General features: G+C 53.9%; 57 protein-coding genes (2 of these 57 only partly in view). 43 read left to right on the forward strand and 14 right to left on the reverse strand.

The features are described 5' to 3' along the window. Positions 1–169: the beginning of a rhodanese-like domain-containing protein gene (locus tag AFK65_RS19240; protein WP_032805038.1), read on the reverse strand. 263 nt of this gene lie to the left of the window's left edge; 169 of the gene's 432 nt are visible here — the first part of the coding sequence; it begins with the start codon at positions 167–169; its stop codon lies beyond the left edge, outside the window. A gap of 244 nt (positions 170–413) precedes the next feature. Here AFK65_RS19240 and gpmM point away from each other — a divergent pair, with 244 nt between their 5' ends. Genes gpmM through AFK65_RS19255 form a run of 3 tightly spaced genes read left to right on the forward strand, consistent with a single transcriptional unit; the run spans position 414 to position 4,199 of the window. Then, on the forward strand, positions 414–1,961 hold the full coding sequence (gpmM, locus tag AFK65_RS19245; protein WP_007703254.1) for a 2,3-bisphosphoglycerate-independent phosphoglycerate mutase: 1,548 nt from the start codon (positions 414–416) through the stop codon (positions 1,959–1,961). Between the two features lie 9 nt (positions 1,962–1,970). Beyond that, complete coding sequence (gene envC, locus AFK65_RS19250; RefSeq protein WP_038858603.1) at positions 1,971–3,254, forward strand: murein hydrolase activator EnvC; 1,284 nt, start codon at positions 1,971–1,973, stop codon at positions 3,252–3,254. A gap of 3 nt (positions 3,255–3,257) precedes the next feature. Beyond that, positions 3,258–4,199: a divergent polysaccharide deacetylase family protein gene (locus AFK65_RS19255; RefSeq protein ID WP_007703260.1), complete on the forward strand. Its 942-nt coding sequence runs from the start codon at positions 3,258–3,260 to the stop codon at positions 4,197–4,199. A 32-nt stretch (positions 4,200–4,231) separates the two neighbouring features. Here the strand turns inward: AFK65_RS19255 and AFK65_RS19260 are convergent, their stop codons facing one another. After that, a complete protein-coding gene (locus tag AFK65_RS19260; protein ID WP_007703263.1) occupies positions 4,232–5,032 on the reverse strand; it encodes a glycosyltransferase family 2 protein in 801 nt (266 codons plus the stop codon). 231 nt (positions 5,033–5,263) lie between these two features. On the opposite strand from AFK65_RS19260, the gene AFK65_RS19265 reads away from it, so the two are divergent. Further along, positions 5,264–6,496 (forward strand): glycosyltransferase, encoded by a 1,233-nt coding sequence (locus AFK65_RS19265; RefSeq protein ID WP_007703265.1) that lies wholly within the window; start codon positions 5,264–5,266, stop codon positions 6,494–6,496. Further along, a complete protein-coding gene (locus tag AFK65_RS19270) occupies positions 6,489–7,409 on the forward strand; it encodes a hypothetical protein (protein ID WP_007703268.1) in 921 nt (306 codons plus the stop codon). Before AFK65_RS19265 ends, AFK65_RS19270 begins: the two co-directional genes overlap by 8 nt. A gap of 90 nt (positions 7,410–7,499) precedes the next feature. On the opposite strand, the gene AFK65_RS19275 is transcribed toward AFK65_RS19270, so the two are convergent. The 3 genes from AFK65_RS19275 to kbl form a co-directional block, all read right to left on the reverse strand. Further along, positions 7,500–9,080, reverse strand: a complete 1,581-nt coding sequence (locus AFK65_RS19275; protein WP_007703269.1) for a phosphoethanolamine transferase — start codon at positions 9,078–9,080, stop codon at positions 7,500–7,502. 223 nt (positions 9,081–9,303) lie between these two features. Next, complete coding sequence (tdh, locus tag AFK65_RS19280) at positions 9,304–10,329, reverse strand: L-threonine 3-dehydrogenase (RefSeq protein ID WP_038858602.1); 1,026 nt, start codon at positions 10,327–10,329, stop codon at positions 9,304–9,306. Between the two features lie 9 nt (positions 10,330–10,338). Next, positions 10,339–11,535, reverse strand: coding sequence for a glycine C-acetyltransferase (gene kbl / locus AFK65_RS19285; RefSeq protein ID WP_007703274.1), 1,197 nt, complete (start codon positions 11,533–11,535; stop codon positions 10,339–10,341). Positions 11,536–11,763: 228 nt separating this feature from the next. Here kbl and rfaD point away from each other — a divergent pair, with 228 nt between their 5' ends. From rfaD to AFK65_RS19315, 6 genes are read left to right on the forward strand one after another with little or no spacing between them, the layout of a single operon-like run. Beyond that, positions 11,764–12,696 carry an ADP-glyceromanno-heptose 6-epimerase gene (gene rfaD / locus AFK65_RS19290; RefSeq protein WP_007703276.1) on the forward strand — a complete coding sequence of 311 codons (933 nt, stop codon included), beginning with the start codon at positions 11,764–11,766 and terminating at the stop codon, positions 12,694–12,696. Between the two features lie 12 nt (positions 12,697–12,708). Next, positions 12,709–13,755 (forward strand): ADP-heptose--LPS heptosyltransferase RfaF, encoded by a 1,047-nt coding sequence (rfaF, locus tag AFK65_RS19295; RefSeq protein ID WP_007703279.1) that lies wholly within the window; start codon positions 12,709–12,711, stop codon positions 13,753–13,755. A gap of 3 nt (positions 13,756–13,758) precedes the next feature. Then, on the forward strand, positions 13,759–14,748 hold the full coding sequence (rfaC, locus tag AFK65_RS19300; protein WP_007703281.1) for a lipopolysaccharide heptosyltransferase RfaC: 990 nt from the start codon (positions 13,759–13,761) through the stop codon (positions 14,746–14,748). After that, the gene (locus tag AFK65_RS19305; RefSeq protein WP_007703283.1) at positions 14,745–15,839 is read left to right on the forward strand and encodes a glycosyltransferase family 9 protein; all 1,095 of its coding nucleotides are present in this window, start codon (positions 14,745–14,747) and stop codon (positions 15,837–15,839) included. The genes rfaC and AFK65_RS19305 overlap by 4 nt, the downstream gene beginning before the upstream one ends. Positions 15,840–15,855: 16 nt before the next feature. Beyond that, positions 15,856–16,761 (forward strand): glycosyltransferase family 2 protein, encoded by a 906-nt coding sequence (locus AFK65_RS19310; RefSeq protein WP_007703286.1) that lies wholly within the window; start codon positions 15,856–15,858, stop codon positions 16,759–16,761. Further along, positions 16,749–17,978, forward strand: coding sequence for an O-antigen ligase family protein (locus tag AFK65_RS19315; RefSeq protein ID WP_007703289.1), 1,230 nt, complete (start codon positions 16,749–16,751; stop codon positions 17,976–17,978). Before AFK65_RS19310 ends, AFK65_RS19315 begins: the two co-directional genes overlap by 13 nt. A 14-nt stretch (positions 17,979–17,992) precedes the next feature. Here AFK65_RS19315 and AFK65_RS19320 read toward each other — a convergent pair whose 3' ends face one another. Continuing rightward, positions 17,993–18,955 (reverse strand): polysaccharide deacetylase family protein, encoded by a 963-nt coding sequence (locus tag AFK65_RS19320; protein WP_007703292.1) that lies wholly within the window; start codon positions 18,953–18,955, stop codon positions 17,993–17,995. A 140-nt stretch (positions 18,956–19,095) separates the two neighbouring features. On the opposite strand from AFK65_RS19320, the gene rfaQ reads away from it, so the two are divergent. The 7 genes from rfaQ to coaD all read left to right on the forward strand — a co-directional run bounded on the left by rfaQ (position 19,096) and on the right by coaD (position 26,198). Then, positions 19,096–20,178, forward strand: a complete 1,083-nt coding sequence (rfaQ, locus tag AFK65_RS19325; protein WP_038858601.1) for a putative lipopolysaccharide heptosyltransferase III — start codon at positions 19,096–19,098, stop codon at positions 20,176–20,178. After that, positions 20,175–21,308 carry a glycosyltransferase family 4 protein gene (locus AFK65_RS19330; RefSeq protein WP_007703298.1) on the forward strand — a complete coding sequence of 378 codons (1,134 nt, stop codon included), beginning with the start codon at positions 20,175–20,177 and terminating at the stop codon, positions 21,306–21,308. The genes rfaQ and AFK65_RS19330 overlap by 4 nt, the downstream gene beginning before the upstream one ends. 2 nt (positions 21,309–21,310) lie before the next feature. Further along, positions 21,311–22,408 (forward strand): glycosyltransferase, encoded by a 1,098-nt coding sequence (locus AFK65_RS19335; RefSeq protein ID WP_007703300.1) that lies wholly within the window; start codon positions 21,311–21,313, stop codon positions 22,406–22,408. A gap of 21 nt (positions 22,409–22,429) precedes the next feature. Continuing rightward, positions 22,430–23,422 (forward strand): glycosyltransferase, encoded by a 993-nt coding sequence (locus tag AFK65_RS19340; RefSeq protein WP_007703304.1) that lies wholly within the window; start codon positions 22,430–22,432, stop codon positions 23,420–23,422. 250 nt (positions 23,423–23,672) lie between these two features. Further along, positions 23,673–24,947, forward strand: a complete 1,275-nt coding sequence (gene waaA, locus AFK65_RS19345; RefSeq protein WP_007703306.1) for a lipid IV(A) 3-deoxy-D-manno-octulosonic acid transferase — start codon at positions 23,673–23,675, stop codon at positions 24,945–24,947. Then, positions 24,947–25,714: a glycosyltransferase family 2 protein gene (locus AFK65_RS19350; protein ID WP_007797552.1), complete on the forward strand. Its 768-nt coding sequence runs from the start codon at positions 24,947–24,949 to the stop codon at positions 25,712–25,714. Before waaA ends, AFK65_RS19350 begins: the two co-directional genes overlap by 1 nt. 4 nt (positions 25,715–25,718) lie before the next feature. Next, positions 25,719–26,198: a pantetheine-phosphate adenylyltransferase gene (coaD, locus tag AFK65_RS19355; protein ID WP_007703329.1), complete on the forward strand. Its 480-nt coding sequence runs from the start codon at positions 25,719–25,721 to the stop codon at positions 26,196–26,198. On the opposite strand, the gene mutM is transcribed toward coaD, so the two are convergent. The 4 genes from mutM to radC all read right to left on the reverse strand — a co-directional run bounded on the left by mutM (position 26,199) and on the right by radC (position 28,423). Then, a complete protein-coding gene (mutM, locus tag AFK65_RS19360; RefSeq protein WP_007703332.1) occupies positions 26,199–27,008 on the reverse strand; it encodes a bifunctional DNA-formamidopyrimidine glycosylase/DNA-(apurinic or apyrimidinic site) lyase in 810 nt (269 codons plus the stop codon). It abuts the gene before it with no gap. A gap of 113 nt (positions 27,009–27,121) precedes the next feature. Then, positions 27,122–27,289, reverse strand: a complete 168-nt coding sequence (rpmG, locus tag AFK65_RS19365) for a 50S ribosomal protein L33 (RefSeq protein ID WP_003024094.1) — start codon at positions 27,287–27,289, stop codon at positions 27,122–27,124. 20 nt (positions 27,290–27,309) lie between these two features. Beyond that, on the reverse strand, positions 27,310–27,546 hold the full coding sequence (rpmB, locus tag AFK65_RS19370; RefSeq protein ID WP_004388471.1) for a 50S ribosomal protein L28: 237 nt from the start codon (positions 27,544–27,546) through the stop codon (positions 27,310–27,312). Positions 27,547–27,760: 214 nt separating this feature from the next. Further along, positions 27,761–28,423 (reverse strand): RadC family protein, encoded by a 663-nt coding sequence (gene radC / locus AFK65_RS19375; protein WP_007703334.1) that lies wholly within the window; start codon positions 28,421–28,423, stop codon positions 27,761–27,763. 173 nt (positions 28,424–28,596) lie between these two features. On the opposite strand from radC, the gene coaBC reads away from it, so the two are divergent. The 3 genes from coaBC to slmA all read left to right on the forward strand — a co-directional run bounded on the left by coaBC (position 28,597) and on the right by slmA (position 30,966). Beyond that, the gene (gene coaBC, locus AFK65_RS19380) at positions 28,597–29,808 is read left to right on the forward strand and encodes a bifunctional phosphopantothenoylcysteine decarboxylase/phosphopantothenate--cysteine ligase CoaBC (protein ID WP_038858598.1); all 1,212 of its coding nucleotides are present in this window, start codon (positions 28,597–28,599) and stop codon (positions 29,806–29,808) included. Continuing rightward, the gene (dut, locus tag AFK65_RS19385; protein WP_032805041.1) at positions 29,786–30,244 is read left to right on the forward strand and encodes a dUTP diphosphatase; all 459 of its coding nucleotides are present in this window, start codon (positions 29,786–29,788) and stop codon (positions 30,242–30,244) included. Before coaBC ends, dut begins: the two co-directional genes overlap by 23 nt. Positions 30,245–30,369: 125 nt before the next feature. Then, positions 30,370–30,966 (forward strand): nucleoid occlusion factor SlmA, encoded by a 597-nt coding sequence (gene slmA / locus AFK65_RS19390; RefSeq protein WP_007703339.1) that lies wholly within the window; start codon positions 30,370–30,372, stop codon positions 30,964–30,966. A 51-nt stretch (positions 30,967–31,017) separates the two neighbouring features. Here slmA and pyrE read toward each other — a convergent pair whose 3' ends face one another. Together pyrE and rph are read right to left on the reverse strand one after the other, a co-directional pair. Continuing rightward, on the reverse strand, positions 31,018–31,659 hold the full coding sequence (gene pyrE, locus AFK65_RS19395; RefSeq protein ID WP_007703341.1) for an orotate phosphoribosyltransferase: 642 nt from the start codon (positions 31,657–31,659) through the stop codon (positions 31,018–31,020). Positions 31,660–31,723: 64 nt separating this feature from the next. Further along, a complete protein-coding gene (rph, locus tag AFK65_RS19400; protein ID WP_007703343.1) occupies positions 31,724–32,440 on the reverse strand; it encodes a ribonuclease PH in 717 nt (238 codons plus the stop codon). Between the two features lie 125 nt (positions 32,441–32,565). On the opposite strand from rph, the gene AFK65_RS19405 reads away from it, so the two are divergent. Both AFK65_RS19405 and AFK65_RS19410 read left to right on the forward strand, forming a co-directional pair. Continuing rightward, positions 32,566–33,429: a YicC/YloC family endoribonuclease gene (locus AFK65_RS19405; RefSeq protein WP_007703345.1), complete on the forward strand. Its 864-nt coding sequence runs from the start codon at positions 32,566–32,568 to the stop codon at positions 33,427–33,429. A 171-nt stretch (positions 33,430–33,600) separates the two neighbouring features. Beyond that, positions 33,601–34,218 (forward strand): trimeric intracellular cation channel family protein, encoded by a 618-nt coding sequence (locus tag AFK65_RS19410; protein WP_032805042.1) that lies wholly within the window; start codon positions 33,601–33,603, stop codon positions 34,216–34,218. Positions 34,219–34,247: 29 nt separating this feature from the next. On the opposite strand, the gene ligB is transcribed toward AFK65_RS19410, so the two are convergent. Next, positions 34,248–35,933, reverse strand: coding sequence for an NAD-dependent DNA ligase LigB (ligB, locus tag AFK65_RS19415; protein ID WP_038858596.1), 1,686 nt, complete (start codon positions 35,931–35,933; stop codon positions 34,248–34,250). 257 nt (positions 35,934–36,190) lie between these two features. Between ligB and gmk the strand changes: the two genes are divergently transcribed. The 20 genes from gmk (at position 36,191) to AFK65_RS19520 (ending at position 56,986) form a co-directional block, all read left to right on the forward strand. After that, complete coding sequence (gene gmk, locus AFK65_RS19420) at positions 36,191–36,814, forward strand: guanylate kinase (RefSeq protein WP_007703351.1); 624 nt, start codon at positions 36,191–36,193, stop codon at positions 36,812–36,814. Between the two features lie 54 nt (positions 36,815–36,868). Next, positions 36,869–37,144: a DNA-directed RNA polymerase subunit omega gene (gene rpoZ / locus AFK65_RS19425; protein WP_000135058.1), complete on the forward strand. Its 276-nt coding sequence runs from the start codon at positions 36,869–36,871 to the stop codon at positions 37,142–37,144. A gap of 19 nt (positions 37,145–37,163) precedes the next feature. Continuing rightward, entirely contained in the window at positions 37,164–39,284 is a 2,121-nt protein-coding gene (gene spoT / locus AFK65_RS19430; protein ID WP_038858593.1) for a bifunctional GTP diphosphokinase/guanosine-3',5'-bis pyrophosphate 3'-pyrophosphohydrolase, read from the forward strand. A 4-nt stretch (positions 39,285–39,288) separates the two neighbouring features. Further along, a complete protein-coding gene (trmH, locus tag AFK65_RS19435; protein WP_007703358.1) occupies positions 39,289–39,978 on the forward strand; it encodes a tRNA (guanosine(18)-2'-O)-methyltransferase TrmH in 690 nt (229 codons plus the stop codon). 3 nt (positions 39,979–39,981) lie between these two features. Beyond that, entirely contained in the window at positions 39,982–42,063 is a 2,082-nt protein-coding gene (gene recG, locus AFK65_RS19440; protein ID WP_038858592.1) for an ATP-dependent DNA helicase RecG, read from the forward strand. Positions 42,064–42,568: 505 nt separating this feature from the next. After that, on the forward strand, positions 42,569–43,108 hold the full coding sequence (locus AFK65_RS19450; RefSeq protein ID WP_007703366.1) for a fimbrial protein: 540 nt from the start codon (positions 42,569–42,571) through the stop codon (positions 43,106–43,108). 82 nt (positions 43,109–43,190) lie between these two features. Next, positions 43,191–43,898 carry a fimbrial biogenesis chaperone gene (locus tag AFK65_RS19455; RefSeq protein ID WP_032805045.1) on the forward strand — a complete coding sequence of 236 codons (708 nt, stop codon included), beginning with the start codon at positions 43,191–43,193 and terminating at the stop codon, positions 43,896–43,898. 13 nt (positions 43,899–43,911) lie between these two features. Further along, entirely contained in the window at positions 43,912–46,374 is a 2,463-nt protein-coding gene (locus AFK65_RS19460) for a fimbria/pilus outer membrane usher protein (RefSeq protein WP_007703370.1), read from the forward strand. Positions 46,375–46,379: 5 nt separating this feature from the next. Further along, positions 46,380–47,354, forward strand: a complete 975-nt coding sequence (locus AFK65_RS19465) for a fimbrial protein (RefSeq protein WP_007703372.1) — start codon at positions 46,380–46,382, stop codon at positions 47,352–47,354. A 116-nt stretch (positions 47,355–47,470) separates the two neighbouring features. Beyond that, positions 47,471–48,016, forward strand: coding sequence for a fimbrial protein (locus AFK65_RS19470; RefSeq protein ID WP_007703373.1), 546 nt, complete (start codon positions 47,471–47,473; stop codon positions 48,014–48,016). Between the two features lie 287 nt (positions 48,017–48,303). Beyond that, positions 48,304–48,852, forward strand: coding sequence for a fimbrial protein (locus AFK65_RS19475; protein ID WP_032805758.1), 549 nt, complete (start codon positions 48,304–48,306; stop codon positions 48,850–48,852). A gap of 81 nt (positions 48,853–48,933) precedes the next feature. After that, positions 48,934–49,482, forward strand: coding sequence for a fimbrial protein (locus tag AFK65_RS19480; RefSeq protein WP_032805046.1), 549 nt, complete (start codon positions 48,934–48,936; stop codon positions 49,480–49,482). A 66-nt stretch (positions 49,483–49,548) separates the two neighbouring features. Beyond that, on the forward strand, positions 49,549–50,100 hold the full coding sequence (locus AFK65_RS22310; RefSeq protein ID WP_226993474.1) for a fimbrial protein: 552 nt from the start codon (positions 49,549–49,551) through the stop codon (positions 50,098–50,100). 136 nt (positions 50,101–50,236) lie between these two features. After that, positions 50,237–50,785, forward strand: coding sequence for a fimbrial protein (locus tag AFK65_RS19490; protein WP_032805047.1), 549 nt, complete (start codon positions 50,237–50,239; stop codon positions 50,783–50,785). Between the two features lie 42 nt (positions 50,786–50,827). Further along, the gene (locus AFK65_RS19495) at positions 50,828–51,397 is read left to right on the forward strand and encodes a fimbrial protein (protein WP_032805049.1); all 570 of its coding nucleotides are present in this window, start codon (positions 50,828–50,830) and stop codon (positions 51,395–51,397) included. Between the two features lie 56 nt (positions 51,398–51,453). After that, positions 51,454–52,035 carry a fimbrial protein gene (locus AFK65_RS19500; RefSeq protein WP_007703390.1) on the forward strand — a complete coding sequence of 194 codons (582 nt, stop codon included), beginning with the start codon at positions 51,454–51,456 and terminating at the stop codon, positions 52,033–52,035. Between the two features lie 207 nt (positions 52,036–52,242). Next, positions 52,243–52,824 carry a fimbrial protein gene (locus tag AFK65_RS19505; RefSeq protein WP_007703400.1) on the forward strand — a complete coding sequence of 194 codons (582 nt, stop codon included), beginning with the start codon at positions 52,243–52,245 and terminating at the stop codon, positions 52,822–52,824. Positions 52,825–52,991: 167 nt separating this feature from the next. After that, positions 52,992–53,546 (forward strand): fimbrial protein, encoded by a 555-nt coding sequence (locus AFK65_RS19510; RefSeq protein ID WP_007703403.1) that lies wholly within the window; start codon positions 52,992–52,994, stop codon positions 53,544–53,546. 235 nt (positions 53,547–53,781) lie between these two features. After that, a complete protein-coding gene (locus AFK65_RS19515; RefSeq protein WP_038858586.1) occupies positions 53,782–55,182 on the forward strand; it encodes a nucleobase:cation symporter-2 family protein in 1,401 nt (466 codons plus the stop codon). A gap of 121 nt (positions 55,183–55,303) precedes the next feature. Next, complete coding sequence (locus tag AFK65_RS19520; RefSeq protein WP_038858584.1) at positions 55,304–56,986, forward strand: AsmA family protein; 1,683 nt, start codon at positions 55,304–55,306, stop codon at positions 56,984–56,986. A 127-nt stretch (positions 56,987–57,113) separates the two neighbouring features. Here AFK65_RS19520 and fabY read toward each other — a convergent pair whose 3' ends face one another. After that, positions 57,114–57,671 carry the 3' portion of a fatty acid biosynthesis protein FabY gene (gene fabY / locus AFK65_RS19525; protein WP_007703451.1) on the reverse strand. The gene runs 384 nt beyond the window's last position, so only the last 558 of its 942 coding nucleotides appear in the window; its start codon lies beyond the right edge, outside the window — the gene reads right to left on this strand; the stop codon is at positions 57,114–57,116.

Below are 57,671 nucleotides of genomic sequence, written 5' to 3' on the forward strand. Positions count from 1 at the left end.
CTACCACGGCATCTTCTTTGTTGATAAGACGCGTCGCTTCACCACGCGTAATCACCTTCACTTTAGAGGTCAGGCTCTTGAAAGTGGTGTAAATCACCGCCGCGAGTAACGCAATCCACGCGATACTAAGTATGGGGTGGCGGCCAACGAATTGCATAATTTCTTGCATGGGGGGGGTCAAACTCCCGACTCAGTAAAAAAACCAGGTGAGGAGTATACCTGCGCGCTGTGTCAATTACAGCCAGTACAAGGAAGGTTATGCGTTTTCTGCGGCGCGTTACGTAAAAAAGGATGAAATGCGCCGTTGCGCTTGCACGCCCCGGCCTGTTCTTTGATCTTCCGCGGCTATTTGCCCTCGGGCGGTGTAGTAAAGTTACGCCAATTTTTTCGTCTTTGACGCATGAGGTTCTGCAATGTCGCTTACTAAAAAACCTGTCGTATTAGTGATACTGGATGGCTATGGCTACCGTGAAGACAACCAGGATAACGCTATTTCCGCCGCCAAAACGCCTGTGATGGATAGCCTGTGGGCGAGCCGTCCGCACACCTTGATTGATGCTTCTGGCCTTGAAGTGGGCCTGCCGGACCGTCAGATGGGCAACTCGGAAGTCGGTCACGTTAACCTGGGCGCCGGGCGCATCGTCTACCAGGATCTCACGCGTCTCGATGTGGAAATCAAAGAGCGCACTTTCTTTGAAAACCCGGTGCTGACCGCCGCTGTGGATAACGCCGTCGCGGCAGGCAAAGCCGTACATATCATGGGTCTGGCGTCGCCGGGCGGCGTGCACAGCCATGAAGATCATATTCTGGCGATGATTGAACTGGCCGCCGCTCGCGGGGCAGAGAAAATTTATCTGCACGCGTTCCTGGACGGCCGCGATACGCCGCCGCGCAGCGCGAAGGCCACGCTTGAGAAGTTCGCGGCGAAATTCGCCGAACTGGGCAAAGGCCGCGTCGCGTCCATTATTGGTCGTTATTTCGCCATGGATCGCGACAACCGCTGGGACCGCGTGGAGCAGGCGTATGACTTGCTGACGCTGGCGCAAGGCGAATATGAAGCGCCAAACGCCGTGGCAGGCCTTGAAGCCGCCTACGCGCGCGATGAAAACGATGAATTCGTTAAAGCGACGGTGATTCGTGCCGAAGGTGAAGCTTCTGCCGCGATGGAAGATGGCGACGCGCTGATTTTCATGAACTTCCGCGCCGACCGCGCTCGTCAGATCACCCGCGCTTTCGTCAACCGCGATTTCGATGGCTTTAACCGTAAAAAAGTCGTGAAGTTCGCCGATTTTGTCATGCTGACGGAATATGCGGCAGATATCCGCACCGCCTGCGCTTACCCGCCGGCCTCGCTGCTGAACACCTTCGGCGAGTGGATGGCGAAACATGACAAAACCCAGCTGCGCATCTCCGAAACCGAGAAATACGCGCATGTGACCTTCTTCTTTAACGGCGGCGTGGAAGAGCCGTTCCCGGGCGAAGATCGTATTCTGATTAATTCGCCGAAAGTGGCGACCTACGATCTACAGCCGGAAATGAGCTCCGCCGAGCTGACCGAAAAACTGGTCGGCGCCATCAACAGCGGCAAGTACGACGCCATTATCTGTAACTACCCGAACGGCGATATGGTCGGCCATACCGGCGTATTTGACGCGGCGGTCGCGGCGGTGGAAGCGCTCGATAACTGCATCGCGCAGGTGACCCGCGCCGTTGAGGCCGCAGGCGGCCAGATGCTTATCACCGCCGACCACGGCAACGCCGAACAGATGCGCGATCCCGCGACGGGCCAGGCGCATACCGCGCACACCAACCTGCCGGTGCCGCTGATTTATGTGGGCGATAAAACGGTGAAAGCGGTAGACGGCGGTAAGCTCTCGGATATCGCGCCAACCCTGCTGACCCTGATGGGGATGGAAATCCCGCAAGAGATGACTGGCAAGCCGCTGTTCATCGTGGAATAATCCCTCCCCATGAGGGGAAAGGCGATTTTTTCAATAACATGGGGCAACAGGCCGTTTCGGTTCTCACTCAAGCCCCTGCTTTACGCCAGCGCGCTCAGCGCTGGCGTATTGTTATGCCCGCTTTCCGCCCACGCGGATGACCGCGATCAGCTTAAATCCATTCAGGATGACATCGCCGCCAAAGAGCGCGCCGTGCGCCAGCAGCAGCAGCAGCGCGCGAAGCTGCTCGCCCAGCTGAAAAGCCAGGAACAGGCGATCGCCGCCGCCAGCCGCAAGCTGCGCGAAACCCAGAATACGCTGGCGGATCTCAACCGTCAGATAGCCCAGATGAACGACTCCATCGCAAAGCTTGAAAAGCAAAAAGCGGCCCAGGAACGCAACCTGGCGGCCCAGCTTGACGCGGCGTTTCGTCAGGGGCAGCACAGCGGCCTTCAGTTGATCCTGAGCGGCGAAGAGAGCCAGCGCGGCCAGCGTTTACAGGCCTATTTCGGTTATCTCAACGAAGCGCGTCAGGAAACTATCGCCCAGCTCAAGCAAACGCGCGAAGAAGTCGCCACGCAAAAAGCGGAGCTTGAAGAGAAGCAGACGCAGCAGCAGACGCTGCTTTATGAGCAGCAGGCGCAGCAGGCGAAGCTGGAGCAGGCCCGCAACGAACGTAAGAAAACCCTCGGCGCGCTGGATTCGTCCATCCAGGAAGGTCAGCAGCAGTTAAGCGAACTGCGCGCCAACGAATCGCGCCTGCGCGATCGCATCGCCCGTGCGGAAGCGGCGGCCAAAGCCCGCGCCGAACGCGAAGCGCGTGAAGCCGAGCAGGTCCGTTCCCGTCAGAAAGAGGCGACGCGCAAAGGCACCACCTATAAACCTTCCGACAGCGAACGTTCGCTGATGGCGCGCACCGGCGGGCTCGGTTCGCCGAACGGCCAGGCATTCTGGCCGGTACGCGGCCCGATGCTGCACCGTTATGGCGAACAGCTGCAAGGTGAACTACGTTGGAAAGGCATCGTTATCGGCGCCAGCGAAGGCACCGAGGTGAAAGCCATCGCCGACGGGCGCGTGATCCTGGCCGACTGGCTGCAGGGTTATGGCCTGGTCGTGGTGGTTGAACACGGAAAAGGCGACATGAGCCTTTACGGTTACAACCAGAGCGCGCTGGTCAACGTGGGCGCGCAGGTCCGCGCCGGTCAGCCCATCGCGCTGGTGGGCAACAGCGGCGGTCAGGGTCGGCCTTCACTCTATTTTGAAATTCGCCGTCAGGGTCAGGCGGTCAATCCACAACCGTGGTTGGGAAGATAAGTTTTGCTTCAGTTGCGTCGTCTTGTTTTTGTTCTCGCCGGTTCGCTGGCGCTCGCCGCTCCCGCCCTTGCCGGCAAACTCGCTATCGTGATTGATGATTTCGGCTATCGCCCCAGCACCGAAAACCAGGTGCTGGCGATGCCCGCGGAAGTCTCCGTCGCCGTGCTCCCCAACGCGCCGCACGCCCGAGAAATGGCGACCAAAGCCCATAATCAGGGGCATGACGTGCTCATTCACCTGCCGATGGCGCCGCTCAGCAAACAGCCGCTGGAGAAAGATACCCTGCGCCCGGACATGAGCGCCGATGAAATCTCGCGTATTATTCGCGAAGCGGTAAATAGCGTGCCTTACGCCATCGGCATGAATAACCATATGGGCAGCGCAATGACATCAAGTCTTCCCGGTATGCAGAAAGTGATGGCGTCGCTCGCGCACTACAATCTCTTTTTTCTCGACAGCATGACCATCGGCAACAGCCAGGCCATGCGGGCCGCCGCAGGCACCGGCGTGAAGGTCATCAAACGCAAGGTGTTTCTGGACGATACCCAGAACGACGCGGACATCCGCTACCAGTTTAACCGCGCGGTCGCGCTGGCGCGCCGCAACGGCTCGGCCATCGCTATCGGCCACCCGCATCCGACCACGGTACGCGTGCTTCAGCAGATGCTCTACAGTCTGCCGCCTGATATTACGCTGGTACGCGCGAGCAGCCTGCTGAATGAGCCGCAGGTTGATACCTCCAGACCAAACGCCTCGCCGCCTTCGCAGACCGCGCCTGCCGCGCCGCGTAATCCGTTCCGGGGCGTGAAGATCTGCAAACCGAAACGCCAGCCTGAGCCGGTCTACGCCACCCGTTTCTTTACGGTGATTAGCGAAAGCGTCAGCGAGAGCCCGCTGGTGAGTTATCTGCGCCATCAGTGGCAGGGCTGGGGCAAACCGTCCTGAATAAAAAAACCCGCCTGAAGGCGGGTTTTTTATTAGCGTGGAAGCGGCGAGTCAGAATGTTTTTTTATCGGCAGCTTTTTTTTAGCGCCGTGCGCATACCAGGCTTTGAAATATTTCAGAAAGCTGTAAAAGGTGGCATATAACCCCGTCACCAGCCCTACCCGGCCTTGCCGCCAGGCGCCGCTAAACAGATACCATTTAAAAAACGCGCCGATGGCGCTAATCACGCCGCGCAGCAGCGAAGGACGGACGGTTTTATATTTCACCAGCCGCGTGGTGTAGCTGTTTAACTTACTAAAAACCTCATGTAGCGAGTAAAACGTATCATGGCGGACATAGCCCGGGATCTTTACCGTCTCTGACGGGCCTTCAACTTTATCATCCACGGGGCGGTCATTAAAACGCGCCGCATGGCGGTTAAAAAGCCGGATCGGGAAATCGGGTGACGAGATGGGGTAAATGGTGCGAACAGGCTCACCCAGCACATGCCAGTAACGCGAAATCCGCCAGGCCTGCTCAGGCCGCGGCTCGTCGCCGGCTTTAAGCGCCAGAATAAAATTAACGGTTTCATCATCGAGGATTTCGTCGCTGTCCATGCAGAGCACCCAGTCATGGGTGGCCAGGCTAATCGCATGGTTCATTTGCTGGCCGTGCATAGAATAAGAGTTATGGAAAGGTTTAACTCCATAACTTTCACATATATTTATAGTGTCGTCGCAACTCCCCGAATCAACGATAATAAATTCATCAGCCACTTTTTTTAATGGCGCGATGACCTCATGTAAAAGACGCGCGGAATTACAGGTAAGCAAACACACCGAAATTTTAAACATATGAATCGCCAACCGTTATCAACGAATATGCCTAAAGAGAATAACAATTATAGCGCTGATTTTTTGCTGCAAATCGCACACTGTTATCGTTTACCCCGTAATGTAATTAAGCTCGCTTATTTGAAGTGCGCGTTTCATTGATTTAATGAATAAATTTGTTCGCAGGGCCTGTCATCAAAGAAAGATAATACTATAATGCTGCCTCTGTAAGGATGAGATGAGCAGCGTTTTATGGCTTCAGAGCAGCGTAAGATCCTCTTGCTGGATAATGGCAAAGAATGGGGCGGCGGCACCAACAGCATGCTTGAATTGCTAAAGCGCATCGATCGCCAGCGATTCGATATTACTTGTTGTTTTTATTACAACTATTCTCGTGGCGAGGGGCAAACTATCGAGTCCGTGCTTAACAGCATCGGCATACCTGTGATCTTCCATCCCCCTAAAAAGCAGCCTCTCTGGGCTAAAGTTGCGAAAGAAATGGGGCGCGCCTGCCTGTTTTTCAGCCGGGCCGGACGTAAAGCTGTTACCCGACAGATAGATTATTTCTGGCGTATCAAACCGGACGCGCTGGCGCTCAGAAATATGCTTAAAAGCGGCGGTTATGACATCCTTTACATGAATAATCAGCCAGGTTCAAACATTGAAGGTTATGTTGCCGCCGCACCGCTGCCTGTCTCTGTGGTGCAGCATTGCCGTATCGAACCGGTTATGACGCCTGATATCGCCCGACGAGTAAACGAAACCGCAAGCGCGGTGATAGCGGTTTCTCATGGCGTGGAAAAAGTATTAGTGGCAAACGGCGTTAACGCGTCGCTTTGTCATACCGTCACTAATGCTATTGATGTTAACCAGCCGCTGCCTGAGCGACAGGCGATGCGAAATGCTTTAGGCATTGATGATGAGACATTCCTGTTCGGCAGTATCGGCTCGCTGATCCCACGAAAATCACATCATCATACGCTTGAGGCGCTTTCCCGTTTTCATCTGGCTCATCCTGAAGCGAAATGGAAAGTGATACTGACAGGAGACGGCCCTGAAAGGGGTAAGCTGGCAGAACTGGCACAGCGCTACGGATTACAGGATAAGGTCGTTTTCACCGGTTTTAGAAATAATCCTCTCGATTATCTGGCGGCCTTCGATACCTTTATTCTGGCCTCCAGCAGCGAAGGCTTGCCGCGCGTGGTGCTGGAATCCATGCTGCTGGGCACTGTTGTGATCGGCTCAGCGGTGACAGGCACGGCAGAACTGATAAACCATGAGCAAACGGGCCTGCTTTTCCCTTATGGCGACGTTGCGCTTCTCGCTTCTCTGATGGAGCGCGTCTGGCAGGATGCCGCTTTGCGCCAACGGTTAAAATCTGAGGCCGCTCTTCATGTCAGAGCGCATTACTCTATAGAACATTACGTTGCAGGCGTAGAAGCGATATTAAGTAACGTACAACCAATACGGAATTTCGATGTTTAAATTTTTGAATCCTCGCTACAGGCATGTCTCTTCCCGCCATAACATCCCCTATTCTGAAGCCGCTACGGGTGCGAAAACTATTCCTGTCACCTCTGTCGTGATTCCATGTGCAGGCAGTGATTATATAGAAGAAGGTAAACTCTCCGCGGAGTTCGCCGCTCGTTTCGCGCCGGAACTGACGGAGATTGTTATTGTTTCCGATCAAAGCGCGCAAGCGTTCGGCGCCTTACCTGCCAAAGTCCGGGTCGCCACGCTGAATGTGCCGGAACGGGAAGAAAGCTACCGCTATAAGCAAATTTATCGCAGTCGGCTTATCAAAATTCAGGCGCCTTTACAGGCGAAAACCGACGGCATTTTGATGATCGATTCCGATCTTAATCTGCTGCAATCGCCCAATATTCATGTGGAAGAACAGACGCTCTATTCCAGCTTCCGCCAGGGCAAAATGATTGCCAAGCTTGACGGAGTGCCTGAAGGCAAAGCACCGGCTTATTATCAACATACTGTGCGGCCTTATCTGGTCGATCATGTGAACGGCGCATATCTTGCCGCGTCCCGCCAGACCTGGCGCCGCATTTGTCCGTTCTGGCTGACGCTGTTTCAGGATACCTGGGAATTAATGGACGATACGCAACCGCCAACCGATCAACTCCCGTTGGCGGCGCTGATTGATATGCTGGATTTGCGTACGGTAAACCTGGGGCCGTGGGCAAACTGGCCGGTTTCGAAAAAGATAGGCGGTACGCCGTCAGTCATCCCCAAAGAGGTGATCGGCGCGCATGGCGGTTTTCCGCTTTCCGAGTGGCAAAAATATCTGGTTTCGCCAGATGCCCCGTTGCTCTTTAAAGGTCAGGATTATACCCGTAAGGTGCGCTACCTGACCGATGAAGAAAAATCTCAGGCTCAAAAATAGTCGGGGCATTCCTATAAAAAGCGCCTGATGGCGCTTTTTTAATAGGCAGAATAAGCCGTGAAAGGCCAGCTAATAAAATATACCGCTGCCTTAACGAATATTATCCCACTCATAGACTTTACCTGTGGTATCCATAACCGCGACATCCTTATTATACTGCGCCAGCCAGGACGACAAGGAATGTGTCTCTTCGCCTTCTCGATGAATGCCTAACCATAACTCAGCAAGCGTATTCACATCATCGGTAGACCACATGCGGTCATACTCCCCGGTCAGTTTGTCCTTCGCTGCGACCGGTTGCGCATACCAGATGAACATCGGAACCTGTAGCGCTTCCCGGGGCGGCCTGGCGCCGCCATGCGAATACACCACGGCGCGGGAAGGATCGCGTATCAGGGCGTGATCGGAGAAGTAGAGAACGGAAGAGCGGCTGTTGCCCAGCGCGCGAAAAACCTGGCCCATGATGGTATCAGTAAAGCGCACCGAATTATCGTAACAGTCGTCAGCTTTATTACCGCTGTTGAAAACCGTCTGATCCACCGGAAAACGTTGGCAGGCAGGTTCATGGCTGCCGTACAGATGTAAAACGATCAGTTTTTTACCCGGTGTTTTTAATGCCTCGTTAAGGCGCGGCAGCAGAGCATCATCATATCCCTCGTCTGTCCATGCGCTTTGATGCGCGTTCAGGGCGATAGCCGTAATAATATTATTATGCGCGCCGCCTTTTCCCTGACGGCTGAACCAGTAGGTGTCGTAACCCGCTTTGTTGGCGATATTAATGATGTTGTCACCATATTTACGCGGATCGCGCGCTTTTACGGTATCCGCCGTCAAAGCCATCGGCACCGCCATAATGGTGACCGGGGCCGGAGCCACCGCGTTGCGAAACAGCAGAAGACGATCTTTTTGGGCATCCAGCTCTGGCGTGGTGTCACGCTCATAACCGTAAATGCCCATATTTTTTGTGCGTTCAGATTCGCCGACAATCAGAACATAATTTTCAATGCCGGTATCTGCAACGGCGATTTTATAATCAGGAATAGTATTACCCACGCTCGCTACCACAGCGTTATCTTCCGCCGCCTGCATAAAGACTTTGGCGGTGCTGACCGGCGTTGATTGCATGAAACGCTGCGTCAGGCTTTCTACATTGCTTTTACGAATCTGATGTAACCACGCCTGCGTAAAAAAGCCGAATAATGTCAGGCCCAGGATAATAGCAGGCCAGCGCCTGAACCGGAGAGGTATCGGCCATGCCCCGCTATTCGCCGTAAAAATAAACAGCGCCGAAAGAGCAATAAATAACAGGCCGTCACGCCAGTAGAGTCCGAGCATCGATTTTGCTTCAGCCGGCGTGGTATTAAGCACACTTAAGGCAAATCCATAACTAAATGCTGAATTAAAGTTTGTCCATGCATAAAGCTGAAGCGTCACGTCCGCCGCCATTGGCACTAAAAAAAGCGCGGCCAGCAGGTTTCTGAAGCCTTTGTTACTGATGGTTTTAATCGCAAATACCAGCAAGGCAAAAACCAGCGCCCGGTTGATGACCGTATTATATTTTTCATTTAATACATTAGCGTAGATAACGATTAACAGCGAAATAACCAGCGGTACGACGCTCGAAATACGGAAACCATATTTCGTCGCCTTTTGTTCTAACAGAATAGACATGACTACCCGGACAGTATTTAACTCTTTCCTGACGACACCCTTATCACCGGACAAAAGAAGACCGACCCTCTTTCAAATAAAAGAGAGCCAGGTATCGGCGTGATACTGGGCGTAAAAAAGAAGCGTTATTAAAATTTGGGCAGACGGTAGCAACTCGTCTTTATTAAGTCAAACCACTGAAAATAGTAGCAGCGCCCGAATAATCAGGCGCCGCAGTTAATGGTTAATCCCAGCTCAGGATCACCTTGCCAGACTGGCCGGAACGCATAGCGTCAAAGCCTTTCTGGAAATCGTCGATGGTGAAGCGGTGCGTAATAATCGGCGACAGATCCAGGCCGGACTGAATGAGCGCCGCCATTTTGTACCAGGTTTCAAACATCTCGCGGCCATAAATACCTTTGATGAAGAGCCCTTTAAAAATGACTTTGTTCCAGTCGATGGACATATCGGAGGGCGGAATACCCAGCATCGCAATACGTCCGCCGTGGTTCATGGTATCCAGCATGGTGCGAAATGCCGGCGGCGCGCCGGACATCTCCAGACCCACATCGAAGCCTTCGGTCATGCCCAGTTCGTTCATCACGTCCTGCAGGCTTTCGTTCGCCACGTTCACCGCGCGGGTGACGCCCATTTTGCGCGCCAGGGACAGACGGTATTCGTTCACGTCGGTGATCACGACGTTGCGCGCGCCGACATGTTTCGCCACCGCTGCCGCCATAATGCCAATCGGGCCTGCGCCAGAAACCAGCACATCTTCACCGACCAGATCAAACGAGAGCGCCGTGTGGACGGCGTTGCCGAACGGGTCGAAGATGGAGGCCAGATCGTCGGAAATGTTGTCCGGGATTTTGAACGCGTTAAAGGCCGGGATCACCAGATACTCGGCGAAACAGCCCGGACGGTTGACACCCACGCCAACGGTGTTGCGGCACAGATGCGTGCGCCCGCCGCGGCAGTTACGGCAGTGGCCGCAGGTAATGTGCCCTTCGCCGCTGACGCGGTCGCCGATTTTAAAGCCTTTCACTTCCTGCCCGATGCCGACCACTTCGCCGACATATTCATGCCCGACGACCATCGGTACCGGAATGGTCTTCTGCGACCAGTCGTCCCAGTTGTAAATATGCACGTCGGTGCCGCAAATCGCGGTTTTGCGAATTTTGATCAGCAGATCGTTGTGACCCACTTCTGGCTCCGGCACATCGGTCATCCAGATGCCTTCTGCCGGTTGCAGTTTTGATAATGCTTTCATTCCACGCCCTCAGGCAATCACGCCTAACTGTTTACCGATGCGGGTAAACGCATCGACCGCACGTTCAATTTGTTCAGGAGTATGCGCCGCCGACATCTGGGTGCGAATACGCGCCTGGCCTTTTGGCACCACCGGATAGAAGAAGCCGGTAACGTAAATGCCCTCTTTTTGCAGCTCGCGGGCGAATGCCTGCGCGACAACCGCATCGCCCAGCATCACCGGGATAATGGCGTGATCGGCGCCCGCCAGCGTAAAGCCTGCCGCCGTCATCTTCTCGCGGAACAGACGCGCGTTGGACCACAGACGCGCGCGCAGCTCAGCCCCGGACTCCACCATCTCCAGCACTTTAATGGAGGCCGCGACAATCGCCGGCGCCAGCGAATTTGAGAAGAGATACGGACGCGAACGCTGACGCAGCCATTCGACGACCTCTTTACGCGCCGCGGTATAGCCGCCCGACGCGCCGCCAAGCGCTTTGCCCAGCGTGCCGGTGATAATGTCCACGCGGCCCATCACGTCACAATATTCGTGCGAACCGCGCCCGTTCTCGCCGACAAAACCAACCGCGTGAGAGTCATCCACCATCACCAGCGCGTCATATTTATCCGCCAGATCGCACACGCCCTTCAGGTTGGCAATCACGCCGTCCATCGAGAACACGCCGTCAGTCGCGATAAGAATATGGCGCGCGCCCGCTTCACGGGCTTCTTTCAGGCGCGCTTCCAGCTCCTGCATATCGTTATTGGCGTAACGGAAACGCTTTGCTTTGCACAGGCGCACGCCGTCAATGATGGAGGCGTGGTTCAGCGCATCGGAGATAATCGCGTCTTCCGCGCCGAGCAGCGTCTCAAACAGCCCGCCGTTAGCGTCAAAGCAGGAAGAGTAAAGAATGGCGTCTTCCATGCCGAGGAACGCGGCCAGTTTGTTTTCCAGCAGCTTGTGGCTGTCCTGGGTGCCGCAGATAAAGCGCACCGACGCCATGCCGAAGCCGTGAGTGTCCATGCCCTGCTTCGCCGCGGCGATAAGCTCAGGGTGGTTCGCCAGACCAAGATAGTTGTTGGCGCAAAAGTTAATGACGTGGCTGCCGTCTGCCACCTGGATATCCGCCTGCTGGGCGGAGGTGATGATTCGTTCTTCCTTAAACAAGCCTTCGGCGCGCGCCGTTTCTAAATCGGCGGAAAGCTGTTGGTAAAAATCCCCTCGCATTGCATTTCTCCAGACATGAGCCAGTTCGGCACATATTATTACCCAAAGCTATGGACAGAGACGAGATGACGAAGCACCGATTCTTTGTTTTGCAGCATAAATCACGCGAGACGGGCAAAGTTGCTGCGGCTGAAACGGCCAATGGCTGTAGGGCAACCAATGTGATGGTATGATTGATACTATTCACGCCGGAGATTTTTCCCGGCTCACATTCTGAAGGACAGGCTTATGATTATCGTTACCGGCGGCGCGGGTTTTATCGGCAGCAACATTGTTAAGGCTCTGAACGACATCGGCTATACCGACATCCTGGTGGTGGACAACCTGAAAGACGGCACCAAGTTCGTCAACCTGGTGGATCTCAATATCGCCGATTACATGGATAAAGAAGATTTCCAGGTGCAGATCATGTCCGGCGAGGAGTTCGGCGAGGTTGAAGCCGTGTTCCACGAAGGCGCCTGCTCCTCTACCACCGAGTGGGACGGCAAGTACATGATGGACAACAACTATCAGTACTCCAAAGAGCTGCTGCACTACTGCCTGGAGCGTGAAATCCCGTTCCTGTACGCCTCTTCCGCCGCTACCTACGGCGGCCGCACCTCTGACTTCATCGAATCACGCGAATATGAGAAGCCGCTGAACGTGTACGGCTACTCGAAATTCCTGTTCGACGAATATGTCCGCCAGATCCTGCCGGAAGCAAACTCGCAGATCACCGGCTTCCGTTACTTCAACGTTTATGGCCCGCGCGAAGGCCACAAAGGCAGCATGGCGAGCGTGGCGTTCCACCTCAACACCCAGCTGAACAACGGCGAAAGCCCGAAACTGTTTGAAGGCAGCGATAACTTCAAGCGCGACTTCATCTACGTGGGCGACGTGGCCGCGGTGAACCTGTGGTTCTGGCAGAACGGCGTATCCGGCATTTTCAACTGCGGCACCGGTCGTGCGGAGTCGTTCCAGGCCGTGGCGGATGCCGCGCTGGCCTTCCATAAAAAAGGCAGCATCGAGTACATCCCGTTCCCGGAAAAACTCAAAGGCCGCTATCAGGCGTTCACCCAGGCCGATCTCACTAACCTGCGCGCGGCGGGCTACGACAAGCCGTTTAAAACCGTTGCCGAAGGGGTCGCAGAGTACATGGCCTGGCTGAGCCGCGACGCATAAGCAGGCTGATGCATGAAAATACTGGTGATCGGCCCGTCATGGGTGGGCGACATGATGATGTCGCAAAGTCTCTATCGCACGCTCCGGGCCCGTTATCCGCAGGCGGTGATTGACGTGATGGCGCCCGCGTGGTGCCGTCCGCTGCTGTCGCGTATGCCGGAGGTGAACGAGGCGATCCCCATGCCCCTCGGCCACGGCGCGCTGGGCATTGGCGAGCGCCGCCGTCTGGGTCACAGCCTCCGTGAGCGTCGTTACGATCGCGCATATGTGCTGCCAAACTCATTTAAATCGGCGCTGGTGCCGTTTTTTGCGGGTATCCCGCACCGCACCGGCTGGCGCGGCGAGATGCGCTACGGCCTGCTGAATGATATTCGCACGCTGGATAAACAGGCGTGGCCGCTGATGGTCGAGCGTTATGTCGCGCTGGCCTACGATAAGGGCGTGATGCAGTCGGCGAAAGATCTGCCGCAGCCCTTACTCTGGCCGCAACTGCTGGTCACGGACGCGGAAAAAAGCCAGACCTGCGCGCAGTTCGCGCTTTCCGCCGAGCGTCCGGTCATCGGGTTCTGTCCCGGCGCCGAGTTCGGCCCGGCGAAACGCTGGCCGCATTATCACTACGCAGAACTGGCAAAACAGCTGATTGACGAAGGTTATCAGGTGGCGCTGTTCGGCTCGGCGAAAGATCACGAAGCGGGCAATGAAATCCTCGCGGCGCTGAGCGTTGAGCAGCAGGCGTGGTGCCGTAATCTCGCGGGCGAAACCCAGCTTGAGCAAGCCGTGGTGCTGATTGCCGCCTGTAAGGCCGTAGTGACCAATGATTCCGGCCTGATGCATGTGGCCGCCGCGCTCGATCGCCCGCTGGTGGCGCTGTACGGCCCGAGCAGCCCGGATTTCACGCCGCCGCTGTCGCATAAGGCGAAAGTGATCCGCCTTATCACCGGCTACCATAAAGTACGCAAAGGCGACGCCGCCGAAGGCTACCACCAGAGTCTCATCGACATTACGCCCGCGCGCGTACTGGAGACGCTCAACGAACTGCTGCTGAACGAGGAAGCCTGACGGATGCGGGTGCTTGTTGTGAAAACCTCCTCGATGGGCGACGTGCTTCATACGCTGCCCGCGTTAACCGACGCCATGCAGGCGATGCCGGATATTCGATTCGACTGGGTGGTGGAGGAAGGCTTCGCGCAGATCCCGTCATGGCATCCGGCGGTTGAGCGTGTATTGCCGGTGGCGATTCGCCGCTGGCGTAAGGCGTGGTTTTCCGCGCCGGTTAAAGCCGAGCGCCGCGCCTTTCGCGACGCGCTGCGTGCGGTGAATTATGATGCGGTGATCGACGCGCAGGGGCTTGTCAAAAGCGCGGCCCTGGTGACGCGCCTGGCGCGTGGCGTTAAGCATGGTATGGACTGGCAGACGGCGCGCGAACCGCTTGCCAGTCTCTTCTATAACCGCCGTCACCATATTGCGAAAGCGCAGCACGCCGTGGAGCGCACCCGCGAGCTGTTCGCGAAAAGCCTGGGTTATGCAAAGCCCGCCGCGCAGGGCGATTACGCCATCGCGCAGCACTTTTTACGCCAGCCTGCGGACGACGCCGGGCGTTATGTCGTGTTCCTGCATGCCACCACGCGCGATGAAAAACACTGGCCGGAAGCGCACTGGCGCGAGCTGATTGAATTAATGCAGCCAACCGGATTACATATTAAACTGCCGTGGGGTGCAGAACATGAGCGCCAGCGCGCCGAACGTCTGGCTGCCGGTTTTTCTTATGTCGAGGTTTTACCGAAGCTAACACTTGATCAGGTGGCGTCAGAGCTCGCAGGAGCTCGTGCGGTTGTCTCTGTTGATACGGGATTAAGTCACCTTACCGCTGCGCTGGCCCGCCCTAACATTACCCTTTTCGGCCCTACGGACCCCGGATTGATTGGCGGGTATGGTGAAAACCAGTTTCAAATCATCAGCGATACGAAAGAGATGAAAAATATCACAGCCAGCAACGTATTAAACCGCTTAAACGAACATGCGCTTATAAATGCCGTGGATTCGGAAAGATGAGTTATATACTTCTTTTTGTCATTTTTTTGCCTGCAAAACTGATCGGCAAGCTGTTCCGAAAGCCGACAGGGCGCAACCTCGTCATCCAGACGGCGAAAATCGGCGATTTCGTGAATGCGACGCCGTTACTGGCTTATCTGGGTAAGAGCGACATGCTGATTAGCCGCGCTGTAGCGCCGCTGGCCAGCCATGATGACACTATTGAGCGTTTTTATTTAATTGAACCGAATAAGCGCAGCCTGTGGGCAAAGCTGCGCTTTGCTTTTATTTTGATGAACCGCTATGACAACGTTTATCTCTTACACCCTAACAGCACCAACCTCTTTTTTGCCGCGATCTGCAACGCTCCCAATAAACAGTTTTTGAGTATTTATACGCGCCGCTGGTACCATCGTCTCTTTTATGCGGCGGCGACAGGTGTTGTTAAACATACTAAAACGACGTTATCAGTGACCAATTACCTGAAGCTTGCCGACCGTTCCCTCGACTGGAAAGACGCCCCCAAGCACGCGACGCATCCTCTTTATTGTCCTTCTCACTACCCGCCTCTCTTTAACGAAGGCAAAAGTCTGAAGATAGGCCTGAGTATCTCAGCGGGAAATAAGGCAAAAACAGTACCACCGGCTATCTGGAAACGTATATTTACGCATCTTTCCGATTTACCTTGCACCTATTACGTTTTTGGCTCCAGTAATGAACAACCCTGGCTCGATGACTTATTAAGAGAGACAGGTGAAATGCCCAATATGATTAATATGATAGGCAAGCTTAACCTGGAAGATGTTCCCTGGGCATTATCCAGGATGGATGCCTATATCGCCTCGGATTCCGGCAATGTGTATATTGCCGATGCGGTAGGTGTGCCCGTTGTACTGCTTTTCGGCCCTTGCTGTCATTACGAACAGCGTCCTCTTGGAAAAACGCTTTTAGTGGGTGATGACGCTAATATTTGCTCATATGTTTTTGAAACCCGATATTATTTTAATAAAGATCGGGAAGAGCTTTTTGCGGTAAGTGAAAAGGACCTTGAGGCTATTTATAATTTTATCAGTAGCTGCCAGTCATCTCAAAATTCGTCAGTTGCGGGTTAATGCAATGGAGTATTCAATGCCTTTTTTAAGCATTATTATTGCCGGCCACAATTGCGGTGAAACACTGGCAAAAACGCTGGACAGTTTAATTTCAGCGTTAAGTGGCGCACATGATTATGAAGTAATAATAATCAATGACGCGTCAGATGATAATACACAAGACATCATTAACAATTACAGCGAAACGTGGTCTCATTATCAAAGTGTTGAGGTTGCTTTCAATAATGTCGGCAAAGTCAGAAATAAAGCGATCAGTATTGCCAAAGGCCAGTATATCACAATGCTGGATAGCGATGATTTGCTAAAGCCTGGATGTCTCGATAGATATATTGAGTTTTTAAAAAACCAGCGCCCCGACATGTTAATAACACGGTTAATTGAAATACGCGATTTAAAAAAAATGAGTCCAGAATGGGATGGCCTCCACCCACAAGCGCTTTCAAGGGAAGAAGCCATCAGGCGTTTCCTGATTCACAAAGATTTCCAGGCACATCTGATAGGCCAGTTCATCAGCAAGGATCTTTATAATCAGGCCCCCATACCTGCCATGACATGCTATGAAGATTTTGCAATCTTCCCGAAACTCCTGATGTGCTCCAGTAAACTTTTTTTTCAAAGTCAGGGCCATTACTATTATGTTAAAAGGCAGGGCAGCTTATCCAGCACGCCAGACGATGAAAAAACAACTAATCTGGTGAACTGCACCAGGGAGATGGAAAGGTTATTTCCAGATAAATTCAGATGGCTTGTTTATTGCCACTGGCTGGATATCTATCTCAAATTTCGCCACCGTCTGAATGCTTCGCAGTATGCAGAAGTCTATCGCAGAGTGGTAAAAACCCGGTCTGCTGGATTCCTGTTCTCCCCCGACATTCGTTTCAGTTATAAAAAGAAGGCTATTAAATCATTATGGATAAAGTAAAACGCAGAGTATATGCATTAACCTTCTTATTGACATTAGGTTCTCTATTACTCGTACTGCTTAATTCAGGGCGCCAACGAGAATTTTTTTATATCGCAACCTATCTTAGTATTATTGGTTTGTTACTTGACCATAGAAATATTAACCTGCGTCGTTTTTCAATCGCTTATCCTTTGCTGCTAATCGGTGTGGCGAAGGTCATCTGGTATCTGATTTTTGAACTTCACCATGAAGGTATCAATTTTTATAGCGATCACCTGAGCGCGGGGAAAAAGATTATTCTTGGCAGTATTCTTGTCTTTTATCTTGAACAGTTCAGGCGCTATCTCTCAGTAGCGATGGCTAAAAAAGGGGTATTGCTGGCCACCGGCGCAAGCGTTTTGCTGGCCACCGCTTATGGTTTTTGGCAGCACTATCAGGGCATGGGCCGCGTTGAGATGGGTATCAACCGTGCGACAATTTCCGCCTACATCTACTCTGCTATCTCATTAACTTTCATCTGGTCATTATATAGCCTTAAGAACAAGAGTGCTTATATTATCGCAGCAGCAATGATTCTGCTGACTTATGCATTAATCCTGGCGACGGGCACCCGTTCTGTTATTGGGCTCTATCTTATTTTTATTATCCTGATGACACTCAATCACTTCAAAAAAATCCATATTAAATCGACAGTCGTGATGCTTGCATTGCTGGCTGGAATAGTGGCTCTGGCTTATAAGCCATTTATTTCGCCTAAAATTAATCAGACTCTTAACGAGGTGACGCTTTATCAGAAGGGTAATGACAAGACCTCATTGGGCGCCAGATTCTCTATGTGGGCGGTTGGCATACATAATGGTATAACGGCGCCTTTGGGGCAGTCTATGGAACAGCGTCAGGTTGTTTCTCAGCATTATGTTGAACACAATCCGCTCTATGCATCAGCGATGACTTACATCAACGTGCATATGCACAACGAAACGATTGATACATTTTCTTTGCAGGGTATAGCAGGCGCCATTGTATTACTTTTCTTCTATATCTCTCTCATAACACATGCTGCGCGAAATAATAATACCGTTTTGCTTTTCGCGACTATCATGCTCGTGATGTATGGCTTTACAGATGTGTTATTAATTAGCGCTGAAGCCGTGACTTTCTTCATTACTCTCTTTGGCGTCAGTACGCTTTTAGTCGAACGCCAGGCCTCTGTTAAACCGAACACCCTGGGCTGAGTTAACAACGCCGGTTATCCGGCGTTTTTCTTGTAGTGATAGTATTCTGTCAGCGTCATCCCCTGGGTACGCGGAGCAAGCCAGGCGAATAACGTTTCCAGATCTTGATACAGCCCTTCAATAGCGGCCTCATCTTTAAAGGTGGGGCTACCGCCTGGCATAAACTCCGATGAATGCAGCATAAATTCTACGTAATCGCATCCCTGCGCGAGGCATTTCTGCGCGACCTGAATCATCTGTTGCGCATTCCCTCCCGCAGGCCGCAGCCAGTTAACTGACGGACTACGGTATTTTCCGCGTAAGCTATCGTAACGTTGCTTAAGCGAGTTCAGCCAGGCCGGATGTTTATACTGGATGCTCATCGGGACCTCCAGCAGCGTGCTGTTCCCCGGACGGGCAATATATTCTGGATCGATAAAATAGGCCCGATCGGGAAAATGCTGGTAATCGGTACCCCCCTGACCATCAGGCGCGCCTTTGGCGTTACGCCAGTTTACCCGCGGCGTCACGGAACAATCGCTTTCATAACCCAACTCAATCAGTAACTGGGCATAACGACTGTCAAATGCCCACCGTCCGGCGCGATGGCTACGCATTTTAGTCTGAAAAGTTTGCTCCAGCAGATCGGTCATAAAAACGACTTTTTCACGCATGATGTTATCAGGAAATTCAATCAGATAAGGCTGCCAGCGCCAGTCATCGCCGGTTAAGTCATGTTCGGGCGGGCTGTTCCAGGCATGGAGATGCATGCCCACTTCACCTTGTCCTCGGGCGATAACGTCTCGTGCAAAGTCGATATAAACCGGCTCAATAGCCATCTCATAGTTAGTCAACCAGACCGGTTTAAATGAAAAGCGCTCGCAAAGTGCCTGAAAACGAGACAAATAACGGGCATTTTCAGTTTTTATCTGACGATGATTTTGCCAGAGGTTATCGCCTTCTGTATCAATGGTAATGATGAATGCAGGTTTGGACATAACGGCCCCGAAGTGAACGACATAGCGCTATGTTACGCAGCCTCTTCATTAAGGGCAAACGAGGGTACGGCCGCAGAAAGAGAGTGAGTGCAAGGTAACAGCAGGTCTATTAGAATTGATAATAGTCTGAACTAACGAAAATCATGATGAATAACGCCCTGACTTCACTTACCGCTAATCCTGATCCTCGTATTCTTATCATTAAGCTGCGCCATCACGGCGATATGCTGCTGACGACCCCGGTTATCAACTCCTTACATCAACGCTGGCCGCAAGCGCAAATCGACGTGCTGCTTTATGAGGAGACCAGGGACATGCTGGCGGCAAATCCGTTTATTCATCATATCTACGGTATAGATCGCAAATGGAAGCAGCTCGGCGCGCGTCAGCACTTACAAAAAGAGTGGCAGCTTCTTAAGGCACTGCGTGACCGTCATTACGATCTCGTCATTAATCTCGCCGATCAATGGCGCAGCGCGCTCCTCACCCGTTTTACCGGCGCCCCGGCACGTATCGGTTTTGCATTTAACAAACGTAAGAACGCGTTATGGCGCTATTGTCATACTGAGCTCGCTTCCGTCGAGGGGCATAAAGCCATGCATACGGTTGAACAGAATTTGTCTGTTCTGGCGCCGCTTAAGGTTGCCCCCGTACCGGTAGTAACGATGAGTTACCAGCCCGAAGACTGGCAGACTGCCCGCAGTAAGCTTGAAGCCTGCGCTGTCACCGATTCCTATATCGTTATCCAGCCGACCTCCCGCTGGTTTTATAAATGCTGGGATGAAAGCAAAATGGCGCAAACCATCGCTGCGCTGCAACGTGAAGGCCACACTATCGTGCTCACTTCCGGCCCTGATAAAAAAGAGAAAGCGATGATTGAACGTATACTGGCTGAGTGCCCCACTGAACGCGTGGTATCTCTGGCAGGCGCGCTCACCCTTCGCCAGCTTGCTTCGCTTATTGATCACGCGGCGCTTTTTATCGGCGTCGATTCAGTACCGATGCACATGGCCGCCGCGCTGAAAACGCCCTGTGTGGCGCTTTTTGGTCCATCCAAACTTGTCTTCTGGCGACCATGGCAGGTTGTCGGCGAAGTTATCTGGGCTGGAGATTATGCCCCCCTCCCCGATCCGGACAGCATTGATACCAGTACCAGTGAACGTTATCTCAACGCTATCCCGGTGGATGCCGTGGTGGCCGCAGCGAGGAAGCATTTGTCATGAAACCCTTCCGGCTGGCCATTGTGCGCCAGAAATACCGTCCCGATGGCGGCGCGGAGCGCTTTGTGTCGCGAGCATTGACGGCATTAAGCGATAACGCTCCCAACCTTGAACTCAATGTCATTACTCGTGAATGGCAAGGTGAAACCCAACCGGAATGGCATATCCATATCTGTAACCCGCGCAAGTGGGGCCGCATTAGCCGCGAGCGCGGCTTCGCGGAGGAAGCGCGTAAGCTATGGATCAAAGAGCGGTTTGATCTCGTGCAGAGCCATGAGCGTATCCCTGGCTGTGATATCTATCGGGCCGGGGATGGCGTCCACCGACGCTGGCTTTTGCAACGGTCACGCATTTTACCGGCCTGGCGCAGAACGTTATTGATGAACGATCGTTATCATCGCTATGTTATGCAGGCGGAAAAATCCATGTATGAAGCTTCTGAGCTAAAGGCCGTCATATGTAATGCCGAAATGGTTAAGCATGAGATCATGGAGGATTTCGGCGTCTCAGAAAGTAAAATTCATGTCATTTATAATGCTATTGATACAAAACGCTTTTTTCCTGCGAATGAAGCGCAAAGGCAGGTACTCAGGACGCGTTTAGACATACCACAGAGTGCCGTCACGCTTATCTTTGTCGGATCCGGATTTGAGCGTAAAGGCCTGGCCCCGGCGCTGCATGCAATTGCGCAAACCGACCGTTATTTAATCGTGGTAGGCCAGGACAAAGCTGAAAAAGAGTATCGCGACTTAGCCGCACAATTAGGCTGCGCTTCGCGTGTACGCTTTGTTGGATTACAAAAAGAGACGTTGCCGTGGTATCAGACCGCAGATGGTTTGCTGTTACCCACGCTGTATGATCCATTCCCAAATGTTATTCTTGAAGCAATGGCGTGTGGCTTACCCGTCATCACGACGCCAGGCTGTGGTGGCTCAGAATTTATAACAACAGAAAAAACGGGATTCATTGGCGATGCTCTGGACTTTCGACGGCTAAGAGATTACGTCATGGCCATCCCATCAAGGCTTGAAAACCAACAGATGGGCGATACAGCGAGAGAAAGGGTGTCAGAAAATACACCCGCCAGGCTTTCACAGCAATTGTTGTCGTTGTATCAAAACTTACTGGAATGATGATGCGAATCCTGATGATTATTGACGGCCTGCCAGGGGGTGGCGCCGAAAAGACGGTTTTAACGCTTGCGAGAGGCATGACGGAGATGGGGCATCATGTCTCGGTGTTCTCATTACGCCGCGTATGTGACTACACCATCCCGGAAGGCGTTGATTATCAGGTCGTATTAGATACCTGCAAAAAACCATGGCGTAAGCTGACTGAATTATCGCGTCGCGCCCGGCTTCTCGATGGCGCCATCAGGCAGGCAGAGCGCGGGGGTAAGTTCGATCTTATTCTTTCTCACCTGCACAAAACTGACCGCATAGTGGCGCACAGTAAGGTCATAGACCCGGCTAAGCTCTGGTTTTGCATACATGGCATGTTTTCGTTTTCATACCTTATGCATCGAAAAGGGTTCGCGCGTTGGCTGAAAAGGACAAAGATTCGTCGCATCTATCAAAACAGCAACGTGGTGGCAGTTTCACAAGCGGTTTTGCATGACCTGACTGATAATGTCGGCATTAGCCTTCGCCATAGCCAGGTTATCCATAATCCTTTTGATATTGAGGCTATCCAGCAACAGGCTGCGGCGCCCTGCGAAATGGAAGGGCAACCTTATCTGATTCATGTTGGCCGTTTTCATCACCATAAACGCCACGATCGCCTGCTGCACGCTTTTGCTCAAAGCGGTATCAAAGATGCCTCGCTGGTACTGATGGGGAATGGATCAGATGAAAAAATCGCATCGCTTGCGTCGTTGGCTGAGAAGCTAAATATCGCCGAACGTGTGATCTTTAAACCTTTTGCCGCGAATCCTTATCCCTGGATTCGCAACGCGCGGCTACTCGCCCTGAGCTCCGACTGCGAAGGCTTCGGAAATGTGCTGGTTGAGGCCATTATCTGCGGCACTCCGGTTGTAAGTACAAACTGTCCCGGAGGTCCGAAAGAGATTATGACCGGCGATCTGGCTCGCGGGCTGTCCGGGATGGATGCTGACTCTCTGGCGCAGACGTTAGCTGAAATTTACCATAATCCGCCTGTAGTTGACCGCGATACGATTGTCTCTTATGGTGTCGACGCTATTTGCAGGCAGTATCTGGCGCTTGCCTCCCGGTAATGAAATGATTCAGGTTGGTCTATGCAACAACATTCTTCTCCGCTACTAAGCGTGGTGGCTGCCGTTTATAACGGCGAGGCGTTTCTGAACCAATTTTTTGAATGCCTTGCGGCCCAAAAAATTACCGATCTGGAAGTGATCATTGTTAACGATGGCTCTACCGACGGTTCGATGAGTATTGTTGAAGAGTGGCGTCGCCATTTTCCGACCATGATAGTGCTTGAACAGGAAAATCAGGGCGTTTCGGTGGCGCGTAATACCGGGCTGGCCGCGGCATCAGGACAATATCTCTCTTTCCCGGATATCGATGATTTCTTTCGTCCGGGCATGTATCAACGCCTACTGGATCTGGCGTTAAAGAACGATCTTGATGTCGTAACCTGCAACGGCAATTACGTGTGGGAGAATGATAAAAAACCGACACGGCCGATTTTTCCTTTAGATAAGCTGCAATCCACCGATGTTATGCAGGGCGCGGCATGGCTCAAGCGAGCCCTGGATTCGCGTAAGTTTCTCCATGTCACATGGTTAAATCTTTATCGCCACGCCTTCATAAAAGAACATGGGTTTCGTTTTGAACCTGGATTACGCCATCAGGATATCCCATGGACGACTGAAGTCCTGCTGGCAGCGGATCGCGTCCAGTATACTGACGAACAGTTTTATGATTACTACATCCACTCCGCGTCCGTATCCCATAAGCCTGACAATGACGACACGCTGATCCGTTCAGCGCGTCATTATATGAAGATCCTGCAAATGCTGGAGGCTATCAATCAGCGTTACCCGGACAAAGTGAAGGATATCCCGGCCTGCCACTGGCAAATTGCGAAAGAAGGCCTGGGTATCCTGCACACCTTTAACAACATACAAGATCCGCTTAAAAAGCAGCAGATTGTTAAAGAATTTTTTGACCAGGGCGTCTGGGGTCTTATCTGGAAAAACGCGCGTAACCTGCGTTTGCGCTGGCGCCTGGGCCGTCGTTACTTCCGCCTGAAAAAAATCGCAGGCTAAAAATGCATTTACAGGCGCGCTTTCGGAACGAATGGCGCCGTATCCGGATGCGATAAAACCGCCTGTACCCTGGCGTTTTTTCTGATAGTTCCTGATGCCGCGGGCGGTGGCCGCCGCCCGCTTCTTCCTCTCTCTGCTTCTCTGTATACTGCCGGCAGGCAAAACTCTCCTGTTGGCGCCAAAACAATAGCTTTACCCCGGTGAAATGCTTAGAATTTGCCCGCCGATACAGAAAATAACGGATATTAGCTTGGAATCGTTGTATACCGCTCTGCTCTACCTGATACAGCCTTTTGTCTGGGTGCGGCTTTTGCTCCGCAGCCGTAAAGCCCCTGCCTATCGCAAACGATGGGGGGAACGCTACGGCTTTTGTCAGGGAAAAGTATTGCCGGACGGTATCCTGCTGCACTCGGTGTCAGTGGGCGAAACCCTGGCCGCTATCCCGCTGGTGCGCGCGCTGCGCCACCGCTATCCGTCGCTGCCGATTACCGTCACCACGATGACGCCGACGGGCTCTGAGCGCGTACAGTCGGCGTTCGGCAAAGATGTGCATCACGTTTATCTGCCTTACGATCTGCCCTGCGCCATGAACCGTTTTCTGGAAACCGTGCGCCCGAAACTGGTGATCGTCATGGAAACCGAGCTGTGGCCGAATATGATTGCCGCGCTGCACCAGCGCAAAATTCCGCTGATTATCGCCAACGCCCGTCTCTCTGAACGCTCCGCCAAAGGCTATCAAAAGCTTGGCGGGTTTATGCGCCGCCTGCTCGCGAAAATTACGCTGATCGCCGCGCAAAATGATGAAGACGCCAGCCGCTTTACCGCGCTGGGTCTGAAGCGCAACCAGCTGGCGGTCACCGGCAGCCTGAAATTCGATATCTCCGTAACGCCGGAGCTTGCCGCGCGCGCGATTACGCTGCGTCGCCAGTGGGCGCCGCGCCGTCAGGTGTGGATCGCCACCAGCACCCATGATGGCGAAGAAGCGATTATTCTGCAGGCGCACCGCCAGCTGCTGGAAACTTTTCCCGATCTGCTGCTGATTCTTGTGCCGCGCCATCCGGAGCGCTTTAAAGACGCGCGCGATTTAGTACAGAAAGCTGGGTTTAGCTTTACGCTGCGCAGCACTGGCGAAATTCCGTCCGGCAGCACGCAGGTGGTGATTGGCGACACAATGGGCGAGCTGATGCTGTTATACGGCATTGCCGATCTCGCGTTTGTCGGCGGCAGCCTTGTCGAGCGCGGCGGCCACAACCCACTGGAGCCTGCCGCACATGCCATCCCTGTGCTGATGGGCCCGCATACCTTTAACTTCAAAGATATCTGCGCCAAATTGCAGGAAGCCGACGGACTCATCACCGTGACCGGCGCCGATTCGCTGGTGAAAGAGATCGCCACGCTTTTGACCGACGAAGACTATCGTCTCTGGTATGGCCGTCACGCGGTGGAAGTGCTGCACCAGAATCAGGGCGCGCTACAGCGTCTGTTGCAGCTGCTGCAGCCCTACCTTCCGCAGCGGAGCCACTGATGCGCGCGCGCCTCTCGGTGGTGATGATCGCCAAAAACGCGGCGGCGTTGCTGCCGGATTGCCTCGCCTCCGTGGCCTGGGCCGATGAGATCGTAGTGCTGGATTCCGGCAGCAGCGACGACACGGTCGCGGTCGCTACCGCCGCCGGTGCGAAAGTCTTTACCGAAAGCGACTGGCAGGGTTACGGCGTTCAGCGCCAGCGTGCCCAGCAGTACGCCAGCGGCGACTACATATTGATGATCGATACCGACGAGCGCGTGACGCCGGAGCTGGCGCAGGCGATTCGTCAGGCGCTTGAAAACCCCGATCCGCAGACGGTGTACAGCATCGCCCGCCGCAATCTCTTTCTGGGCCGCTTCATGCGCCACAGCGGCTGGTATCCCGATCGCGTCACCCGCCTCTATGCGCGCGAGCGCTATCGCTATAATGATAATCAGGTGCATGAATCGCTCGACGCGCCAGGCGCGCGCGTGGCGACACTTTCAGGCGATCTGCTGCACCTGACCTGCCGTGATTTCGCCAGCTTCCAGCGCAAGCAGCTGAACTACGCCACCGCCTGGGCGCAGGAGCGTCATCAGCAAGGTAAAAAGGTATCGGTGCCGGGCATTTTCGGGCGTACGCTGGCCGCGTTCTGCAAGACGCTTATCCTGCGCGCAGGCGTGCTGGATGGCAGACAGGGCTGGCTGCTGGCAGTCGTTAACGCCCAGTACACCTTCAATAAATATACCGAGCTGTGGGCGCTGAACCGCGGCTTTACGGAAAAGTAACGCTATGACCACTCGCGCGATTTACCCTGGTACTTTCGACCCAATCACCAACGGTCATCTCGATATCATCACCCGTGCGGCCAGCATGTTCGACGAGCTGATCCTGGCGGTCGCCGCCAGCCCGCATAAAAAGACGATGTTTTCGCTGGATGAACGCGTAGCGCTGGCGCAGCAAGCCGCGGCGCATCTGCCGAATGTCAGCGTGACCGGTTTTAGCGATCTGATGGCGAATTTCGCGCAGTCACAGCAGGCGAACGTTCTGGTGCGCGGCCTGCGTACCGCGGGCGATTTCGAATATGAGATGCAGCTGGCGCATATGAACCGTCATCTGATGCCGTCGCTTGAAAGCGTTTTTCTGATGCCGTCGAAAGAGTGGTCGTTTATCTCATCAAGCCTGGTGAAGGAAGTGGCGCGCCATCAGGGCGACGTCTCCCACTTCCTGCCTGCGCACGTTCACCAGGCCCTGCTAGAAAAGCTGCGCTAATCACTTCTGACAGCGTCGACACCAGTAGGTGCGGCGCTGGGCATGTTTCCCCGCCAGAATCGGCGTGCCGCACACCCGGCAAGGTTCGCCTTCGCGCCCGTAGACCTGCAACTGTTGCGCAAAATAGCCCGGTTTGCCGTCGCTTTGCAGAAAATCGCGAAGCGTAGTGCCGCCCTGCTCAATCGATCGTAACAGCACCGCTTTGATCGCCTGCGCCAGCAGTTCGCACTCTTTTTCCGACAGCGACGAGGCCAGCCGATCGGGATGGATCCCGGCGGCAAACAGCGACTCGCTGGCGTAGATGTTGCCGACGCCCACCACCAGCTTGTTATCCATCAGCCAGGGTTTAATCGCGACTTTCTTTTTCGCGCATTTATCACGCAGGTACGCGCCGTTAAAGGCGTCGCTTAGCGGCTCCGGCCCCAGATGCGCCAGCACATTGTGGCCTTCGAGTTCACGCGTCCACAGCCAGGCGCCGAAACGGCGCGGATCGGTGTAGCGCAGCACTTTGCCATTGCTCATCACCAGGTCGACATGATCGTGCTTCTCGGCTGGCCGCTCCTCGGGGAGGATGCGCAGGCTGCCGGACATACCAAGGTGGATGATTATCCAGCCGTCAGGGAGTTCCAGCAGCAGGTATTTGGCGCGACGCTGCACGCTGAGAATGGGTTTATCGCTTAACGCATGGATTTCATCGGATACCGGCCAGCGCAGGCGGCCGTTACGTACAACAGCATGCAATATCGTTTCGCCAACCAGATGCGGTTCAATCCCGCGACGGCTGGTTTCCACCTCAGGTAATTCAGGCATAGCGTCTCTCGCGTGAGTTCATTAACAGGGAGCGGTAATAAAAGATATGAGGGCGGATCGGAAAACAAAAAACCCCGCCGAAGCGGGGTTTTTGTACAAATCAGACAAAAATCTTATTTGATTTTAGCTTCTTTGTAGAGAACGTGCTGACGGACAACTGGATCGAATTTCTTCAGTTCCAGTTTTTCCGGCTTAGTACGTTTGTTCTTCGTGGTGGTATAGAAGTGACCAGTACCAGCAGAAGAAACCAGCTTGATTTTCTCGCGAATACCTTTAGCCATGATTTATTTCCTCTAAGTACTTAGTACTTTTCGCCACGGGCACGCAGTTCAGAAAGAACTACATCAATGCCTTTTTTATCAATTACACGCATACCTTTAGCAGATACGCGCAGAGTAACGAAACGCTTTTCGCTCTCAACCCAGAAACGGTGAGAGTGCAGGTTCGGCAGAAAACGGCGTTTAGTCGCGTTCAGTGCGTGGGAACGGTTGTTACCGGTCACCGGACGCTTGCCAGTTACTTGGCAGACTCGGGACATGTCTATTCTCCAAAAATCAAATTAGCTCGAGCTTCGTATAGGGTATTGGCAGCCTCGTCAGGCCTGATGGCCCAGTCTGGCGGTTCAATGGAACTCGCATTGCCAGGCCCACATGCCAAACCCGAGATTCTCAAAGGTGGCGTAGTATACGCTGCCGGGGCCGTCTGCTCAAGTCCCGAACAGATAAAGATCGCTAAGGATCGCCACGTCTGGCTTATATCCACCCACGTTCGGCGAAAGAAACGTATTCTCCACGCCCAATGACCAGATGGTCAAGCACCCGAATGTCCACGAGCTGACAACATTTTACGATGCGCTCGGTCACCATTTTATCCGCCCGGCTGGGCTCGGCGTGCCCGGAAGGGTGATTATGCGCAAGGATAATCGCGGCGGCGTTGAGCCGCACCGCCTCACGAACGATTTCGCGCGGATGCACTTCCACATGGCTGAGCGTGCCGGTGAACAGCGTATTTTGCCTGATGATACGGTTCTGGCTGTCGAGAAAAATCACCAGAAACATTTCGCGCTCCTGCTCCGCAAGCTGGCTTTCCAGAAATTCGCGCGTAATGGTGGGGCTCAGCAACGCTGTTTCTTCGTTGGGCCGCGAGCGATAGTATCGCCGCGCCAGTTCGCCGATGGCCCTGAGCTGCACGTATTTCGCCATGCCGACGCCGCCGATGTCCCGAAAGGGACTGATATCCGCTGACAGCAGCGCATACAGTGAACCAAAGTGCGCCAGCAGCCGTTTTGCCAGCGTCATGACATCCATACCCGGCGTCCCAGTGCGCAGGAAAATCGCCAGCAGTTCTTCATCGCTTAAATCCGCCGCGCCATAGCGCATGAGCTTTTCCCGCGGCCCGTTGTTCATTTTCGCCATCGTCTTCCCTGCCCTTTGTCGCTACGCCATTATCCGCGGGCGGCCAGAGGCTGGCGACAGCGGTTTTTCATCCCTGCGCGACGTCTCGCAAAGTTTAAATTTCATACCGCCGCGCAGGTTTTGGGATTGTGATAAAATGCCCGCTTTCCAGAAAGTGACAGGAAGAGAAGACCATGGGCCTTGCCGGTAAAAAAATCGTTCTGGGCGTCAGCGGCGGCATTGCGGCGTATAAAACGCCGGAGCTGGTGCGCCGTCTGCGCGAGCGCGGCGCGGAAGTACGCGTCGCAATGACCGAAGCAGCAAAAGCGTTTATTACGCCGCTGAGCCTGCAGGCCGTTTCCGGCTACCCGGTGTCAGACAGTCTGCTTGACCCGGCCGCCGAAGCCGCAATGGGTCATATTGAACTCGGCAAATGGGCGGATTTAGTGATTCTCGCGCCCGCCACCGCCGATCTCATCGCGCGCGTCGCCGCGGGCATGGCGAACGATCTGGTGACGACAATTTGTCTCGCCACGCCGTCGCCTGTCGCCGTCGTCCCGGCCATGAATCAACAGATGTACCGTAATATCGCGACACAGCAGAATATCGAGCTGCTCGCTTCGCGCGGTCTGCGCATCTGGGGACCAGACAGCGGCAGCCAGGCCTGCGGCGATGTGGGCCCCGGCCGTATGCTCGATCCGCTAGAGATTGTAGAGCTTGCCGCAAACCACTTCGCGCCTGTCAACGATCTGCAACATCTCAACATCATGATTACCGCGGGCCCGACCCGTGAGCGACTCGATCCGGTGCGCTACATCACTAACGACAGCTCCGGCAAAATGGGATTCGCGATTGCAGCAGCGGCCAGCGCCCGCGGCGCGCGCGTCACGCTGGTGGCGGGGCCGGTCGCCCTGCCGACGCCGCCAGGGGTGGAGAGAATCGATGTCGGGAGCGCGCTGGAGATGGAAGCCGCCGTGCAGCAACGCGCGCAGCAGCAGCAGATTTTCATAGGCTGCGCGGCCGTCGCGGACTACCGGGCCGAGACCATTTCTTCTGAAAAAATAAAAAAACAGGGCGATGAACTGACGCTGAAAATGGTGAAAAATCCCGATATTGTCGCAGGCGTCGCGGCGCTCTCGCAAAATCGCCCTTATGTTGTCGGGTTTGCTGCCGAAACAAATAATGTGGAAGAATATGCGCGGCAAAAACGCCTGCGCAAAAACCTTGATCTGATTTGCGCGAACGATGTGTCGCAAGCCGGTCATGGTTTTAACAGCGATACCAACGCTTTGCATCTTTTCTGGCAGGAGGGAGATAAAGTCTTACCGCTTGAGCGGAAGGCGCTCCTTGGCCAACGTTTACTGGACGAGATTGTTACCCGTTATGATGAAAAAAATCGACGTTAAGATTCTGGACCCGCGCGTGGGCGAGCAATTCCCGCTGCCGACGTATGCCACCTCTGGCTCAGCAGGCCTCGATCTGCGCGCCTGCCTGGACGAGTCCGTTGAACTGGCGCCGGGTGCGACGACGCTCCTGCCAACCGGTCTGGCTATTCATATTGCCGATCCTTCACTTGCCGCTGTTATTCTGCCGCGATCGGGTCTTGGGCATAAACATGGCGTTGTGCTGGGTAACCTGGTCGGGCTTATCGATTCCGACTACCAGGGGCAGCTGATGGTTTCCGTCTGGAACCGCGGCCAGCAGAGCTTCACGATTGAACCTGGCGAACGCATCGCGCAGATGGTATTTGTGCCGGTCGTACAGGCGGAATTTAATCTGGTGGAAGACTTTACCGCCACCGATCGCGGCGACGGCGGTTTCGGGCACTCCGGGCGTAAATAAGCCGCCCGCGTAACCGCGCATTCCTTAAGTTAAATAAAGCGAACCGATTGCCGCAGGCGAAAGCCTGCGGACGCTTTGTGGATGCTCGCCTGGCAAGTGATTATTTTTCAGGGGTATTTTGAAACATGGCAGAAAAACAAACCGCGAAAAGGAACCGTCGCGAAGAAATACTTCAGTCTCTGGCGCAGATGCTTGAATCCAGCGATGGCAGCCAACGTATTACGACCGCAAAACTGGCGGCCTCCGTTGGCGTTTCCGAAGCGGCGCTTTATCGCCACTTCCCCAGCAAAACCCGCATGTTCGACAGCCTGATTGAGTTTATTGAAGACAGTCTGATTACCCGCATTAATCTGATTCTGAAAGATGAAAAAGAGACGCTTAACCGTCTGCGCCTGATTGTGCAGCTCATCCTCGGTTTCGGCGAGCGTAACCCGGGGCTGACCCGTATTCTCACCGGCCATGCGCTGATGTTTGAACAGGATCGTCTGCAGGGGCGTATTAACCAGCTGTTTGAGCGTATTGAAGCCCAGCTGCGCCAGGTATTGCGCGAGAAGAAAATGCGCGAAGGCGAAGGTTACGCGACTGATGAAGCGCTGCTGGCAAGCCAGCTGCTGGCGTTTTGTGAAGGGATGTTGTCGCGCTTTGTGCGCAGTGAATTCCGCTACAGCCCGACGGCGGATTTCGAAGCCCGCTGGCCACTGCTGGCCGCGCAACTGCAATAACGTCGATGCAGTCAGAGAAAAAGGCCGGATATCCGGCCTTTTGTTTTCCTGTCAGATACCGTATTGCTGGCGATACGCCTCTACCGCGGCCAGATGGTTGGCCATCTCCGGCTTCTCCGCAAGATACGCGATAAGCTCGTTAAGCGTAATAATCGCAATCACCTGACAGCCGTAATCGCGCTCCACCTCCTGAATGGCGGAAAGCTCGCCGCGTCCGCGCTCCTGCCTGTCGAGCGCAATCATCACGCCGGCAAGCGTCGCGCCGTTCGCCTGGATAACCTCCATCGATTCACGAATCGCGGTACCCGCGGTAATCACATCATCCACCAGCATAACGCGGCCCTGAAGCGGGCTGCCGACCAGGTTGCCGCCTTCGCCGTGGTTTTTAGCCTCTTTGCGGTTAAAGCAGTACGGCACGTCGCGTTCATGATGCTCTGATAACGCGACAGCCGTGGTGGTGGCGATTGGAATGCCTTTATAAGCGGGGCCGAACAGCAGATCGAAATCGATACCGGAATCGACCAGCGCCTCAGCATAAAAACGGCCCAGCAACGCCAGATCGCGACCGGTGTTAAACAAACCGGCGTTAAAGAAGTAAGGGCTCTGGCGCCCGGATTTCAGCGTGAACTCACCAAATTTAAGCACCTGTTTGTTAAGGGCGAATTCAATAAACTGGCGCTGATACGGTTTCATGGCTTTGCTCCTCAGATAGCATTTTGCAGGCGTAAAAAAGGCGACTCTTCAGTCGCCTTAAAAATCAGTTTGCTAACGCCGCCTTCTGCGACGCCACGATCGACTCGATTCCCCCACGGGCCAGGGCCAGCAAGTCGAGCAACTCCTCATGGGTGAAGGGCTCGCCTTCCGCCGTGCCCTGCACTTCAATCATGCGGCCGTCTTCCGTCATGACGACGTTCATATCGGTGTCGGCGGCGGAATCTTCCACATATTCCAGATCGCATACCGCTTCGCCGTTAACGATACCGACGGATACCGCCGCGACCATTCCTTTCATTGGGTTAGTTTTCAGCTTGCCTGCCGCGACCAGCGCGTTCAGCGCATCAGCCAGCGCAACGCAGGCGCCGGTGATGGACGCCGTGCGGGTACCGCCGTCGGCCTGAATCACATCGCAGTCGAGGGTAATGGTAAATTCGCCCAGCGCTTTAAGATCCACCGCCGCGCGCAGCGCCCGGGCAATCAGACGCTGAATTTCGAGTGTACGGCCGCCCTGCTTGCCTTTTGCCGCTTCACGGGCGTTACGGGTATGGGTCGCGCGCGGCAACATGCCATATTCGGCTGTGATCCAGCCTTGCCCCTGGCCTTTCAGGAAGCGCGGCACGCCTTCTTCAATGGAAGCGGTGCAAAGCACTTTGGTATCGCCAAACTCAACCAGCACGGAGCCTTCTGCGTGTTTAGTGTAATGACGGGTCAGGGTAACTGGGCGCACTTCTGATGCGCTACGGCCTGCTGGACGCATGGGCATATCTCCGGCTTGTTAACGAATGTGGCTGCGCATTATACGGGCTGAAAGCGCTTATTCCTATCCTGTCCGACCTGCGGTAGCTATAATCCCCACATTCACATCAGAAAACGGGTACTTCTATGATCCGCAGTATGACCGCCTACGCCCGGCGAGAAATTAAGGGTGACTGGGGCAGCGCCACCTGGGAGCTGCGTTCAGTAAACCAGCGCTACCTGGAAACCTATTTCCGTCTGCCGGAGCAGTTCCGCAGCCTTGAACCCGTGGTGCGCGAGCGCATCCGTACCCGTCTGACACGCGGCAAAATCGAGTGTAGCCTGCGTTTTGAGCCCGATGCCAGCGCGCAGGGCGAGCTGATCCTCAACGAAAAACTGGCAAAGCAGCTGGTTTCCGCCGCTAACTGGGTAAAAATGCAAAGCGACGAGGGCGAAATCAACCCGGTCGATATTCTGCGCTGGCCGGGCGTAATGGCCGCTCAGGAGCAGGATCTTGATGCCATCGCTGCAGATATTCTGGCGGCACTTGACGGCGCGCTTGACGATTTCATCGTGGCGCGCGAAACCGAGGGCCAGGCGCTGAAAGCGCTTATCGAACAACGCCTCGAAGGCGTCAGCGCCGAAGTCGCTAAAGTACGCGCGCATATGCCGGAAATTCTTCAGTGGCAGCGTGAGCGCCTGGTGTCAAAGCTCGAAGATGCGCAGGTGCAGCTTGAGAATAACCGCCTCGAGCAAGAACTGGTGATGATGGCGCAGCGTATTGATGTCGCTGAGGAGCTCGACCGCCTGGAAGCGCACGTTAAAGAAACCTATAACATCCTGAAGAAAAAAGAGGCGGTAGGCCGTCGTCTGGACTTCATGATGCAGGAATTTAACCGCGAATCGAACACGCTGGCGTCTAAGTCAATTAACGCCGATGTGACCAATTCCGCTATTGAGCTCAAAGTGTTAATTGAGCAGATGCGCGAGCAGATCCAGAATATCGAATAAGTTTTTAAAAGGCCCGTCAGGGCCTTTTTTCATGAAAGCCAGCCCGCACGTATCATGCATGCCCTGTTTTTTTGCCCTAAAAAAAATAATCCGAACCCTCTCGCCTTAGAAAATCTCAATCGTTGCATCATGCATGAATCGTTACCCTTTGCGACCTGTTTGGGGGGAACGATGTTACTGCATGTACTTTATTTAATTGGCATTACCGCAGAGGCGATGACCGGCGCTCTGGCGGCCGGCCGTCGCCGCATGGATACTTTCGGCGTCATTATTATCGCGACGGCAACCGCGCTTGGCGGCGGCTCCGTCCGGGACATCTTGCTGGGCCATTACCCGCTGGGCTGGGTCAAGCACCCGGAGTATGTGGTGATCGTTGCCGCTGCTGCGGTGATCACGACATTTGTCGCCCCGGTGATGCCTCATTTGCGGCGTCTTTTCCTGGTGCTCGACGCGCTGGGGCTTGTCGTTTTCTCCATTATCGGCGCGCAAATCGCGCTGGATATGGGAGAAGGTCCTATCATCGCCTCGATAGCCGCTGTAGTAACGGGCGTCTTTGGCGGCGTATTACGAGACATGTTCTGTAAACGCATCCCGCTCGTCTTTCAAAAAGAGCTTTATGCAGGCATCTCTTTCGCCGCCGCGATGCTGTATATCGCTCTGGAGCACTACGTTTCAAGCCACGATGTTGTGGTGATAGCAACCCTGCTGTTCGGCTTTACGGCGCGGCTGCTGGCGCTGCGCTTTCGGCTCGGGCTGCCGGTTTTTCATTACCGCGCCGGAACGCACTGACGCGCTATACGTATCGTTACGCCCACTGGTTATGGCAGTACAAAGCCGTCAATTTTTTGCTCTGCCAGCCACTGCGCCAACGCAGCGATATCCGGATGGTGGATATAGCTGACCAGCTGACGCGCGCGTTCGGCGCCTACGCCAGGAAGCGTCTGCCAGCTACGTTCATCACGCATCTGTAACTGATGCCATGTGTCATCTGGCAGCGCCTGCCATGCTCGCGCCGGCAAGGGCAGGCCCAGCGCTTTTACCCAGCGCTGAAAAGGCAGCCGGCGCGTCAGGTTGAACTGATGCCAGAGCCGCGTTGCACGCTGCGCGCTAAAACCGGGCGTTTGCTTTAAAACGTCAACGCTGAGCGCAAGCCAGGAAAAGAGATGCTCAAAATGATGGCGGCTCAATAACTGACGCCACGTTGCCTCTCCCATTCCTGAAAGATCTAATACAGGTTTTCCGCTAAGCCAGACCAGACGCGAGATAAACTGCTCTTCACACGCACCCGTGGCAAACAAGCAGCTCAGCGTATCGAAATGTGCTGTTGACGGCACAGGCTTAGTACGCTGTGCAGGTCGCCAGACAACCGCATCCAGCCGCGGAATACCCCGGCCTGCAAGGCTCACCTCCACCTGATCGCCTTCAGCCAGGTCGAGCTTTTCCCAGCGCGTCAGCGAACCAATACTGACTTTCGACACCTGTTTATCATCAAGCGTTACCGGCTCCAGCTGCGCCACAACGCTTACCTTGCCGGTCCGGCCAGTGGCGAAACGCAGCGCTTTTACTTCTGTTACCTGTTTCACAGGCGGATATTTCCATGCGGCGACCCAGGAACCTTCGCCCGGACGCCAGCTTTTTCCGGGCGGCTCCCGGGCCGCGCGGATCACCACGCCATCCGTCACAAAGGGAAGCGGCTCGCTGAACCACTGCTCGCGCCAACGCGAGACGTCCGCAACGGAACTCACCGGCTGACTCCAGGCTCGCGCTAAGGGGAATCCGCCCTGCGCCAGGATGGACAACCGCGCCGGCATCTCTTTCGGCCCGTCCGGCCAGGCCCAGATAAACAGATCCAGATCGTTAAGCAAAGGTGACGCCGCGTTGCGCATCATCGCGCCCGCCACCTGTGCCCGCGCATTAACACCACCGTCCTGCTGCTGGCGATGCCCTTTCCGGCGTAAAAACAGCTCGCCCTGCAACACGCTGTCAGCCAGCTCGCCTTTCACCTGCGAAGGAATAGCCGAAATAAGACGCGCGCGCGCCGTCCAGTCTTCACCCTGTACGCCGTCACCCCGACTGATAACCTGTTGCAGCTCGCCCTTCCGGTACACCAGCGAAACCGCGACACCATCGACCTTCGGCTGTACCCACAGATCCGTTTTGCCTTGCATCCATTGCGAAAGCGAGGCAGCGTCTTTGAGCTTTTGCACGCCCGTGTGCGCGACTGGGTGGCGCGTTCGCCCGGCGGCAGGCGGCGCTGGCCTGTTGTTCACCGCGGGCAGCGCAAAACAGGTTTGCCACGCGTTAAGCCTTTGGCGCATGCCGTCATAGACCGCGTCGCTGACGTTGTTCTCGCCGCGCAGCCAGTATGCTTCATCCCAGCGCGCCAGCTGCTTTTCCAGCGCAGCAACCTCCTGTCGCGCCTGCTCAGGCGTCCAGTCCGGGCAGGCCGCATAAGCGCTTGCGCATACCAGACTGCCCAGCAGTAAAAAAATAATAATGCGCACGTTTCACCCCCTTCGCTTTCCTGGCGAGACGGTAATACATGACGCCGCCTGGCGGCGAGGCCGGTTATTGCGTTTTACGAGTGGTTTTCCAGGCTTTTTCGCTGATTGCATAAACGAGACAATTTTTCTGGATAATGCCTCGCAAAATTGCGCAAAGCGACGCGAACCCTGCGACAAAGACTGCGCCAGCGTAGCGCGACGTGTATAATAAGGCGGTATACGCACCTCTTTTCGCATACCAACAGACGTAAAACCACATGGCTCAAGGCACGCTTTATATTGTTTCCGCTCCCAGTGGCGCGGGTAAATCCAGCCTTATTCAGGCTTTTTTAAAGACGCAACCGCTCTATGATTCCCAGGTGTCGGTGTCGCATACCACGCGTAATCCGCGCCCTGGCGAAGCCCACGGCGAGCACTACTATTTCGTTAGTCATGACCAGTTTCGGTCGATGATTGCTGAAGACGCGTTTCTTGAGCATGCGGAAGTATTTGGCAACTACTACGGTACGTCACGCGCGGCGATTGAGCAGGTGCTGGCGACTGGGGTAGATGTTTTCCTGGATATTGACTGGCAGGGCGCGCGGCAGATCCGTGAAAAAATGCCGCAGGCGCGCAGTATTTTTATCCTGCCGCCGTCTAAGGAAGAGCTGGACCGCCGCCTGCGCGGCCGCGGTCAGGATAGCGAAGAGGTAATTGCTAAACGTATGGCGCAGGCCGTGGCGGAAATGAGCCACTATGCGGAGTACGATTACCTTATCGTCAATGACGATTTTGATACCGCGCTGGCTGACTTAAAAATCATCCTGCGCGCCGAACGTCTGCGTATGAGCCGCCAGAAGCAGCGACATGACGCTTTAATCACCAAACTATTGGCAGACTGAGCGTAGTTTCAGTATCATGCCCAGTCATTTCTTCACCTGTGGAGCTTTTTAAATATGGCACGCGTAACTGTTCAGGACGCTGTAGAGAAAATTGGTAACCGTTTTGACCTGGTGCTGGTCGCCGCGCGTCGCGCTCGTCAGATGCAGGTGGGCGGCAAAGATCCGCTGGTACCGGAAGAAAACGATAAAACCACCGTTATCGCGCTGCGTGAAATCGAAGAAGGTCTGATCAACAACCAGATCCTCGATGTACGTGAGCGCCAGGAGCAGCAGGAGCAGGAAGCCGCAGAACTGCAGGCCGTTACCGCTATCGCTGAAGGCCGTCGTTAATCACTAGTGCGGGTAGCCCTTGTATCTGTTTGAAAGCCTGAATCAACTGATTCAACAATACCTGCCTGCGGACCAGATTAAGCGTCTGCAGCAGGCTTATCTCGTTGCACGTGATGCTCACGAGGGACAGACACGTTCAAGTGGCGAACCCTACATCACTCATCCAGTAGCCGTGGCCTGTATCCTGGCCGAAATGAAGCTCGACTATGAAACCCTCATGGCTGCGCTACTGCATGATGTGATTGAAGATACGCCAGCCACCTACCAGGATATGGAACAGCTGTTCGGTAAAAGCGTCGCCGAACTGGTGGAAGGGGTATCGAAGCTTGATAAGCTGAAATTCCGCGATAAGAAAGAGGCGCAGGCCGAAAACTTTCGCAAAATGATCATGGCGATGGTGCAGGACATCCGCGTCATCCTGATCAAACTCGCTGACCGCACCCATAATATGCGCACGCTGGGCTCTCTGCGCCCGGACAAACGTCGCCGCATCGCCCGTGAAACCCTTGAAATCTATAGCCCACTGGCTCACCGCCTCGGTATTCATCATCTGAAAACCGAACTGGAAGAACTGGGGTTCGAGGCGCTTTACCCGAACCGCTACCGCGTCATTAAAGAGGTCGTTAAGGCCGCGCGCGGCAACCGTAAGGAGATGATTCAGAAGATCCTTTCTGAAATCGAAGGGCGCTTGCAGGAGGCGGGCATTCCCTGTCGCGTCAGTGGCCGCGAAAAACATCTTTACTCTATCTATTGCAAAATGGTGCTCAAAGAGCAGCGTTTTCACTCGATCATGGATATCTACGCGTTTCGCGTGATCGTAAAAGATGTCGACACCTGCTACCGCGTGCTTGGTCAGATGCACAGCCTTTACAAGCCGCGTCCCGGCCGCATGAAAGATTACATCGCGATCCCGAAGGCGAACGGCTATCAGTCGCTCCATACCTCAATGATTGGCCCGCATGGCGTACCGGTCGAAGTGCAGATTCGCACGGAAGATATGGACCAGATGGCAGAAATGGGCGTCGCGGCGCACTGGGCCTACAAAGAGCACGGCGAGAGCAGCACGACCGCGCAGATCCGCGCCCAGCGCTGGATGCAAAGCCTGCTGGAACTCCAGCAGAGCGCGGGCAGTTCCTTTGAATTTATTGAGAGCGTTAAATCCGATCTCTTCCCGGATGAGATTTACGTTTTCACGCCGGAAGGGCGCATCGTCGAGTTGCCTGCAGGCGCGACGCCGGTCGATTTCGCCTATGCGGTGCATACGGATATCGGCCACGCCTGCGTTGGCGCACGCGTTGACCGTCAGCCCTATCCGCTGTCCCAGTCGCTTGCCAGCGGCCAGACCGTCGAAATTATTACTGCGCCGGGCGCTCGCCCGAACGCCGCCTGGCTCAATTTTGTCGTCAGCTCCAAAGCGCGCGCCAAAATTCGTCAGATGCTGAAAAACCTGAAGCGTGATGACTCTGTGAGCCTTGGCCGCCGACTTCTGAATCATGCGCTGGGCGGCAGCCGTAAACTGGCAGAAATCCCGCCGGAGCATATCCAGCGTGAGCTTGAGCGTATGAAGCTCGCCACGCTTGACGATCTGCTGGCGGAAATCGGCCTTGGCAACGCCATGAGCGTGGTGGTCGCGAAAAACCTGTTGCAAGGCGAAGCCGCTGCAAGCAGTCAGCCGAGCGTGCCGGCGTCCGGTCACAGCCATCTGCCTATCAAAGGCGCGGATGGCGTGTTGATTACCTTCGCTAAATGCTGTCGTCCTATTCCGGGCGATCCGATCGTGGCGCACGTCAGCCCTGGCAAAGGCCTCGTTATCCATCATGAATCCTGCCGGAACATCCGCGGCTATCAGAAAGAGCCGGAGAAGTTTATGGCGGTCGAGTGGGATAAAGAGACCGAGCAGGAGTTTATCACCGAGATCAAGGTGGATATGTTTAACCACCAGGGCGCGCTGGCGAACCTGACGGCGGCGATTAACACTGCCGGTTCAAATATTCAGAGCCTGAATACCGAAGAGAAAGATGGCCGCGTGTACAGCGCCTTCATTCGCCTTACGGCGCGCGATCGCGTACATCTGGCGAATATCATGCGTAAAATCCGCGTGATGCCGGACGTGATTAAAGTCACCCGTAACAGAAACTAACCGTATGAATTCTCAGCGTTACGCGCGTATCTGCGAGATGCTGGCCCGGCGTCAGCCCGATCTCACAGTCTGCATGGAGCAGGTGCATAAGCCGCATAATGTTTCGGCTATCATCCGCACCGCAGACGCGGTGGGCGTGCATGAAGTTCACGCCGTCTGGCCCGGAAACCGCATGCGTACCATGGCTTCTTCCGCCGCAGGCAGCAACAGCTGGGTGGAAGTGAAAACGCATCGCAACATCGGCGATGCGGTGGGCCATTTGAAAGCGCGCGGCATGCAAATCCTCGCGACTCATCTTTCTGACAAGGCCGTCGATTTTCGTGAAATCGACTATACGCGCCCGACCTGCATCCTGATGGGCCAGGAAAAAACCGGGATTACCGAAGAGGCGTTACGCCTGGCAGACCAGGACATCATCATTCCGATGATCGGCATGGTGCAGTCCCTTAACGTTTCCGTCGCCTCCGCGCTTATCCTTTACGAAGCGCAACGCCAGCGGCAGAACGCGGGCATGTACCAGCGCGCCAACAGCACCCTGCCTGAAGAAGAACAGCAGCGCCTGCTGTTTGAAGGCGGCTACCCGGTGCTGGCGAAAGTGGCGAAGCGTAAAGGCCTGCCCTACCCTCGCGTGAATGAGCATGGCGAAATCGACGCGCCGCAGGCCTGGTGGGCCACTATGCAGGCTGCGGAGTAAACGATGCGCGGCCGTTTGCTGGATGCCGTACCGCTAAGCTCACTGACCGGCGTGGGCGCCAGCCAGAGCGCGAAGCTCGCAAAAATCGGCCTGCATACTATCCAGGATCTGCTGCTGCATTTTCCCCTGCGCTACGAAGACCGCACCCATCTTTATCCCATTAACGACCTTCTGCCCGGCGTTTACGCCACGGTGGAAGGCGAAGTCCTGAACTGCAATATCACGTTTGGCGGCCGCCGCATGATGACCTGCCAGATAAGCGATGGCACCGGCATCCTGACGATGCGCTTTTTTAATTTCAATGCCGCGATGAAAAACAGCCTGGCGACGGGCCGCCGTGTGCTGGCGTATGGCGAAGCGAAACGCGGTAAATACGGCGCGGAAATGATCCACCCTGAGTACCGTATTCAGGGCGATGTCAGCACGCCGGAAATGCAGGAAACCCTGACGCCCGTTTATCCGACCACCGAAGGCGTGCGTCAGGCGACGCTGCGTAAGCTGACCGATCAGGCGCTGGAACTGCTGGAAACCTGCGCCATTACCGAGCTGTTGCCGCTGGAGCTGTCTCAGGGGTTGATGAGCCTTCCGGAAGCGTTGCGTACACTGCATCGCCCGCCGCCGGATATGAAGCTCGAAGATTTAGAGAGCGGTCAGCACCCTGCGCAGCGTCGTTTAATTCTGGAAGAATTGCTGGCCCATAACCTCAGTATGCTGGCGCTACGCGCCGGCGCTCAGCGTTATCACGCGCTGTCTCTGGCTGCCCGTGATGAGCTAAAACAGCAGCTGCTCGCCTCGCTGCCTTTCAAACCCACCGGCGCGCAGGCGCGCGTGGTGGCGGAAATCGAGCGCGACATGGCGCTGGATATTCCGATGATGCGGCTGGTGCAGGGCGATGTCGGCTCCGGCAAAACGCTGGTGGCAGCGCTTGCCGCGCTGCGCGCTATCGCCAACGGCAAACAGGTCGCGCTGATGGCGCCCACGGAGCTGCTGGCCGAACAACACGCCAACAATTTCCGCAACTGGTTCGCCCCGCTCGGCATTGAAGTGGGCTGGCTGGCGGGCAAGCAAAAAGGAAAAGCGCGCCAGGCGCAGCAGGAGGTCATCGCCAGCGGCCAGGTCTCGATGATCGTCGGCACGCATGCGATTTTCCAGGAGCAGGTACAGTTTAATGGCCTGGCGCTGGTCATCATTGATGAACAGCACCGGTTTGGCGTGCATCAGCGTCTGGCGCTCTGGGAAAAGGGTCAGCAGCAAGGCTTTCATCCGCATCAGTTGATCATGACCGCCACGCCTATCCCCCGCACGCTGGCAATGACAGCGTATGCTGATCTGGATACGTCCGTTATCGACGAGCTCCCGCCTGGGCGTACGCCCGTCACCACCGTCGCCATTCCCGATACGCGTCGTAACGATATTATCGAACGCGTACGCAGCGCCTGTCTTGAAGAGGGCCGTCAGGCGTACTGGGTGTGTACGCTGATTGAAGAGTCGGAACTGCTGGAAGCGCAGGCGGCGGAAGCGACCTGGGAAGAGCTGAAAATCACGCTGCCTGAACTCAACGTCGGGCTGGTACATGGGCGCATGAAACCCGCCGAAAAGCAGGCTGTGATGCAGGCGTTTAAGCAGGGCGAAATGCACCTTCTGGTCGCGACCACCGTTATCGAAGTGGGTGTGGATGTTCCTAACGCCAGCTTAATGATTATCGAAAACCCGGAGCGGCTGGGCCTTGCGCAGCTTCATCAGCTGCGCGGACGCGTCGGGCGCGGCGCCGTTGCTTCCCATTGCGTGCTGCTCTACAAATCTCCGCTCTCGAAAACAGCGCAGATTCGCCTGCAGGTCCTGCGCGACAGCAACGACGGCTTTGTCATTGCCCAGAAAGATCTCGAAATTCGCGGGCCGGGAGAATTACTCGGCACCCGTCAGACGGGGAACGCCGAATTTAAGGTGGCGGATCTGCTGCGCGATCAGTCACTCATTCCCGAAGTGCAACGTATTGCACGCCACATTCATGAGCGTTATCCCGAGCAGGCAGCGGCATTAATTGAGCGCTGGATGCCGGAAACCGAACGTTATTCCAATGCGTAACGCCACGGTTTATCTCTCTTTTCTATGAAGACCGGACTTTTTAATCGCGTCCTTCCTCTTCCCGCCTCGCATGTTTTGACTCTGATATGTATATATGGCGCCACAAAAATTCACACAATGAATAACATTCTTTAACCCGCCCCTTTCACTATTTTTTATAAACGCCTGCTTATAAAAAATATCAACGTTATCTTGTACATTCATAATGCAATGACTACGGCAATTAAATCCTTCTAAAAAAGAAAAGGAATTTATATTTAAATAAAGTCTTCTGATACACACATTGATGATGATAAAAGTAGCTGTAATATTCATGAAGAAAATAATGCATAAGCATTTTCTTTATTAATATTGAGGAGCACAATTAATCAAGAAAGATCCACCCTACACCTCCAATAATTTAAACCCAGGGTATTTTCATTTACCCTAAAGTACGTATGGATCTGTACATAAGTTTTATTGTGGGAGTCACTTTAAAGTGCCTCCTGAAAAAGGATTGTTTATCATGAAAAAAATCACATCAGCCCTGGCGCTGAGCACTCTTTTACTCGCTGGTTTTGCACAAGCAGAAACCAATGATGTCGCAGCTACAGTTGCGATTTCAGGCACCGTTCAAACAGCAACGCCTGGCTGTACTGTCGAATTTGTCGAACCGACGGTAGATATTGGTAGTCGTACTATTAGTTCTTTGCCATTCCAGGGACACAATGTCAATAAAGCACAGATCAGAGAAGTTACTGCCAAGTTGGTGGGTAATTGCACTGATGAAGGACAGCTGGTCGCTAATGTTTCCTTTACCGGGCCAGTCGCCAATGCAGAGGGCGATGCTCTGATGAATATGGCCACGGGTTCTGGCGCCGCTACAGGGCTAGGCGTAGGTATTTACAGCCTTGCTGGTAATGTCATTATCCCTGACGGTAGATTAATACCAGGAACCGGCACCGATAAAACAATCTTCTACGTTGGTATGGTCAAACTGAACGGTGCAACGCCGACCGCAGGTAAAGTGCAGTCTTCTTTAACCATGCAGGTTGAGTCTCTGTAATCATTTTAAAAGTAATAAAACCCGTTGATATGTATTTATCATCGGGTTATTCCTCACTACAGGTAATATTAGGTTTTATCAAATGAAAAAACTACTCCTGACAACAATCCTTGCCGCAAGTTGCTGGTCAGGAATATGTAATGCTGCGTTGACATTAAGCGCTGATCGCCTGGTGTATAATGAAAAAGACGGTGATGCCTCGATAACGATCCACAGTAATGAAGATCGCGCCTATTTAGTCCAGTCCTGGCTGGATGCTGGCGACAGCACGGTAAAAAAAGACTTACCGTTTGTTGTGACGCCACCGCTTTTTCGTCTCGCGCCTAAAAGCGATAACGTGATTCGTATTGTTTATCTGGGTAATGGTTTGCCAGCTGACCGCGAAAGCCTTTTCTGGCTTGATGTAAAAGGCGTACCGGGCCTGAACGATGAAGAGTCGAAAGTCGAAAACCGCATGGTGCTGGCCATTAATAACCGTATTAAGTTTTTCTACCGCCCTGCTGGCCTGAAAGGCGATCCGGGCGAAGGCGTTAAAAATGCCCGCTGGAGCCGTTCCGGCAATAAGCTGACCGTAGATAACGCATCCCCTTATTACCTGGTATTAAGCAAAATTAATGCAGATAAAGAGGCTATCAAGGTTTCGGTTGTAGATAACAACACCGTTATTCCGCCATTTGGGAAAAAATCATACACGCTGAAACATACGCCAGCGAACGGTTCCAGCGTTGAGTGGGCCGGTATTAACGATTTTGGCGTGGCCTCTCAGACTTATTCTCAGCAGCTTGAATAACTGAAAGGGCGCTATGCGTGGTAGCAAAATAAAGTGGCTCGCCTCTTTTGTTATGTCGGCCATTTTCTGTCGAGCGGTGACAGCAGGCGAGTATTTCGATCCAGGCCTTCTTCAGGATGTGAATGGCAAAGCGGCATTAAGCGATACCAGCTTATTAAGCCAGGGGTACCAGCCCGCAGGGACGTACCGCGTTCATATTAACGTGAATGACAAGCCAGTGATGATAAGCAGCGTGCGGTTTGAACAGGGTAAAGACAAGCAGCTCATTGCCTGCCTTTCTTTCAAAGCCTACCAAAAGCTGGGGGTGGATATGAGCAAGGTCAGTTCTAAAGCAGAAGATAACGAAGCCAAAAACAGCTGCGTTCCCATGGAAGAACAAGTTCCTGGTACTAAGCTGGCGTTTGACTTCTCGAAGCTGCAGCTGGATATCATCATTCCACAAACGGTATTGCGTGATGAAAATGTGCAGGGTGTGCCTGAAGAAGAGTGGGACGAAGGTATTCCGGCACTGGTCAGTAATTACCAGCTCTCAGGTCAGCAATACCTAAAAAAAGGCGAAGGTGCCGCGAATACCGTGTATGCCAATCTGACCAACGGCGTGAACGTTGGGGCCTGGCGCTACCGTAATAATTCGACGCTCAGCAACGGCGAAGGCTGGCATAGCATCACTAATTATGTCGAAACGGCGATTCACACGCTGAAAAGCGAGCTGACCATTGGCGATTCCAGTACGCCTGGCGATGTATTCGATAGCCTGCTGGTCCGGGGCGTACAGCTTTCTTCAGACGATGACATGTTGCCCGATCAACTGAACGGCTTTGCGCCCATTATTCGTGGTATCGCCAAAAGTAATGCGCGCGTCACGATACGTGAGAATGGTTATGTGATCTATCAGCGCTCCGTACCGCCGGGACCCTTTGTGATAAACGATCTCGCCTCGGTATCAGACGGCGGAAAACTGGAAGTTGTCGTGACGGAAGCGGACGGTTCAGAGACGCATAACACGCTCTCTTACTCCAGCGTACCGCAGCTGTTACGTACCGGGCAGATAAAATACAACCTGTCAGTGGGACGCTATTTATCCGGTACCGGTTCGGTTGAAGATAAACCTGAAATTTTGCAGGCCGTCGTCAGCCGCGGTTTACCGCTGAACACCACGCTATATGGCGGCGCGCAATACCATGATCGCTACCATGCGTTGAGTCTGGGCCTGGGCGTTGATATGAAGAGTCTGGGCGGTATCGCAGCGGACATCACGCAGAGCAAAGGGCGTCGTGGCGACACGCAGGAAGGCTCCGGGAAAATGGTACGCCTGACGTACCGTAATTACCTCCCGGATACCGATACGCAGATTCAGATGGATAACCGCTATTACTCAGGCGATTACCTCTCTTTCAGCGACTGGGCCACGGCTGAAGATCTCTTCGCCGACACGCGTAAACGCCGGGAATACAACCTGACGGTGAACCAGTCGCTGGATGAGTCGAACAGTTTTTATACCACGCTGAGCCGTAGCGAAAACGTAGACAGCTCGGTATCGCGAATGTGGCAAATCGGCTGGAACGGCTCGGTAAAAAACGTCAGCTTCTCTCTTGCATACAGTATGTCCCGTAACGAGGGCGAGATTGACTGGGATAAACAGTTGGCGCTAACGCTATCCATTCCGCTGAGCGAAACCTTTCCGACAGCACAGCCGATGGTGAACTATACGGCCACATCCGGCCTTGAAAGCGACATCAATAACCAGTTGGGCATTACCGGGAAAATTGGCGACCACCAAAATATGACATGGAACTCACAGCTTTCCTATGCCGCTAAACACGGCGAGCCAGACACAAAATCCGGCTCTGCCGGCCTGGATTATCAGGGCAATTACGGCGACATGAACGTCACCTATAACGCTGACGACAACCATTATATTTCGTGGAACGCCTCGGGCAGCATTGTTGGCCACCGTCATGGCGTGACGTTTGGTCGTAACTCGTCCGGTAGTATGGCGCTGGTCTCTATCCCAGGCGGCGCGGATATCCCGCTAAATACCGGGCAGGATATGCATACCGATTCTCGCGGTTATGCGTTGATCACTGATTTACGTCCGTACCATCGTAATAGCCTGAGTATTGATACGCGCGCCGCAAGTAAAGATCTCGACTTTGCCAGCACATCAACCCAACTGGTGCCGACTAAAGACGCCGTCGTGCTCGCTGAATTCACCGCTATCAGAGGCCGTAAAGCGGTGATCACAATTAAACACCACGGTGATGTACTGCCTTTTGGCACCCGGGCGCGGATCGAGGGCATGGATAATGTGTATTACGTGGGTGATAAAGGTCAGGTTTACCTTAATGCCGTACCGGATAAAGGCACGCTGACATTCAAGTGGGGCGAAGACCAGACCTGCTCAACGCCATTTGAGATCCCGGTAAATCAGTCGCCTGCATTACCGATTCTGCTGTTAACGCTTAACTGTCAATGAACGCTATGAAAATCTGCTTTCGTCTGGCGCAAGCCGCCATTCTGGTGGTAACTGCAAAAAGCCTGTTGGCACCGGCTTTCGCAGAAGGCTGCAAAATTGAAAAGATGCCGTCTACGGTAACGGTGCCGGTTTCGGTTCCGTTGCAGGATAATATCAACACATTGCCGGTGGGCAGCGTGGTATACAAAAGAGAGGCGACGCTTGCACAATTAAGCGGTACGCATGACGTCATCACCTCTGAGTGCCAGACCAAAATCAGGAAACGCCTGAACGGAAAAATGCCTGGCCAGCAGAGCGGGCAAAATACCTATGCCACCTCCTTGCCTGGCCTTGGTATTCGAATCACGTTGATTTATGACAAACCTGGCTCGCCGCACAGGGAGTGGGTTCTGCCCTTCTCTGCGCAAACGCAGGATATCAGCCATAAATCCATTACGTCTGACGATATTAAACTGCGGCTTGAGGTCATCAAAACCGGGCCAATAGCTCAGGGCGGCGTGCTGAATTTCCGTATACCTTCCCTGATTGCGCTGAGCGACAACGCCTTTGTGGTGAACCTGGCCATGACGCTTATTTCTCCAAAAGCGCACTGTACGATTCAGGTACTAACGCCGCAGGTTGAATTGCCGCCGGTAAAAATTAGCGAGCTGCAAAAAAACGGCGGCAAAACCGCCCAGCCTGTGAATGTGAATTTGCTGTGTATGAATACCAGCAAAGCCAGCATTAATATTGAAGGAGTGAATGATACCAGCTATCCCACGGTATTCAGGAATGTAGCGCCAGAGCGCCCGGCAAAAAATGTGGGTATCGAGATGTTATTTAACGGCGTGGTCATGCGTCCTGACTCTCCGTTAGATCTATCGTTACCTAATCAAAATAGCTATGCCTTGCCGCTCTCTGTACGTTACGCCAAAACGGGCGACAACTTAACGGGCGGAAACGTCAAAGCACAAATAACGCTGAGAATAAATTACCTCTAACATCGGGGTGGCAGTTACGTCTTGTTATTAGGGAAATATGGAAAAGTATTTTTACCCTTAATGGGAAGATTGCTTTTCGCCTATTTTATTTCGAAAATTTAAAAGGATGTAAAATTATGAAAAAGACGATTTTAAGCCTGGCAGTTTCCGCATTGTTCATGACGGGTATGGTGCATGCTGAGACTAACCCGAACGACGTGTCTGCAACGCTGAGCGTCACCGGGACCGTTGTCGAAGATATTGCTGATGCCTGTACGGTGGTTACCAACAAACAGGCCGTCGCCCTGTCCGGCGATGTTACCGATCTGATTAACCAGGGCCAGGATTCGACGTCCGTTGAAACGGTGCAACTGAGTATTGTTGGTGAAAACTGCGCCAGCAAAGTGGAAGCCGGTACGATGGCTTACAAATTTACCGGTACCGCCGATAACGCAGATGGCACCGTCCTCGCTAACAGCGATGCTTCCTCAACGGCTGCAAAAGGCGTTGGTGTGGGTATTTTTACCGGCGCGAACAAACCTGTGAAAGTTAACAGCGCGGATCATGTCATCGCTTCTGCTTCCGGTACAATCATCGGTCTGCAGATGGTTAAACTGAACGGCCAGAATGCTGAAGCCGGTAACGTAACCAGCTCAGTAACCATTGAAATCGAACGTCTGTAAAAGCTATCTGCGCACCTGATACAAGCGCGGCCGTCTTTAGTAGTTTTTATTCAGCCTCCTTTCAAAAGGGGGCTGCATATGCTGGAGATGCGGTAAAGATAGCTCTGCCATACCTGGTTAATAAGCTTATTAGCGCGAAGCGCAGCATCGCTTTTTGCGTAATTGGGTATTACAGGTAAGCAAGCTGATTATTTACCGGGAGCGCGGATCGTTAAAAACAGGAAAGTAACATTACCTCTAAAAGGTAAGTTGCTTTTTATCGGTTTAATTTTAAAGGATGTAAAATGATGAAAAAGTCTATTTTAGGACTCGTCCTTTCCACCGTTTTTGTCGCTGGCGCAGTACAGGCGGACACGAATCCGAACGATGTTTCCGCCACACTGAGCGTAACCGGTACGGTTGTGGAAGATGTGGTTGACGCATGTACCGTTACGACGGATAAAGCATCAGTCGCTTTGATCGGAGATGCTGACAAGATGATTGAGCAGGGCAAAGACGCCAGCGTTGCAACGCCGGTACGCCTGAATATCACCGGTGCAAATTGCCTCGATAAAGTGATTGCCGGCAAAATTGCCTATAAATTCGTCGGCACCGCCGATAACGCTGGCGGTACCGTTCTCGCTAACAGCGACAACTCTGCGGAAGCGGCTAAAGGCGTTGGCGTCGGTGTTTTTAACGCCAGTACCGGGAAACCTTTAAAAATCAATTCCAGCGATCATCTGGAAGCCACGACCGGCGGAGACGTCATTGGTCTGACGATGGTCAGATTGACTGGTCAAAGCGTAGAAGCCGGGAATGTCACCAGCGCCTTAACGATTGAGATCGAACGACTGTAAGTCTGATACGTGATAGTTATAAATGCAGATCCCCTCTTAAGCGATCTGCATCTTTCATTATTCAGCACAGGATCAAAAGACATGAAAATTTCATGTTACTGCCTTGCCACTGCTGTCGGTTTTCTCTGCATGACTGCCCATGCTGAGAACGCTGTGAAAGATATTTCTGCCACGCTGAACATTACAGGAACCGTGGAGCAAAGCGCGCCAGCTTGCAGCGTCCTTCTGAGTCAGAATACGCTTCAGGTTACTGAAAATATGTCAGAAGTCATTGACCAGGGAAGCAGTAATTATGCGCTTACGGGCGGCACAATTACGATTAATGCGACCGGTGGTTCGCCATGCGTTTCTCTTATGGACCAGGGAAAAATGATTTATCGCTTTGTCGGTACAGCCGATGACGCGATGGGCACCGTATTGGCAAATGCCGATCGCTCAGCCACGGCGGCAAAAGGGATGGGTATAGGTATTTACGGAATGGATTCTTCACCCATTAGCGTTAATACCGATACCCTCACAGCCTCATCCAAAGGGAATCACGTAAACTTTACGATAGTAAAACTGGCAGGGCAGAATGCCGTCGCGGGTAATATTCAGACTACTGTGACGGTTCAAATAGAACGCTTGTAATTTAAGCAGTAATAAGCGGGTTAATTTGTCCCGCTTATCATTCATGTTATGTATAGGATAATAAGCATGAGAAAACCTATTTTATGCGCCATGATTTCTGCGCTTTTTGCCATGAGCGTTGCTCATGCGGAGCCAGTGGATAATGTAATGTCATCGTCTGATATTACTGTTGATGGCGCCATTACATCCGGCAACGGCGCATGCACGGTCTCTATGAATAAAAGCTCAATTAGCCTGTTGGCCGATAAGAGTACGATTGTTCCGCAGAGCCAGATGAAAAGCGATCGTTTCAACGGTTCCCTTTCTGTTTCTCTGACCGGGGATGAGATCTGTAATCAGCGTATTCAGGAAGGTAAAATTGCCGTTCGTTTCATGGGCCCTGCCGATGACGTGGAAGGCAGTGTTTTTGCGAATACCGCCAACGGTGAAAATGCGGCAAAAGGTGTTGGCGTGGGATTGTTTTTAAGTAATCGTGCGCGCATCACTATTAATCAGGGCGCTATTCCCGTCAGTATGAAGCCTTTAGATTTGAGCGCGCAAGTGGTGGGTCTTACCGGCCAGGATATCGTCGAAGGTAATGTTCAGGCGATGATCACGGTAGAAGTTGTTCGTCTTTAGAAATAACCATCCTGAACATAATATTTAAAATCATTTGTTCTATTTATGATTTATATCAGGCCGTAATGCGTCGGTATAGTGAATTTAGTTTCTCAAAATTATCATTTTAATAGAACATTTGCTTTGGAGTTATAATATGAAATTATCTTTATCAGGGTTGATGATACCTGCTCTGTTCATGACGGCGATGGCGCACGCAGAAATTAATTCCTCTGATGTTCCCGCGACGCTTTCTGTTACCGGTAATGCCACCGCCGACGCGGAGGCGCTTTGTAATCTCAGTACGAGCGTGAGCGCAGTCTATTTACGCGGGGATGTTTCCAGTCTGATTAATCAGGGCGACGAAGCGAACAATATGACATTCGTGCCGCTTCGTATTGAAGGAAACACGCAATGTAATGATCTGATTGAGCAAGGGCGCCTGTCTTATCGGTTCTCAGGTAACGCAGATAGCAATCAGGGTAACGCTCTGGCGAATGCGAGTACCGGGGAAAATGCGGCAACAGGTGTTGCCATCGGGCTGTTCGATAACAAAGGTAAACCCATCACTATTAATAGCACCGCTATTACCGTCTTACCGAAAACAGGCCAGGGCGTCGGTTTTCAGGTCGTCAAACTTAAAGATCAGACAGTAACAGCAGGCACGATTCATGGTGTTCTGACGATCAACGTTGAACGATTGTAAGTGAAAAAACAACTGTAACTTTAGTTTATAAGGATGGTAACAATGAAGAAAATTATATCGGTTATGACAATTGCAGCGGCATGTTTCTCTGCAGGCGCCTATGCCGAAACACCCGCACAGGACGTTTCAGCGACGGTTGCTATTTCCGGTGTGTTGGTTGGTCCTCAAAATCACGCCTGTCAGATTGTGCTGAATAAGAACGTTATTAATCTTACTGGCTCGACAAAAAGCTTAATTGAACAGGGCCAGAATGCTACCGCTCCCCAGGAAGTCACATTCAGCGTCTATAACGTCAACCTGCCTTATCAATCCCTGTGCGATAAAGACATTTATGATGGAAAAATCGCCGTCAGATTTACCGGCGTCTACGATAACGCTGATGGCACCGCGTTTGCTAATAGCGCTACAGGCGATAGCGCGGCAGCAGGCATAGGTATTGGCTTATTTAACCATGATAAAACGCCTCTTGACGCCAGTGAAGTGTATAAGCTCGGTACCGGCGCAAATACCGCGACCAAAATTATCGGCTTGCAGCTCATTAAGTTAAAAGGTGAGACCGCTACAGCAGGCACCGTAGCAGGTAACATTACATTCCAGATTGAACGTTTGTAATCGTATGCGCTTACCTTCGGGTAAGCGCTTTTTTTACATACAGCAACGGAAGCAATATGAAATCACATAATCTGATAAGTTTTATTATTCCGGGGTTGCTCTTCGCAGGAGCGGTGCAGGCCGAAACCGCTTCTCAGGATATACCAACGGCTCTTTCCATCACCGGAAAAATTTCTTCTGCCAGTGAGAGCTGCAGGGTTACGCTTTCGCAGGAGAGTCTCTATTTTACAATGAATGCCGATGAGGTCATTTATCAGGGTAATGACGCCACACAACCTCAAATAGTGACCATTACCATTAAAGATGGTGATGTTAATCACTCCACCTGCTCTCAGGCAGTTCTCGACGGCCATATTGCAGTAAAATTTGTCGGCGAAGCGGATAACGCAGACGGCACTGCTCTTGCCAATGAATATGCCTTACAAAACGACGCTGCGACTGGCGTGGGTATCGGCTTTTTTAAAGAAGACCATTCGCCTGTTGCTGTTAATAAAGATGTTTTAAAAGTGAATACTGTTGGCCCGGTGACCAACGAGGGAACCCTTAAATTTGGCGTACAACCTGTCAGGCTAACGAATCAGACCATCACAGGCGGCAGAATTTCCGCAAGCGCAACCGTCGAAATTGAACGTCTCTAAGCTTTTAAAAGAGCTAACCGCCATTTCAACATGAATGAAATGGTTAAGATCGCGTGTAAGTGGCAGGAAATAAACCCTGTCTGGCAATACGGCTTTATTTTCCTTATGTCGCAGGGAAATAATCGCCAGCAGCAGGGAGTATGTCTGATTCCGACGCCATCTTTGAGACTATTTTCACCTTAATAAATCAGCTTTAAGGGAACAACGATGAAAATCCGATCATTACATACCGTATTCGCCGCGCTGCTGATGGCAAGCACCGCACAGGCGATGGCGGATACACAGGATCAACCGGCACACTTGTCCATATCCGGCGTCATTGCGCCATCAGTCGCAGGCTGTAGCGTCTCTCTTGATAAGTCGGTTGTTTATATGCAGGAAAATATAAATCGCCTGCCCATGCAGGGTAACAATGCGGTGAATCCCACCGCCGTTATGGCTTATGTCTCCGGTATTAATCCGGCTGGTCAGGGAAGCGTGGAATGTAACGACGCGGTGAAAGAGGGACACATTGCGCTGAAGTTTACGGGTACGGCAGATAGCGCGGATGGCACCACGCTTGCGAATATGTATAACGAAAGCAATGGTGCTAAAGGCGTGGGTATCGGCATTTTCGGGCCAACAAAAGAACCTGTTGCCATCAACACGGGCTTACTGGAAAACCTGGCGCTCCTGCCCGATCTGAGAGGCGCCATTCAGTTTAACGTTGAAATGGTGAAACTCACCGATCGGCCGGTGAGCGCAGGTGTAGTCGCCTCTGCGCTCACCGTGCAAATCGAGCGCCTGTAGTATCAGTCTCCTCTCTATTTGGGAGAAGAGATTACATAAAAACGGAATGGATACCCGTTATTCCCGGCACTTTAAAATTCATTCTCCCGCTTTATGTATAAGACGCAACATCAGGATAAATGTCGCCCTGATTGATGCACCCTTTATTATTACATCAAGGAGTTATCATGAATAAAAAGCATCTGACAGGATTGTTTTTCGCTACGCTCCTGTCTTCAGGCATAGCAAATGCCGCAACAAATGATATTCCGGCAACGGTATCGATAACCGGAAAGGTGAATGCAAAGCTGGATCGTTGCCAGGTCACGCTCAATAAAGAGACGGTTTCACTTTATACCCATGTTTCAGAGTTGGTAAATCAAGGCAGTAACGCCACAGCGCCTGAAATGACGAATATTCACATCAGCAATGTCGGCGAAGGGGACTCCTGCGCTAAGGCCGCACAAGATGGTCATATTAGCGTGAGGTTTATCGGTAAAGCCGATGATGCGGATGGCACGACATTAGCCAATAGCTATCTCTCACAAAACAGCGCGAAAGGCATCGGCATGGGCATCTTCAGGGAAGATAACACACCGGTTGCTATTAATAGCGATACGTTGCTCGTCCCGGATGCTACCGGAAAAACTGTTTTCGGTATCCAGGCTGTGAAATTAACTAATCAGACCGTGTCGCCGGGTACGCTTTACGGCAGTCTCATTGTCCAGATTGAGCGCCTTTAACAGACTTTCCCCTCTCCTGCGGGAGAGGGGAAATCGACACCACCCAGGCCTTTTCAGATCCTCTTTGAACACGCCTTCCTGACTCATCAATGAGTGCTATCCGCCGGACGATATGCCTCGCTTTACCTGGTGGTCTCCAGTCTTCGCGGCGTCGCTAAGCATACCCGTATGCAATCGTTTGCTTTTGTGATGCACTCCGCTAGAATGTCCGCTTTTCCACCGTGGGATTATGTCGATGTCCGTTAACACCCTTGAGTCTGAAAATGCGCAAACGGTTGCGCCCGCGCAGAATAGCGAACTGATTTACCGTCTGGAAGACCGGCCGCCCCTGCCGCAAACGCTGTTTGCCGCCTGCCAGCATCTTCTGGCGATGTTCGTTGCGGTGATCACACCTGCGCTTTTGATCTGTCAGGCTCTGGGATTGCCCGCGCAGGACACCCAGCACATCATCAGCATGTCGCTGTTTGCCTCGGGCGTGGCATCGATTATTCAGATTAAAGCGTGGGGGCCGGTCGGCTCCGGGCTGCTTTCCATTCAGGGCACCAGCTTTAACTTCGTGGCGCCGCTTATTATGGGCGGTACGGCGCTGAAAACCGGCGGCGCGGACGTGCCGACCATGATGGCCGCGCTGTTTGGCACCCTGATGCTGGCGAGCTGCACTGAAATGGTTATCTCCCGCGTTCTGCACCTGGCGCGCCGCATTATCACACCGCTGGTTTCCGGCGTGGTGGTGATGATCATCGGTCTGTCGCTGATTCAGGTCGGGCTGACATCAATTGGCGGCGGCTATGCCGCGATGAGCGATCACACCTTCGGCGCGCCGAAAAACCTGCTGCTGGCGGGCGCGGTGCTGGCGGTGATTATTCTGCTTAACCGCCAGCGTAACCCGTACCTGCGCGTCGCCTCGCTGGTAATTGCGATGGCGGTGGGTTATCTGCTGGCCTGGGCGATGGATATGTTGCCGCACACTGCGGCGCCTGCGCAAAGCGCGCTGATCATGATCCCCACACCGCTGCATTACGGGCTCGGCATCGACTGGAACCTGCTGTTGCCGCTGATGCTGGTCTTTATGATCACGTCGCTGGAAACCATCGGCGATATCACCGCCACTTCTGACGTCTCCGAACAGCCGGTCTCCGGCCCGCTGTATATGAAACGCCTGAAAGGCGGCGTGCTGGCGAACGGTCTGAACTCGTTTGTCTCCGCCGTGTTCAACACTTTCCCGAACTCCTGCTTCGGACAAAACAACGGCGTGATCCAGCTGACCGGCGTCGCCAGCCGCTATGTCGGTTTTGTGGTGGCGCTGATGCTGATTGCGCTTGGCCTGTTCCCGGCAGTGAGCGGTTTTGTTCAGCATATTCCTGAGCCGGTGCTGGGCGGCGCGACGATTGTGATGTTTGGCACCATCGCCGCCTCCGGCGTGCGTATCGTCTCCCGCGAGCCGTTAAACCGCCGCGCGATCATGATTATCGCGCTCTCGCTGGCGGTGGGCCTCGGCGTCTCGCAGCAGCCGCTGATCCTGCAGTTCGCGCCGGACTGGGTGAAAAACCTGCTCTCCTCCGGCATCGCCGCGGGCGGCATTACCGCCATTGTGCTGAATCTGATTTTTCCGCCGGAAAAACAGACCAACGACTGATCCCCTGCCGATGGCGGCGCTGCGCCGCCATCGCTGACACCTCCGTTGACAATCCCCGCCTTGAGCAATTCGCCCGAATAGTGCATAAATCCATCATCGGAAGTTCACAGGATGGAAGACAATGAAATTTCTCGGAAAGCTCATCGTTGCGCTGATCGCCGCCGTTCTGCTGATTCTGCTCGCGCTCTATGTGCTGTTACAGACGCGCTGGGGCGCGGGCTGGCTCACCGGCTGGGTAAACCAGCACAGCGGCTATCACATTACCTTTGATGAAATGGACCACAGCTTTTCCGCGCCTTCGCATCTGGTGCTCAAAAATGTGACGTTCGGACGCAACGGTCAGCCCGCCACGCTGGTGGCGCAAAAGGTGGATATCGGTCTGAGCAGCCGCCAGGTCACCGAGCCGATGCACGTCGATACCATTCTGCTCTATAAAGGCACGCTGAATTTATCCCCTTCCACCGCGCCGCTGCCGTTTCGCGCTGACCGCCTTCAGCTAAGCGACATGGCGTTTAACAGCCCGAAAACCGGCTGGGATCTCAGCGCGCAGCGCGTTAACGGCGGCATCAGCCCGTGGCTGCCGGAAGCGGGGAAAATCCTCGGCAGCAAGGCGGATATCGCCCTGAGCGCAGGCTCGCTGACGCTGAACGGTATGCCCGCCAGCAATGTGCTGGTGCAGGGGGAGATCAACAATGACGAAGTGACCATCACCAATCTTGGCGCCGATATCGCCCGCGGCGCGCTCACCGGCAACGCGCGTCGATTAGCGAACGGCGGCTGGGTGGTGGACAATCTGCGCTTAAGCGATATCCGTCTGCAAACCGCGAAATCGGTAAGCGATCTGCTGCAACCGCTGACGACGCTGCCCTCGCTCGCGCTCGGGCGCGTTGATGTGACCGACGCGCGGCTCGAAGGGCCTGGCTGGGCGGCGACCGATCTGGATATCAGCCTGCGCAATCTGACGCTGGTGAACGGCAGCTGGCAGAGCGATGACGGCAAGGTGTCGATGAACGCCAGCGAGGTGGTATACGGCTCGCTGCATTTTCTCGACCCTATCGTGAACGCCGATCTCTCAGCGCAGGGCGTGGCGCTGCGTCAGTTCAGTTCGCGCTGGGAAGGCGGCATGGTGCGAACCTCCGGCGTCTGGCAGCGGGCAGGCAACGCGCTAACGCTCGATGAGCTGGCGCTGGCAGGGCTGGAATATACCCTGCCTGCCGACTGGAAAAAGCGCTGGCAGGAGAAGCTGCCCGCGTGGCTGCAAACCGTGACGGTGAAAAAGCTCTCCGGCAGCCGCAATCTGATTATCGATATCGATCCTGAATGGCCGTTCCAGCTCACCGCGCTGGACGCATGGGGCAATAATCTGCAGCTGGCGCGTAACGGCGAATGGGGCATCTGGGGCGGCAACGCCACGCTGAACGCCGCCGCCGCGACGTTTAACCGCGTCGACGTGCGCCGCCCGTCGCTGACGCTGAACGCGAACCCTTCCACCATCGCCATTAGCGAGCTGAGCGCGTTTGCGGGCCAGGGGATGTTGCAGGCCACCGCGACGATCTCCCAGTTGCCGCAGAGAATGACGACGGTGAGCCTGAATGGCCGCGCGGTGCCGGTCAACGTGTTGCATAACTGGGGATGGCCGCAGGTGCCGCTGGAGGGCGACGGTAATTTACAGCTCACCGCGAGCGGCAGCCTGGCGGCAGACGCGCCGCTGCGCCCGAGCGTTAACGGGCAGTTGCAGGCGACCGGCAAAAATGGGCAGCAGGTACAGCAAACCATGCAGAACGGCGTCGTGCCGGGGGCATGATGGCCGGGTAGTGACGAGACGGCAGGTGCGCTGCGCTTACCTGCCCTACGTTATCGCGTTAACGTCAGGGATCGTAGGGCGGGTAAGCGCAGCGCACCCGCCGGATCAAAAAACCCGGCCCTGATGCCTACTCCTCCTCGTTGCCGCCCTCTTCCAGCGGCCCGAAAGGTTTGGCGGGCAACACAATATAAATCCCTTCAAACACCGCGCCGGGCGTCTCGTCGCCCGAAAGCTCCACCTGCAACTGCACGCGCGCTTTGCGCCCGCGCGCGAGACGGTCGAGATCGCCGCTCAGCGACCCTAAATCGGCTACCGCGCCCGGCTTGCCGGTAATCGGTCGGCTGTAGCGAATATGCGCGTCGGCCAGAATAATCGTCCCGCCAAGATGCCGCTCGCGCAGCATCAACCAGATAAGCCCCCAGCCCGTCAGCGTCGCCAGCGAAAACAGGCTGCCCGCGAACAGCGTATGGTGCGGATTCTGGTTGCCGGTTTCCGGCATCGTGGTAATGAATTTCTGCCCGGTATATTGCAGGATGCGCACGCCCATCTTTTCGCTAAGCGGAATATGCTCATACCACGCCTGCTGCAACTGCGCGCACCAGTCGGCGCGGTGAAGAATATCATCCAGCGAGGCTATCGGTTTAATCATCAGGAAGTGGCGCAGCGGCGTGGTTTGCGGCGTGGT

It is taken from the genome of Cronobacter universalis NCTC 9529, from assembly GCF_001277175.1.
GTDB lineage: Bacteria > Pseudomonadota > Gammaproteobacteria > Enterobacterales > Enterobacteriaceae > Cronobacter > Cronobacter universalis.

Coding starts and splice junctions, on each gene's coding strand:
- rpmB (WP_004388471.1), bottom strand. CDS start 27,546: ATGTCCCGAGTCTGCCAAGTAACTGGCAAGCGTCCGGTGACCGGTAAC.
- AFK65_RS19405 (WP_007703345.1), top strand. CDS start 32,566: ATGATCCGCAGTATGACCGCCTACGCCCGGCGAGAAATTAAGGGTGAC.
- AFK65_RS19475 (WP_032805758.1), top strand. CDS start 48,304: ATGAAAAAGTCTATTTTAGGACTCGTCCTTTCCACCGTTTTTGTCGCT.
- AFK65_RS19450 (WP_007703366.1), top strand. CDS start 42,569: ATGAAAAAAATCACATCAGCCCTGGCGCTGAGCACTCTTTTACTCGCT.
- gpmM (WP_007703254.1), top strand. CDS start 414: ATGTCGCTTACTAAAAAACCTGTCGTATTAGTGATACTGGATGGCTAT.
- recG (WP_038858592.1), top strand. CDS start 39,982: ATGCGCGGCCGTTTGCTGGATGCCGTACCGCTAAGCTCACTGACCGGC.
- rpoZ (WP_000135058.1), top strand. CDS start 36,869: ATGGCACGCGTAACTGTTCAGGACGCTGTAGAGAAAATTGGTAACCGT.
- AFK65_RS22310 (WP_226993474.1), top strand. CDS start 49,549: ATGAGAAAACCTATTTTATGCGCCATGATTTCTGCGCTTTTTGCCATG.
- AFK65_RS19270 (WP_007703268.1), top strand. CDS start 6,489: ATGTTTAAATTTTTGAATCCTCGCTACAGGCATGTCTCTTCCCGCCAT.
- AFK65_RS19410 (WP_032805042.1), top strand. CDS start 33,601: ATGTTACTGCATGTACTTTATTTAATTGGCATTACCGCAGAGGCGATG.
- AFK65_RS19310 (WP_007703286.1), top strand. CDS start 15,856: ATGCCTTTTTTAAGCATTATTATTGCCGGCCACAATTGCGGTGAAACA.
- tdh (WP_038858602.1), bottom strand. CDS start 10,329: ATGAAAGCATTATCAAAACTGCAACCGGCAGAAGGCATCTGGATGACC.
- rfaD (WP_007703276.1), top strand. CDS start 11,764: ATGATTATCGTTACCGGCGGCGCGGGTTTTATCGGCAGCAACATTGTT.
- AFK65_RS19470 (WP_007703373.1), top strand. CDS start 47,471: ATGAAAAAGACGATTTTAAGCCTGGCAGTTTCCGCATTGTTCATGACG.
- AFK65_RS19455 (WP_032805045.1), top strand. CDS start 43,191: ATGAAAAAACTACTCCTGACAACAATCCTTGCCGCAAGTTGCTGGTCA.
- rfaC (WP_007703281.1), top strand. CDS start 13,759: ATGCGGGTGCTTGTTGTGAAAACCTCCTCGATGGGCGACGTGCTTCAT.
- AFK65_RS19335 (WP_007703300.1), top strand. CDS start 21,311: ATGCGAATCCTGATGATTATTGACGGCCTGCCAGGGGGTGGCGCCGAA.
- AFK65_RS19500 (WP_007703390.1), top strand. CDS start 51,454: ATGAAATCACATAATCTGATAAGTTTTATTATTCCGGGGTTGCTCTTC.
- AFK65_RS19260 (WP_007703263.1), bottom strand. CDS start 5,032: ATGTTTAAAATTTCGGTGTGTTTGCTTACCTGTAATTCCGCGCGTCTT.
- AFK65_RS19330 (WP_007703298.1), top strand. CDS start 20,175: ATGAAACCCTTCCGGCTGGCCATTGTGCGCCAGAAATACCGTCCCGAT.
- AFK65_RS19505 (WP_007703400.1), top strand. CDS start 52,243: ATGAAAATCCGATCATTACATACCGTATTCGCCGCGCTGCTGATGGCA.
- coaBC (WP_038858598.1), top strand. CDS start 28,597: ATGGGCCTTGCCGGTAAAAAAATCGTTCTGGGCGTCAGCGGCGGCATT.
- gmk (WP_007703351.1), top strand. CDS start 36,191: ATGGCTCAAGGCACGCTTTATATTGTTTCCGCTCCCAGTGGCGCGGGT.
- rph (WP_007703343.1), bottom strand. CDS start 32,440: ATGCGTCCAGCAGGCCGTAGCGCATCAGAAGTGCGCCCAGTTACCCTG.
- kbl (WP_007703274.1), bottom strand. CDS start 11,535: ATGCGAGGGGATTTTTACCAACAGCTTTCCGCCGATTTAGAAACGGCG.
- dut (WP_032805041.1), top strand. CDS start 29,786: ATGATGAAAAAAATCGACGTTAAGATTCTGGACCCGCGCGTGGGCGAG.
- pyrE (WP_007703341.1), bottom strand. CDS start 31,659: ATGAAACCGTATCAGCGCCAGTTTATTGAATTCGCCCTTAACAAACAG.
- AFK65_RS19460 (WP_007703370.1), top strand. CDS start 43,912: ATGCGTGGTAGCAAAATAAAGTGGCTCGCCTCTTTTGTTATGTCGGCC.
- coaD (WP_007703329.1), top strand. CDS start 25,719: ATGACCACTCGCGCGATTTACCCTGGTACTTTCGACCCAATCACCAAC.
- mutM (WP_007703332.1), bottom strand. CDS start 27,008: ATGCCTGAATTACCTGAGGTGGAAACCAGCCGTCGCGGGATTGAACCG.
- AFK65_RS19515 (WP_038858586.1), top strand. CDS start 53,782: ATGTCCGTTAACACCCTTGAGTCTGAAAATGCGCAAACGGTTGCGCCC.
- AFK65_RS19315 (WP_007703289.1), top strand. CDS start 16,749: ATGGATAAAGTAAAACGCAGAGTATATGCATTAACCTTCTTATTGACA.
- rpmG (WP_003024094.1), bottom strand. CDS start 27,289: ATGGCTAAAGGTATTCGCGAGAAAATCAAGCTGGTTTCTTCTGCTGGT.
- AFK65_RS19495 (WP_032805049.1), top strand. CDS start 50,828: ATGAAGAAAATTATATCGGTTATGACAATTGCAGCGGCATGTTTCTCT.
- AFK65_RS19465 (WP_007703372.1), top strand. CDS start 46,380: ATGAAAATCTGCTTTCGTCTGGCGCAAGCCGCCATTCTGGTGGTAACT.
- rfaF (WP_007703279.1), top strand. CDS start 12,709: ATGAAAATACTGGTGATCGGCCCGTCATGGGTGGGCGACATGATGATG.
- radC (WP_007703334.1), bottom strand. CDS start 28,423: ATGGCGAAAATGAACAACGGGCCGCGGGAAAAGCTCATGCGCTATGGC.
- AFK65_RS19340 (WP_007703304.1), top strand. CDS start 22,430: ATGCAACAACATTCTTCTCCGCTACTAAGCGTGGTGGCTGCCGTTTAT.
- AFK65_RS19520 (WP_038858584.1), top strand. CDS start 55,304: ATGAAATTTCTCGGAAAGCTCATCGTTGCGCTGATCGCCGCCGTTCTG.
- AFK65_RS19510 (WP_007703403.1), top strand. CDS start 52,992: ATGAATAAAAAGCATCTGACAGGATTGTTTTTCGCTACGCTCCTGTCT.
- AFK65_RS19320 (WP_007703292.1), bottom strand. CDS start 18,955: ATGTCCAAACCTGCATTCATCATTACCATTGATACAGAAGGCGATAAC.
- envC (WP_038858603.1), top strand. CDS start 1,971: ATGAGGGGAAAGGCGATTTTTTCAATAACATGGGGCAACAGGCCGTTT.
- AFK65_RS19275 (WP_007703269.1), bottom strand. CDS start 9,080: ATGTCTATTCTGTTAGAACAAAAGGCGACGAAATATGGTTTCCGTATT.
- AFK65_RS19350 (WP_007797552.1), top strand. CDS start 24,947: ATGCGCGCGCGCCTCTCGGTGGTGATGATCGCCAAAAACGCGGCGGCG.
- AFK65_RS19490 (WP_032805047.1), top strand. CDS start 50,237: ATGAAATTATCTTTATCAGGGTTGATGATACCTGCTCTGTTCATGACG.
- slmA (WP_007703339.1), top strand. CDS start 30,370: ATGGCAGAAAAACAAACCGCGAAAAGGAACCGTCGCGAAGAAATACTT.
- trmH (WP_007703358.1), top strand. CDS start 39,289: ATGAATTCTCAGCGTTACGCGCGTATCTGCGAGATGCTGGCCCGGCGT.
- AFK65_RS19265 (WP_007703265.1), top strand. CDS start 5,264: ATGGCTTCAGAGCAGCGTAAGATCCTCTTGCTGGATAATGGCAAAGAA.
- AFK65_RS19305 (WP_007703283.1), top strand. CDS start 14,745: ATGAGTTATATACTTCTTTTTGTCATTTTTTTGCCTGCAAAACTGATC.
- AFK65_RS19480 (WP_032805046.1), top strand. CDS start 48,934: ATGAAAATTTCATGTTACTGCCTTGCCACTGCTGTCGGTTTTCTCTGC.